Here is a 57,671-nt window from a genome sequence, read left to right as displayed (position 1 = left end):
AATGAGAATCCGGACTTTTATCAGAACCGGGATTACTTCCGCCCTCGGCGTAACAGGTGATTTAACGCCTGTTTTTTCTTACACTTGCCGCCTTATCAGAAAGAGGATGTTGTTATGTCCGGGTCCGACCCCGTTTATGACCTTGAATTCAAACGTCATTATCTGCACCCCAGATATTGGCCAACCTGGCTGGCCATCGGCGCGCTGTGGTTGCTGGCCTGGTTGCCGGCCCGCGCGCGCGATGCGGTTGCCGGCGCTTTGGCGCCCTTGCTGGTAAGGCTGGCCAAAAAGCAGTGCTACATTGCCCGCACCAATATTCGGCTGTGTTTTCCCGACTTGCCTGCCGATGAAGTAGAGCGAATGCTGCTGAATTCCATTCGTGCCGGCCTGATGACCTTTATGGGCTACGGCGAGTGGACCGCCCGCAGCCGTGACTACCTGCAGGGTCGCTTCGTGGTGCAGGGACAGGAACATCTGGATGCCTGCCTGGCGAATGATGAAAAAATCATCTTCATGATCCCCCATAGCTGGGCCATCGACGCCGGCGGCCTTTATCTGACGTCACTGGGCCTGCCCATGTGCACCATGATGCACAGCGCCAAGAACCAGGTGTTTGACTGGTTTATCAATCGCCAGCGGGCACGTTTCAACGGCATCGTCTATGAGCGCGACGCCGGCATCAAGGCGGTGATCAAGACCATCAAGAGCGGCAAGCATTTCTTCTATTTGCCGGATCAGGATCACGGCCGGGAAGCCAGCCTGTTTGTCCCCTTTTTCGCCGAACTCAAGGCCACCCTGCCGGCCCTGCCCAAGCTGGTAAAGCTCACCGGGGCCAAGGTGATTCCCGTGCTCAGCGTCTACAACATGGAGCAGCACCGCTACGAGCTGATCCTGCGCCCGGCCATGGCACCTTACCCCACCGCCGACATCACCGCCGACACCCGGGCAATGAACGCGGAAATAGAAGCCCTGCTCGGTGAGTGGCCCGAGCAGTACATGTGGTTCCTGAAATATTTTCAGACCCAGGTCAATAGCGACGAAGGCCGTTACGAGGCGGGGATCAGGGAGATAAGAAAACAATGAGCTGGCTGGAATATCTGCTGACCATCGCCACCGGTCTGCTCATCATCTGGCTGGTGGCTCGTATCGATGACTGGCTAATCGAGAAAGAACGTAAGGGGTGATATTTCGTAGGGTCGACTTATTTTTAAGAAAAGTATTCGCCCGAAGGCGTTGTTCGATTACATGATGGTCGATTGCACGCTGGTCGATTGAAATCGACCCTACGAGACAGGCAGATTTTGCAGTTGTTGTAGCCGCCGCTTTAGCTGGCGGAGCAGGCAACGCCAGGTGATTGGAACGGGTGCCGTGCCTGCAGATTTCGATTCGCCTGTGGGTTTGCGCCGCATAAATGGGCGCCTACGGAAGGCGTTTATTACTCCTCACCGGTTTCACCCCGGAAAAAACAGGAACTTGGCGCCAACCAGCAACAGGAATACCGCAAAGGCGCGTTTCAGTACCGGCGCCGACAGTTTATGCGCCAGAATGGCTCCGAAACGGGCGAAGGGCATGCTGGCCAGACTGATGCCGAGCATCGCCGGCAGGTAAACATAACCCCAGGCCTCGGCCGGCAGCCCCTGATGCGCCATGCCGTGCACCACGTAGCTCAGCGCCCCCACCAGGGCGATAGGAAAACCGCAGACCGACGACACCGCCACCGCCCGCTGCATGGGCACCGAACACCAGCTGAGAAACGGCACCGTCAACGAGCCACCGCCGATACCGAAAATACCCGAGGCCCAGCCAATCACACCGCCCACCGCCACCTGCACCGGCTTGCCGGGCAGTTTAGCGCCGCCGCTAGGCGCCAGGCCAAACAGCATCTGCGCCGCCATCAGCCAGGCAAACAGGCCGATCAGGCGCTGCAATAGCGGGCCAGAGAGCTTGTCGGCGGTATAGCCGCCCATCCAGGCCCCCACGACGATGCCGACAGACAACAGCGCCGCCAGGCGCCAGTCGATGGCTTTGCGACCATGGTGGGTATGAATGGCACTCAGCGAGGTAAACATGATGGTGGCCAGCGAGGTGCCCACCGCCATATGAGTGACCAGATCGCCGCCGATGCCCTGCAATTTAAAGCTGATAATCAGCACAGGCACAATAATCAGGCCGCCGCCCACACCAAACAGTCCGGCCAGGGTGCCGGCGAAGGCGCCCAGAGCCAGGTACATCAACCAGGTCATATCGAATCCCTAAAAAAGACAAAGGCCATAAACTACCTAAGACGGCGGTAAAAGCCAACCGGAGAGCACGGAAAGCCGTGAGAGAAGACGAAAGTTCGTGCCATCACCCTCCCCCGGTTTAATGCCTCAGAGCCTGTCGTGGCCCAGGCTGATGACCACCCGACGGTTGGTGTCGCGTCCTTCGGGGGTGCGGTTGTCGGCGATGGGCCGACGCTCGCCATGCCCTTCCAGGCTGATGGTGTCTTCCGGCAGGCCGAGGTTCATGAAATGGGTCTTGATGGCTTCGGCACGGCGTTGCGACAACTGTTTGTTGTGACCGGCGGTACCAAAGCTGTCGGTATAGGTGTTGATCACCACTTCGCCGATGTTGGGGTCGGCCTTCACATATTCGGCAATCATCGCCAGTCGCTGGCTGGAATGGGCCGTCAGCACGTCGTCGTTGTTGACGTAGTTGAGCACACTGAAGGCGATATCCTCGAAACTGTAGGGCAGCAAATTGGCCTGGCAGTCGAGAAAGGCGACATAACGGGCACGAAAGTTGACCGACGACAGCCCCACTCCGGTCGGCTGACCATTGCGGTACCAGTCATCGAAATAAAAGGTCGGCCAATGTCCTTCACTCAGTTCCTCCAGCATCACCCAGGCCGACTGCTGCTCGACCATGGCATCGAACTGCTGATAAAAGGTCACCCGGGTCAGGTTGTTGGCAGCCCGGCCCGGCTGCCATTGCGGCGGCACACTTTTCAGCATCGCCGACTGGGTACGCGGCTGGGCCCGCAGTGGTTTGAGTTCAAACACCAGATTGATGTTTTTGGACGCCCGGCTGGTAAAGGCACCGGTGCCAAAACCGGGAATGGGGTGTTCCAGGCGGCATTGCACCGCCGAGTCCGAGGTGAGCCGCCACAGAGACTGATCCATATTCGCCATATAGGTACGGGGTTGGGCCCAGGCCCCGGCGCACAGGGTCAGCCCTGCCACTACAGAAATAATGCGCACGTCAGCTCTCCTGATCATCGTTACGCATGTTATCGGCGGTCGGCCCCAACTCTTTAATGATTTAACCGGATGCCGGCCTGCTCGCCATATACCTTGAGCTCCCGTGTCAACACCGCCTTTTCTTCCGGTGACAACCAGCAGGCTTCCACCCCGTTCAGCGCCAGCTGCAACAATTCCTCGTTGCCGGCACCCAGCCCCTGCTGCAGCGCCTGGTAGTTGGCATTCATGTAACCGCCGAAATAGGCCGGATCATCGGAGTTGACCGTGACACATAGCCCCGCATGCAACAGCTGGAGCATGGGGTGTTCGGCCATGGTCTCGACAACCTTGAGCTTGAGATTGGACAGCGGACACACGGTAAGCGGTATACGCTCCTGCGCCAGTCGCGCCATCAGGGGGGTATCGGTAATGGCCGCCACCCCGTGGTCGATGCGTTCCACCTCGAGCACATCCAGCGCATCGCGAATATAGCTGGCCGGGCCCTCTTCACCGGCGTGGGCCACCAGCCGATAGCCCTGCTCCCGGGCGGCGGCATACACCTGAGTGAATTTGGTGGGCGGATTGCCCTTTTCGGCCGAGTCGAGGCCGATGCCCGACAGTTGCTGGCGGAAGGGTTCGGCATGATGCAGGGTGTCGAAGGCCGACTCCTGAGACAAATGACGCAAAAACGACATGATCAGCCGGCTGGTCAGCCCCCACTGCCGGCGGGCCTGCTCCAGTGCTCGCCCTATGCCCCCCACCACCACCGCCAGGGGCACGCCGCGCCCGGTGTGCGCCTGGGGGTCGAAGAAGATCTCCACATGGCGTACCCGCTCGGCATGTGCCCGGCGCAGATAGGCCCAGGTCAGATCGAAAAAGTCCTGCTCGGTCAGCAATACCTGCATGCCCTGGTAATAGACATCGAGAAACGATTGCAGATCTTCAAACCGATAGGCCGCCTTGAGGGCGCTTTCATCCGGGTAATCGAGGGTGATACCATTGCGCCTGGCCAGGGCGAACACCATTTCAGGCTCCAGGGTTCCCTCTATATGCAGGTGCAATTCCACCTTGGGCAATTCACTGATAAACGTGGACATGGCGTTTCTCCGCTGTTTATACACCGCTTGTTAACCGACTATTTATCAACCGAAAGCGGATAAACCGGTCATGAAAGCAGGATGCTGAAACCAATAAGGTTAAAGATAACAAAGATTCCATCGCCGCTGCCGCCACAAAATAACCGAATGGTCACAAATCGGGCTCAAACAGGCCAAAGCTCGCTCGGTGATATCAACGCCACCATGGGAATGCCCTATCGATGATTGCTTTTTTAAAACGCTGTGTACTCTGGTTGCTGGGCCTGGTGATCCTGGGCCCCCTGCTGCTGACATTCCTCTATCGCTACGTTCCGGTGCCGGTGACGCCGCTGATGGTGATCCGGCTGTTTGAAGGTGAGTCCCTGGCCAAAGACTGGCAAGCGTCCTCCCGACTTTCCCATCACCTGAAGAAGGCGGTGATCGCCTCCGAAGACAACAAGTTCTGTCGCCATCGGGGCTTTGACTGGGGCGCCTTCAATGATGTCTTCAACGAATTTAGGGACCAGGGCCGGTTACGCGGCGGCAGCACCATTACCATGCAGACCGCCAAAAACCTCTATCTGTGGCCGGGACGCAGCATTACCCGCAAGCTACTGGAGGCCATTTATACCCCCATGCTGGAGCTGATCTTGCCGAAAGACCGCATCATGACCCTGTATCTGAACATCGCCGAATTCGGCCCCGGCATCTATGGCGCCGAGGCGGCGGCGCAGACCTATTTCAATAGCTCCGCCGCCACTCTCACTCGCCATCAGGCCGCCTTGCTGGCCGCGGTGCTGCCTAATCCGCGACAGTACCATGCCGGGCGGCCCTCGGCTTACGTACAAGGCCGCGCCAGCACCATTGGCTATCGCATCAATCAACTCGGCCCTCTGTTAAGCTGCATAGAAAAGTAATAAAACGGTGACGCTGGTCATCAATTTGTCATAAGCTGCGATGACAGTAGGCATAAAGCCATAGCGGGCTCTGGCCTACTAGACAAGGGCCTGCTCAATAAGGGCCTCAAGGAGAGCATGAGTGCATAAGAAAAATCTGATTTGTGACATCGACGGCGTCATTTTGCATAACAACGACTTGATCCCCGGCGCCGACGCCTTTATACGCCGGGTGCTGGAGCAGGACATCAACCTGCTGTTTCTGACCAACTATCCGGCACAGACGCCCAAGGATCTGCAAAACCGTTTTTATTCCGCCGGCATCGAAGTACCGGAAAGCAGTTTCTATACCTCGGCCATGGCCACCGCCGACTTTCTGAAACGCCAGAACGGCGAAAAAGCCTATGTCATCGGTGAAGGGGCGCTGATCCACGAACTGTACAAGGCCGGTTTTACCATCACCGACATCGATCCGGACTTTGTGGTGGTGGGCGAAACCCGCAATTACAACTGGAGCATGATCCAGATGGCGGCCCGTTTCGTGGCCGACGGCGCCAGCTTTATTGCCACCAACCCGGATACCCACGGCCCGAACATGCACCCGGCCTGTGGCGCGCTCTGCGCCCCCATCGAGCGCATGACCGGCAAGAAACCGTTTTACGTCGGCAAACCCAGCGCCTGGATAGTACGGGCCGCACTGAATCACATGGACGCCCACTCCGAGAATACCCTGATCGTGGGTGACAACCTGAAAACCGACATTCTGGCGGGGTTTCAGGCCGGACTCGAAACCGTACTGGTGCTGACCGGTGTCAGTCAGGTCGCAGACATTGACAAGATGCCCTTCCGTCCGCAGCATGTTTACTCATCCGTCGCCGATATCGACCTGTTCTGACTCAGTAATAATAAGAAGCACCAATGGATCCCATTTTTATCGCTATTGCCTTTGGCTGCGGCCTGGCCGTTTATCTGATTAACCTGCCCCCGCTGATTGGCTTTCTGGCGGCGGGCTTCGTGCTCAACGCCATGGGCTATGAAAGCAACGCTACCCTCGACACCCTCGCCAACCTGGGGGTCACCCTGCTGTTGTTCAGCATCGGGCTCAAGCTGGACATCAAGACCCTGCTCAAGAGAGAAGTCTGGGGCACGGCCACCGGCCATATCCTGTTTTCGACTCTGCTGTTTACCGGGGTACTGTTGGCGGTAAAAACCATCGGTTTCAGCCTGGCGCTGGAGCTGGAATGGCGTCAGGCCATGCTGATGGGCTTTGCGCTCAGTTTTTCCAGCACCGTCTTTGCGGTCAAGGTGCTCGAAGAGCGCAGCGACATGAACACCTTCTATGGTCGCATCGCCATCGGTGTGCTGGTGATGCAGGATCTGTTCGCGGTGGCGTTTTTAACCATCTCCAGCGGCAAGGTGCCCAGTCCCTGGGCTCTGGGCCTGCTGGTGCTGCTGCCGCTGCTGCGGCCCTTGTTTTTCAAGATGCTGGAACGAAGCGGTCACGGCGAGCTGCAAACCCTGTTTGCGGTGTTTCTGGCCCTGGTGGTGGGTGTGGGCGGCTTCGAGCTGGTTGGACTCAAGGGCGACCTTGGCGCCCTGATCATCGGCATGATGCTGGCCTCTCACTACAGCGCCTCTTCGCTGGCCAAGTCGCTGTTCAACATGAAAGAGCTGTTTCTGGTGGCGTTTTTCCTGAGCATCGGCCTGAACGGCATGCCGACCATGGACGCCCTGTGGATTGCGGCCATACTGTTGCTGGTGCTGCCGCTGAAAAGCCTGCTCTACTACCTGTTTTACAGCCGCTGCGGCCTGCGGATCCGTACCTCGCTGCTGGCGACCTTCAGCCTGACCAACTATTCGGAGTTCGGTCTTATCGTGGCGGCACTGGCGGCCAAGCAGGGGTTGCTTAGCAACGACTGGGCCATTGTTGCCTCCATTGCGTTGGCGGTTTCATTTATGGTGTCGGCCCCGCTGAACGCCGAAAATGAAAATATCTATCGTCGCCTGATGAACCGCTTTCAGCCTCGGGAAAACCCGCAGTTACACCCGGACGACACCCCCATTCAGCTGGGCGACGCCAGGGTGCTGGTGATCGGCATGGGTCGTATCGGTCAGGGCGCCTACATGGAACTGGAACAACACTATCCGGGCCAGTTACTGGGGATCGACAGCGACAAGAAAAAAATCACGCTGCTGCAGGAACTGAATATCAACGCCATCGAAGGCGATGCCTCGGATTCGGACTTCTGGGACAAAGCCAACATCAGTACACAGCTGGAATACATCTTTCTCGCCATGCCGAATCATGCGGGTAACCTCTACGCCCTGGAGCAGATTCGCCACAACCAGTTCAAGGGCCAGGTGGCTGCCATTATCTGCTACCCGGAAGAAGGCGCTCAGCTGCGTGACATGGGGGCGGACGATATCTTCAATATCTACGAAGAGGCCGGTAGCGGCTTTGCTCGCCATGTGATCGAAAATACCAGCCCACAGTTACAATCCGCGTAACACCAATCCTGAAAAAAGGGGTCGGAGTCATTTAAAAATGACTCCGACCCCTTTAATCGCGACCCCTTTAATCGCAAAGGTAAAAACCATCTCCGATGTTCGGTTGAGCGCGAATCATAAGGCGTAAGGTGTGTTACCCCTCACCCTTTACGTCTCACGAAACCTGTAGGCGCCGCTTTAGCTGGCGCGAACCTGCAAACAACGCCATCTCTGCAGCATCGGTGTTAATGGCCTGCTGCGCAGGCCCTGCCGACTGAAGTGGCAGCTACAAGAGCCAATCCCACTCCCCACAAAGTGCCGTTATGCCAGCTCGCGGCAGACCAGATCCATCATCATGCGAATATGGGCCGGGTTGTCATTCAATGCGGGAATATAGTGATAGGCCTCACCACCGGCTTCCATGAAGATCTCTTTGTTCTGCTCGGCAATTTCCTCCAGCGTTTCGAGGCAATCGGCCGAAAAGGCGGGGCAGATCACGCTCACGCTCTTGATGCCTTCGCCCGGCAGCGCCTTCATGGTTTCGTCGGTGTAAGGCTGCAGCCAGGGCTCGCGGCCAAAACGAGACTGAAAGGTGGTACGCCATTCATGGCGCTCCAGCCCAAGCTCGGCGGCCAGCAACTCGGAGGTGCGATGGCACTGGTGGCCATAGGGGTCGCCTTCGTCTTCGAAGCGCTTGGGAATGCCGTGGTAAGACAACAGCAGTAGATCGGTGCGACCCTCGGCTTCCCAGTGCTCGCGTACCGACTCCGCCAGTGCCTGAATATAGCCGTGGCTGTCATGATAATCATGAATAAAGCGGAACGCCGGCAGTCGCCGCTCGCTTTTCATCAGCCGGGCCCAGCTGTCGAACACCGAGGCGGTGGTACTCACCGAATACTGCGGATACATGGGCAACAGTATGACCCGGTCAACCCCCTGATCTTTCAGCTCCTGCCAGGCGGTCGCCATCGACGGCTCGCCGTAGCTCATGCCTAGGGCCACCGGCATGTCGATACCCGCCTCCTGCAAGGCGGCACTCAAACCCGCCTGCTGACGACGACTGACCACCATCAGCGGCGAGCCCTCTTCCCACCAGATAGACTGATACAGCTTGGCGACCTTGGGAGAACGAAACGGCAGAATAATGCCGTGCAACAGCGGGCACCAGAGCATTCTGGGAATATCGACGACGCGATAATCATGCAGAAACTGACCGAGGAAAGTTTTTACCGCCTTGGCGGTGGGAGCGGTAGGAGTACCCAGGTTAACCAGTAAAACGCCTGTTTTCACTTTGTTATCCATATCTGAAAAAAAACGGAGGGAAAGCGGAGAAAAAGCGGAAAAAAAACCGGGCGCAAGACGCGCCCGGTTGGTAGCAATGACCTTAAGACAGGATCTCGGCCAATTGTTTGCTGACGGTGTCAACAGACTGGGTGCCATCCACTTTATAGTGGCGAGTCTGGCCGGCTTCGGCGGCTTGCTTGTAGTATTCGATGAGCGGCGCCGTCTGCTCGTGATAGACGGCCAGACGCTTGCGTACCGTGCCTTCTTCATCGTCGGCACGAATCGCCAGATCTTCGCCGGTGACATCGTCTTTACCTTCCACCTTCGGCGGATTGTAGATCAGGTGATACACGCGACCGGAGCCCGAGTGCACGCGACGACCGCTCATGCGCTTGACGATTTCTTCGTCCGGTACGGCAAATTCCAGCACGTAGTCTACCGCTACTCCGGCTTCCTTCATGGCATCGGCCTGGGGAATGGTGCGCGGAAAGCCGTCGAGCAAGAAGCCCTTGGCGCAATCGTCCTGACTGATGCGCTCCTTGACCAGGCCGATGATCAGATCGTCGGATACCAACTGGCCCTGATCCATGACTTCTTTCGCCTTCAAACCAAGCGGAGTGCCGGCCTTGATAGCGGCACGCAGCATGTCACCGGTGGAGATTTGTGGAATGCCGAACTTCTCCATGATGAACTGAGCCTGCGTTCCCTTGCCCGCGCCCGGAGCACCCAACAAAACGATGCGCATAACAGCGTCCTCTTCTTGATTAGTAATTCACGATTTGGGTCACAATTGTGTCATGACACCGGCACGGGGACAAGTAACAGCAGGGCTCTGTTAGACCTATTGATGATATTAGGCAAAGGAAAAAACGTGAAAAAGTGGGCGGCAAGGTGTGCCGTGTGAGAGAACAACAGAAAACTCGTATTTTTACCGAACTCATTTAACAACAACGTCATTTATCGTTAGCAGAAGCTGCCAAATGGGTTTGGATCAGCCAATAAAAAACCCGGCACCTGGCCGGGTTTTTTGGTTATTCCACAGGGAAGATTAACCCAGCAACAGACGGTTGATGCGCGCCACGAAGGCGGCGGGATCTTTCAGACCGCCCTGCTCGGCCAGCTGAGCCTGCTCCAGCAGCAGCTGGGACCACTCGTTGAACTGGTCGCCTTCTGCCAGGGTTTCCAGTTTTTTCACCAAGGTGTGCTCGGGGTTCAGCTCCAGAATGTACTTCTGCTCCGGCACCGGCTGACCGGCAGAGCGCATCAGCTTGATCATCTGGGTACTCATGTCGTGCTCACCGGCGACCACACAAGAAGGCGTGCTGGTCAGACGATGGGTCAGACGCACTTCCTTCACCTCTTCGCCCAGGGCAGTCTGCACCCGCTCCAACAGCGGCTTCAGGGCTTCCTTGGCTTCTTCCTGGGCCTTTTTGGTTTCTTCGTCGTCCAGCTCGCCCAGATCCAGTTCGCCCTTGGTGACGGACACGAACTGCTTGTCCTTGAAGTCGCTCAGGTGGTTCATCAGCCACTCGTCTACCCGCTCCCACATCAGCAGCACCTCGATGCCCTTCTTCTTGAAGATTTCCAGGTGCGGGCTGTGACTGGCGGCGGCATAGCTGTCGGCGGTGATGTAGTAGATCTTGTCCTGACCTTCCTTCATGCGGCCGAGATAGTCTTCCAGCGACACGGTTTGCGCGTCGGCGTCGTTGTGGGTGCTGGCAAAGCGCAGCAGACCGGCGATTTGCTCGCGGTTGCCGTAGTCTTCGGCCGGGCCTTCTTTCAGCACGTTGCCGAATTCTTTCCAGAAGCCCTGGTATTTGTCGACGTCGTTCTTCGCCATCTGCTCCAGCATGGTCAGCACCCGCTTGCTGCAGGCCTTGCGCAGCTGGGCGGTGATCTTGTTGTCCTGCAGGATTTCGCGCGATACGTTCAGCGGCAGATCGTTGGAGTCGAGCACGCCTTTCACAAACCGCAAGTATGTTGGCATAAACTGCTCGGCGTCATCCATGATAAACACCCGCTGCACATACAGCTTGAGGCCGTGACTCTGGTCCCGGTTCCACATGTCGAACGGTGCCTTGGCCGGCACATACAGCAGGCTGGTGTATTCCTGGTTGCCTTCTACCTTGTTGTGACTCCAGGTCAGGGCGTCCTGCCAGTCGTGGGAAATGTGCTTGTAGAATTCCTGGTATTCTTCGTCGCTCACCTCACCCTTGGAGCGGGTCCACAGGGCGGTGGCCTTGTTGACCTGCTCCCACTCGCCTTCGGTGGCGGCAGAGGTAACGGTGCCGTCTTCGTCGGTTTGCTCGGGCTCGCCGTCTTTCCACATTTCCACGGCGATGCTGATGTGATCGGAATATTTGCCGATGATGCTGCGCAGACGCCAGTCGTCGAGAAATTCTTCTTCGCTTTCACGCAAGTGCAGTATCACGTCGGTGCCGCGGCCCGGCTTGTCGATGTCGGCCACGGTGAAGCTGCCGTCACCGTCGGACTCCCAACGCACGCCCCGGTCGGTAGGCTGGCCGGCGGCGCGGCTGAGCACGGTAACCTTGTCGGCCACGATAAAGGCGGAGTAGAAACCCACACCGAACTGACCGATCAGCTGGGAGTCCTTGGCCTGATCACCCGACAGCTGACCGAAAAAGGCCTTGGTGCCGGACTTGGCGATGGTGCCCAGGTGCTCGATCACCTCGTCACGGCTCATGCCGATGCCGTTATCGGAGATGGTCAGGGTCTTGTTGTCTTTGTCCAGTACCAGCCGCACCCGCAGGTTGCCGTCCGCTTCATAGAGGGCGCTGTCAGAAAGCGCCTTGAAGCGCAGCTTGTCGGCGGCATCGGCGGCGTTGGACACCAGCTCGCGCAGAAACACCTCTTTGTTGGAATAGAGGCTATGGGCCATCAGGTTGAGCAGTTGTTTGACTTCGGTTTGAAAACCATGAGTTTCGGTATGCACAGCTTCTGACATCTTCATGTTCCTTGCTTGGGTTTGACTTATGTACAGAAAGATGGGGCTGGCCGGGAGGATTTCAAGGGCTGGAGGAAAACAAAGCCGTAAGCCATAAGCGGTCAGCGTTAAGTTAAAGACAACCCCCTGGTTGCAGGACTGGCGTTATATCTGTGGGGCTGACGTTATCTGACGGTTTGCACCGGCTGAAGCGGCGTCGAACTTGCCATCGGCAGCGAACTGCCCCTCCCCCTTGGCAGCGGACCAACAGGCACAACTCAAGGCTCTCGCCAGGGGGAGGTCGGGTGGGGGTGTCGCAGTTGACCAGATCGCCGAACCTGCCAATATTCTGCAGCAACCCCTCCCCAGCCCTCCCCTTGCCTTGCACTCCGCTGGCGCTCTGCCAATCCAAAGCCAAGGGGAGGGAGCAAAGCGGCGCCACAATTGGCCGCTCACCGCTTTTTCAGTAATAACTTTCACCGCTTTCCGCCAGCTTCTGCAATGGCTCACAGGGCGCAAAGCGCTGGCCGTATTTGCGGGCGTATTCTTCCATTTTATCCACCACGACTTGAATGCCCTGCTGGTGCATGTAAAAGAAGGGACCGCCGCTGAAGGGCGGGAAGCCGATGCCGAAGACAGCGCCGATATCGCCGTCCCGGGCCGAGGCAATCACACTCTCGTCCAGCGCCAGCGCCGCCTCGTTCAGCATCAACAGTACGCAGCGCTCGGCCAGATCCTGGGCCGGCAATCGGTGCCGGGGCTTGATGCCCAGCAGCGGGTACAGGCTGTCGTCCACCGGCTTGTGCTTGCCTTTCTTGTCATGACGATAAAAACCACGGCCATTCTTCTTGCCATGGCGTTTGTCTTGCAGCAGCGTGCCAAATGCATCGGGGGCGGTGAAACGTTCACCCAGCTCTCGCACCAGAATGGGCGAGATTTTGGCGGCCACATCGATGCCCACTTCGTCCAGCAAGGTAAAAGGACCTACCGGAAAACCGTAATCCAGCAGCGCCCGGTCGATCGCTTCTATCGGCTCGCCTTCCAGCAGCAGCCGCGCCGCCTCGTTGAGATAGGGCGCCAGAATGCGGTTCACGTAAAAACCGGCCGTGTCCTGCACCACGATGGGCGTCTTGCCCTGGGCACGGGCCAGCTTCAGCGCCGTGGCCACGGTAGTAGGGCTGGTACCCGCATGGGGAATGACTTCCGCCAGCGGCATCTTGTGCACCGGGCTGAAGTAATGCAGCCCCACCACCTGCCCGGGCCGGGCGGCGCCGTCGGCGATCTGATGAATGGGCAGCGACGAAGTATTGCTGGCAAAGATGGTGTGTGCCGGGCAGTTCGCCTCCACCTCGGCCACCATCTGCCGCTTGACCTCCAGATCCTCAAACACCGCCTCTACCACCAGATCGACGCGCTCGAAGCCGCTGTAATCCAGGGTGCCGGTGATCCGCGCCAGCTGCTGTTGCATTTGCGTGTCCCGCAGCTGTTTCTTCTTCACCTTCGGCGCCAGCAAACCGTGAGCATTGGCCATGGCCTGATTGATGCCCGGATGGGAAATGTCCTTGATGCGCACCGGTAGTCCGGCCTTGGTGGCGGTAACGAAGGCGATGCCACCGCCCATGAGGCCGCCGCCCAGCATGCCGATGCGGGCAAGCCGGTTTGGCGCTTCGCCCTGCCAGCGGGTTTCTTTCTTCATTTCGGTGGTGGCGAAAAACAGCTGACGCAAGGCCGCCGATTCGGGGCTCATCACCAGCTCGCCAAAGGCTTGTGCTTCGGCGGCCAAGCCCTTGCTCATGTCCTGATCGTAACCGGTACGCACCACCGCCAGCAAACGTTCCGGCGCCGGGTACTTGCCGCGGGTTTTATGGCGCAGGGTACTGAGCGCCTTGTCGAACACCAGCTTGCGGCCAAGAGGATTGGCTGCAAGCAGCAGGGTTTTCATGTCTTTTTTACGGGTGCGCTTCGGCTTGCCCTGGCGCGCCAGCTCGATGGCCGTTTGAAGCAGTATGCTGTGGGGTACCATGTCGTCCACCAGCCCGGCTTTCAGCGCCTGCCTGGCTCGCAACTGCTTGCCGGTCAGCATCATGTCCAGCGCCCGGGTCAGCCCAACCAGGCGAGGCAGCCGCTGGGTACCGCCGGAGCCGGGAATAAGCCCCAATTGCACTTCCGGCAACCCCAGGCGGGTTTTGTCGTCGTCACTGCACACCCGGCCATGACAGGCCAGCGCCAGCTCCAGCCCGCCCCCCAAACAAGCGCCGTGAATGGCGGCAATCAAGGGTATCTCAAGCGCTTCCAGCCGGTTGAATATCTGCTGCCCGGCCCGGGCCAGCGCTTCGGCCTGTTTGGCGGTTTCGCATTCATCCAGCATGCGGACATCGGCGCCGGCAATGAAGGAGTCGGGTTTGCCCGAGCACAGCACCAGCCCCTTGATATTGTTGTCGGCGCTAATATCGGTCAGCAGCGCCTGTATTTCGTCAACAAAGCTGGCACGCAGCGTATTCATGCGCTCGCCCGGTACGTCCATGGTGATGATGCCAATGCCGTCCTCAATACGCAGGGTAAAGGTGGAAGAAGTCATCTGCTCGGTTCCTGTCTCGGTCATAACGTCGCTCATTGTGCGGCCTCCAGTACCATGGCCACCCCCAGACCGCCGGCGGCGCAGGCGGTGGTCAGCGCCAGGCCGCCACCACGGCGGTTAAGCGCTCTCAGGGTTTGGGTGATCATACGGGCGCCGGTGGCGGCAAAGGGATGACCATAGGCCAGAGAGCCTCCCAATACATTGAACTTGCTCATGTCCACTTCGCCAATGGCCCGGGAGCGGTTGAGCTCACGCTCGGCAAAGGTGGTGCTGGCAAACATCTTGAGGTTGGCCAGGGTCTGGGCGGCGAAGGCCTCGTGCATGTCAATCAGATCCATGTCCGCCAGGGTGCAGCCGGCGCGCTCCAACGCCATGGGGGTGGCGTAGGCCGGGCCCAGCAGCATGTCGTGGCGTACCTCTATTGCCGAATAGGCATAACTGCGCAGGTAGCCGAGCGGCTGCAGGCCCAGCTCTTTCGCCCGACTTTCGGTCATCATCAGTACCGCGGCGGCACCGTCGGTCAGCGGCGTGCTGTTGGCGGCGGTCACGGTGCCATGGCGGCGGTCGAAGGCCGGCTTGAGTTTGCCGTAATCGGCCAGGCTGGATTCGGTGCGGATATTATTATCCTGCTCAAAGGCGGCCTTGAACGGCGGTACATAGGCCGCCATCACCTCAGCATCCAGCTCCCCCCGCTGCCAGGCGCCGGTGGCCAGTTGATGAGAGCGATGTGCCAGTTCATCCTGGGCCTGTCGGCCGATGCCGTGACTCTTGGCCATCTGCTCGGCGGTCTGACCCATCGACAGACCGGTGGAATATTCCGCCACCGCCGGCGGCACCGGGGCCAGATCCTTGAGCTTTAGACCCCGCAGTATCGCCAGTTTGGCGCCAAAAGAGCGGGCCTTACTCAAATCCAGCAAGGCCTCGGCCAGTGGCGTCGACACCCCGATAGGCAACACGGAAGCAGAGTCGGCGCCACCGGCAATGCCCACCTGCACCTGCCCCGCCAGCATCGACTCCGCCAGGCTGGACACCGCCTGAAAGCTGGTGGCGCAGGCGCGGGTGACGCTGTAGGCGTCGGTGCCGACCGGCAGTGCGGTGCCCAGCACGATTTCCCGGGCAATGTTGGGCGCCTTGGGCATTTGGATCACCTGGCCGAACACCAGTTGCTGCACCTCACTCGCAGCCATCGGCGTACGTGCCAGCAGCTCGTTCACCACCATGGTGCCCAGTTCCAGTGCCGGTATGCCACGCAAGGCGGTGGACTGACGGGCGAATGGCGTTCTTAGCCCGGAAACAATGGCGATCCGGTCGCCATGGCGGGTAATGAGTGGATTCGTCGGCGACATGTACGCTCCTTGTTCATCGGCAGTAAGTTATCAGCCGTAAGTTGTCAGCCACCAGGTATGGGCCATCAGTGACTGGCTTCAGGTGATAAACCTGACCCAAAACAGGTCTGACCTCACCGGTATACTAACAATGGCATTACCGGTTTAAAACAGCTGATTGAAAATATTGATAGGCAACAAATAATGGTATATCTGTCATGACAATGACGTTATTACGGCAACCTCAGCTTCGTTAACCCCACAGTTCGTGATCAACATTACTCGCACCAGACTTTAAGAGTGAGTAGACTGAATTTAGCCACCCTATTTGAACGGTGAACAATGATTTCTTTATTCGGGCGAAAGAAGACCAAGCCGGATGCGGTCTCTAAAAGCATGGTAATAAAACAAAAGCGCTATGAAGCGCTGGTGTATACCTTGCATGGCGACCTGTTTCGTTATGCTTTCTGGTTGTGTCATGACCGGCAGGTAGCCGAGGATCTGGTACAAGAGACGTTTTTGCGTGCCTGGAAAGCACTGGACAGTCTGAAAGACGAAAAAGCCGCCAAGGCATGGCTGATTACCATATTACGGCGAGAAAATGCCCGCCGTTTCGAGCGCAAACAGTTCGACCTGGTCGATCTTGACAGCGTGCCGGTACCCGACAAGCAAAGCCCGGGGCCGGAGCAGGATATGGAAACCGAATGGCTGCGTCGGCATATTGCCGAGCTGGCTGAAGAATATCGCGAACCACTGTTACTGCAGGTACTGGGCGGTTTCAGTGGTGAAGAAATAGCCGAGATACTGGAATTGAACAAGAACACCGTAATGACCCGTCTCTTTCGTGCCCGCAACAAGCTGAAAGAGGCCATGGACCAAGATAAATCGTCGCGAGGCCAAAGCAATGGATGACCTGGAGTTCAGACGTCGGGCTTATGCCGATCCCAACGACACGAGTTCTGACTTTATTAGTGCCTCAACCGCCAATGCCGGTAACCGACAGTTTGTGAGTGAAATCAAGGATTTCAATCACAAACTGGCCCACGCACTGCAGGAGCCGGTGCCTTCTGCCCTGCCCGACAAGCTGATGCTGTCGCACCTTTTGCGTCAACCGGAGCAATCAAAAGGCTTCGGTTGGCGCCATCTGGCACTCGCCGCTTCCGTCACCTTCGTGCTGGGTTTTTCTACCCGCTTTCTTCCCCTGACGGCAGGAGCAGATAATCTGGCGCCATCAGTCGCCAGTGTGGCCATGCATCACGTACAGTTTGAAATGCCCTTTACCCATTATGTGGATGAAGAAGTCAGCCTGACCACCATCAATGCCAAATTAGCGCCTTACGGTACCCGCATCAACGACATGAGCGGTGTAGGCAAGGTGTATTACGCCAACCACTGCATGTTTGCCGGCGGGCCGGCGGCGCACCTGGTGATCCAGGGAGAGCACGACAGGGTGCACGTATTCATTGTGCCGGCCGACCGAGCCTTGCAACTGGTCAACAGCTTCTCCGGTGCTCAATACCACGGTGAGGTCATTCCCATGACCCTCAACCGCCTGGTGGTGGTCAGCGAGCTGGAAGAAGATGTCGGCAAGATGGCCAGCAAGATAAAGGCCTCGCTTAAAAGAGCGATATAACCACAGCAGATGTGGATAAAAGGGGTCGGAGTCAATTTTTTCGGAATACTGAATTCCAAATTGACTCCGGCCCTTTTTCTTTTGCAATAAACTCACATTTAATACCAATTTGAATAAAGATCTGATCATTTTTAAACCCGAGCACCGAGCTGCCTGTAAACAACACCAACAGGCAACTCCTTGGCATCAGAGAGGATAAAGGGATCTGCTCCGCCGACCCTCCGCGCCAGGGATGGCGCGGTGGAGCCCCCATGGATGGGTTCACGGCGTGTCGGAGGAGCGGGCCATTTGTCCGACCTTTGCAGAGCACCGAATAGATCAGTTAGTTAATCAGTTTGGTATCATCAGACAGTTCTATGTGAAACCTGTCTATTTATTATGCTATTCCACCATAAGGTTACAGGAATCGGGAGTTATTCGGTTTTATGATGTAACATTTGCTGACTTCGCCCACACGGAAGGCGAACATGCTGTTCGGAACAACAGGAACCCGCTTATGACCATAGAACTCCCTATTCTGATTACCTTTGTCGGCTATCTGCTGCTGACCATGCTTATCGGCCTGGTGGCCTATAAAGCCACCAGTTCACTGAGTGATTATATTCTGGGCGGACGCCGTCTGGGCCCTGGCGTGGCGGCACTGAGCGTGGGCGCCTCCGACATGAGCGGCTGGTTATTACTCGGTTTGCCCGGTGCCGTCTATCTTTATGGCATCAATCAGGCATGGATTGGCATCGGTCTGGTGTTGGGCGCCTGGTTGAACTGGCTGTTCGTGGCCAAACGACTGCGGGTGTATACCGAACAGGCCAACGACTCTCTTACCCTGCCCGATTTTCTGGAAAATCGCCTGGCCGATCACAGCGGCCTGCTCCGCGTTGTTGCCGCCATTACCATACTGGTGTTCTTTATTTTCTATACTGCCTCCGGCCTGGTGGGTGGCGCCATTCTGTTTGAAAAAGTCTTTGGCCTGCCCTACCTCACCGCCCTGATTATCGGTGGTGGCGTCATCGTGGCTTATACCTTTATGGGCGGCTTTCTGGCGGTATCCTGGACCGACTTTTTCCAGGGCATATTGATGTTGTTGGCACTGATTGCCTTGCCCTGGGCGGTGATGAACGAGCTGGGCGGCATCGATCAGACCCTGACCACCCTGAACAGCATGGACGAGTCCAAACTGGATTTGTTCCACGACTTTTCGCTCCTCAGCGGCATCAGCCTGCTGGCCTGGGGACTGGGCTATTTTGGCCAGCCACATATTCTGGCGCGCTTTATGGCCATCGACTCGCCCAAATCCGTACCTTTGTCTCGCCGTATTGCCATGAGCTGGATGCTACTGTCACTGATTGGCTCTTTGGGTGTGGGCCTGGCCGGCGCCGTTTATTTTGCCGATGCCCCGCTGAACAATCCGGAAACCGTGTTTCTGGCACTGGCCAATGCGGTATTCAACCCCTGGGTGGCCGGTTTGCTGATTGCCGCCATCATGTCGGCCATCATGAGCACCATCGACTCCCAGCTGCTGGTATGTTCTTCCGCCATCACCGAAGACTTTTACAAGCGCTGGTTGCGTCCTGCCGCCGGAGATAACGAACTGGTATGGGTAGGCCGATTTGCGGTACTGGGCGTGGCGGTCTGCTCCATGCTGATAGCGCTTGATCCGCAATCTACCGTACTTGGTCTGGTCAGTTATGCCTGGGCCGGTTTTGGTGCCGCCTTTGGCCCCGTTATTATTCTGTCGGTGTACTGGCCACGCCTTACCCGCAACGGGGCGCTTGCCGGTATCGTGTTCGGTGCCCTGACCGTCATCGGCTGGAAGCAGCTGACTGGTGGTCTGTTCGACCTGTACGAAATCGTCCCCGGCTTCCTGGTCTGCGGCCTGGCCTGCATCCTGATCAGCCGGCTGGATACTCCGCCCGTTAAAACCGTGATGCTTGGTTTCAGACGCATGGAATCCGAGCTTTAATCTTTGATTGCCCTCACAAAAGGAGCCGACAGGCTCCTTTTTTATAAACAAGCGTTTTACTTTTCAGTTACGTCTTTTTACTCTACCAACTGGTAAGAGTTCATACCTCTTATCGACTGCGCTGGTCGTAGTGGCGCCCGAACCAAATCATCATGACGAGAGAGTCTTCCATGAGCAAAAAGACGTTAACATTGTCCATGCTCGCCGCTTCCATTGCAGTGGTAGCAGGGCAAGCTCATTCCGCCGCTTTTCAGCTGGCGGAGCAGAATACAACCGGCCTTGGCCGCGCCTACGCCGGTGAAGGCGCCATCGGCGATAACGCTGCTGTACTGGGCCGCAACCCGGCCGCCATGACGCTGTTTGACCGCCCAGCCCTGTCGACCGGCGCCATTTACATCAATCCGGATGTGGATGTTACCGATAACGAAACCGGCGAGCAGGCCAACGATATTGCCGACGATGCGGTAGTCCCGTTCTTCTACTACGTGCACCCCATCAACAAACAATGGGTGGCCGGTTTTGGCGCCTTTACCAACTATGGCTTGGCAACCTCTTACTCTCCCGAGTTTTCGGCCGGTGAAATCGGCGGAAAAACCTCGCTGGAAACCATTAACCTGAACCCCAATATCGCCTTCAAGGCCAATGAGCACGTGTCATTAGGTGCCGGTGTTAACGCCGTGTATGCCGATGCCGAGTTTATTCGCTATGCAGGTCAGAAAGGTGCATCCGCTCTGGGCGGGTTAGGTGTCAACAGATCTACAGAGGTAGCCAACCTTGCCGGTGACGACTGGGGCTATGGCTGGAATATCGGCCTGCTGCTGGAAGCCGATGACAACAATCGCTGGGCGCTGACCTACCGTTCTGAAGTTGACCTGACGCTGGAAGGCAACTATTCAGATCAACTTCCAGTAGCCGTAGGCGGACTTAATGGGCAAAGCGTGTCAGGCAAGCTGGATCTGACCTTGCCGGCCATCGCCGAAGTCTCCGGCTTTCATCAGGTACAATCCGACTGGGCCATTCACTACGGCATCATGTGGACCGAGTGGAGCAGCTTCAGGGAACTCAAAGCGACCAACCCACAGCGCGGTGAGCTGATACAAAAAGACGAAAACTTTGAAAACAGTTGGCGAATGAGCGTGGGCGCCACCCATCAGCTGAACGATCGGTGGACGCTGCGCGGCGGCCTGGCCTACGATAAATCGCCAGTTCCTGAAGAATTTCGTTCCATATCGATTCCCGACGTGGATCGCACCTGGTACAGCCTGGGCGCCACCTACGCCTATAGCCAGAATCTGAGTGTCGATGCAGCCTTTGCCTTTCTGGATGGTAGCAATGTGGCCGTAGAACAGGAAGAGAGCAAATTCGGAACAGATTACGATATGACTTCCGGCGGCGATGCCTATTTGTTCGGTTTACAGCTGAACTACCTCTTCTGATATGTCAGTAAATACATGCTGTCATCAAGCGCCCGTTCGGGCGCTTTTTTCCCGGTACGACTTTGTTAATGCAAACCACATCCTGTATATTTGGCGGCTATCTATAAATATATCGGGGCTTTACGATGCACTGTTTTGTGGCCAGGCAAGCTATCCTGAATACTCAGGGTAACCCGTTGGGATATGAGCTGTTATTCCGTCTTGGTCTTGATAATCGCTTTCCCGATATCGAAGCCGAACTGGCGACTCGTCGTTTGATGGCCGAACAATTTTTAAGCCAGAAAATAGAGGATCTGGTCGGTGATTCATTGTGTTTCGTGAACTTTCCCGACACCTTGCTGCGCGAAGGTATGGCAGATGCTTTTCATCAGCATAAGCTGGTGATTGAAATTCTTGAAGATGCGACCCCGGATCAGGCCCTGCTTGACAGCGTAAAACACCTTAAAAAACTCGGACTCAAGGTTGCCCTCGACGATCATATTCCAAACGACGAGTGGGATGACTTTCTGCCGCTGATGGATTTTATCAAACTGGATTTACGTCAGACTTCCATTGCCGACTGTGCCCGTTTCATCAAACGCTGCCATTGTTATCCACAACTCAGCTTCATTGCCGAAAAAGTGGAAACGCAACAAGAGTTCGCCGACGCCCAGGCGGCTGGATTCTCTTACTTTCAGGGCTATTATTTTCAGCAGCCTCAGGTCATCAGCCGGCGCATTCTGACCACCGATGAAATAACCGCCTTCGAATTGTTATCTACCGTCAACGGTACCGATATTGATTATGACCGACTCACCGAATTGTTCAGCCGCGATCTGTCGCTGACCTATAATCTACTGCGTTATGTCAACAGTCTTTATATCGGATATCGTCATCAGAGCATTGCTAATCTGCGCAGTGCCATTGTTTATCTTGGTCATCAGCAACTTAGACGCTTTACTGCTCTGGTAATGACCGCTTATGTCAGTAAAAACAAAAATATAGAACTTTATCGGTTATCGATGATTCGAGCAAAGTGGTGTGAACTGCTGGCTGAAAAGGTGTGCCCGGAGCTGCAGGAAGACGCATTTATGTGCGGCTTGTTTTCTCTGCTGGATGCGCTGCTGGAACGACCCATGGCCGAAATTTTGCCGCATATATCGATTACTGAGCCGGTTAGTCTGGCATTACTTGAACGCAAGGGGCAGCTTGGCTTTCTGATGAGCATGATGCACGATCATGAACAGGCGGAATGGCCAAGATTACAGCAACGTCTGGACTTCATTAGCCTGAGTGAAGCCACCAGCAGCCAGTGTTATGAAGAAGCGGTGCAATGGTGTCAGCGCCTGAACGGCATTCACTCTCCTCGATAAACAACGACCAGCAGCTGTTCATCAAACAGGCCCGGTATCATTTGATACCGGGCCTGTTTGATTATCTGTCTTTATGTATTCTTTAAACGTAATGGACAGCCTGTCAATGAGCCCTCTGCTGTTGCCAGGCCCAGCCTGCCAGCACCAGCATAAAGCAGGCTAACGCCGCCAGCAGCCCCATACCCACAGAGGCACTGTATCCGAGAGCCAGATAGCCAATAACACTGACCAGGGCGATGGAGAGCGCGTAAGGCAGCTGAGTGATCACATGATCGATATGGTGACAGGAGGCACCGGTAGAAGACAGAATCGTGGTGTCCGAAATAGGCGAACAATGGTCACCAAATACCGCCCCCGCCATGACCGCCGACATTCCCGGCAACAGCAAGGATGCATCAATCGCCATGGTCATATCGGCGGCAATGGGTAGCATCACGCCAAAGGTTCCCCAACTGGTGCCCGTAGCAAAGGCCATGACTCCCGCCAGCAGAAACAGAATGGCCGGCAGCATGAACAAGGGAATATTTTGCTGGATCAAGGACGCCAGGTATTTACCGGTTTGCAGCTCGCCAATCAGTCCGGCAATGGTCCAGGCAAACAACAGAATATATATCGCCGGCAGCATCCCCTTGAGCCCGACCTTGAGAGTGTGGCCCCAGTCTGATGCAGATGCCTTGTGCTTGAACATGGCAAAGGCACAAACCAGTAATCCCGCCATACCACCAAATACCAGAGACCGACCCACATTGGTATTTTCAAGGGCCGCCAGCAGCGCAAAGTCCATCTGCTTTTGGGCCAACGCCTGCGCGCCGGTCAGCAACAAACTCGCTACCGTCACCAGCGTCAGGGTGCCAATTGCCAGCAACAGATCGCCGACGCGGCCCACGGTAACACTGCTGTCGGCCACGCCAGGCGGCGTGCCTTTGGCCTTGTCAAACAGCTCGCCGTTCATCGCCTGTTGTTCATGCCGTGCCATGGCGCCCAGATCCCAACCCCCCCGGATCACCAGCAGCACCATCAGCAGGGTGAAAATGGCATAAAAATTCATTGCTCCCATCATCAGAAAAGTACTCAGCGCACTTTGTCCGGTAAAGCCGTGGCTGGCGAGTATGCCCCCCACCAGGGCGATGATATAAGCCCCCCAGGAAGAGATAGGCATCAGCACGCAAATGGGAGCTGCCGTCGAATCCAGTAAATAGGCGAGTTTGGCTCGTGAAATATGAAACCGATCCGTCACCGGCCGACAGATGGTACCCACCGACAGACTGTGAAAATAATCATCGATAAAGAAGATAAAGACCAGCAACCCGGTCATTACCTTGGCCTGTCGGCGGTTTTTAATACGTGACTGCGCCCATTCCGCAAACGCCAGCGTGGCACCGGTACGACTCAGCATGCTGATAATGCAACCTAATAGCAGCAAAAACAGCAATATATTAACATTCCATTCATTAACGGCATTGTCGGACCAGAACAGACCGGTAATATTGCCCCCCAGATGCGTGATGGCCGTCAGGGGATTGAATTGCTGTAACAACAGCGCGCCAAGGATGATTCCCAGTCCCAGCGACAACAGCACTCGACGGGTGAAAATAGCCAACACAATGGCCAGCAGGGGGGGTAGCAGAGACCAGAAGGTCTGAATAAAAGGATGAGATTCCACGGCAATACCTGATTCTGAATTGACAACATAACTACCAGGAGCAGGAGGCCGATATCTAGATCGTCTTCTCTTTCCCAGCTATAGCGCATCATGAATAAGTATTCATGACAGTATCGGCCCTTTCGACACCGATCCCAGCCAGGCCATTGGATAAATGACATGACTTCGGCATAACCTCCTTTCGATCAGGATAAACGGCATCACCCTGAGCTGATCTACTGATAAGTTATGCACCTCTACGCAGGTAAGGCGGGAGATTTTACTGCCAAAAAGACAAAAATCAACACATTTGACCAAAAAATAGCAGCTTCATTTTTAACCAAATTCTATTTCCGGACTTTAATCAACGATAGGATTCAGCCTGCCACCGTCCGTTCCCGTGGAACAATGTTCAGGCATGAAAGAGAGGTCAAATCACCCTCGAAATATGACCTTTCAATAAAAAAGTTTATCTTTTTTAATCGGCAAGCGGCATTCGCAAAATGCAACGATATATACATTAATTTACACATAATCCGGCTTTATAATTAATATTACTGAAATGAAATCATTAATTACCTTGCTTCATTTAAAATGAAGATGTAAATTTAATTTATTAAAAAAACAAGATAGACCAACAGGTGAACCTAATGTCTGACTTTTTGAAAACACTGCTTAATATCCGTAGTCTTCGTGCAGCTACTCGTGAACTGACCCTTGATCAGATGGAAGAAGGCCTGGCCAAGCTGGCTTCCGTTATTGAAGAGCAGCGTGAAACCAAAGCCGCCGAACAGGCTGCAGCCCAAGAGCGCGAGCGTAAAGTGAAAGAGCTGATGGAGCAAATGGCCGCAGAAGGTATTGATATCAGCGAGTTGATTGAACTGGCCGAGCCGGCCAAAAAAGCCAGTGCGCCCCGCAGCAAGCGCCCGGCCAAATACGAATATCACGATGAAAATGGCGAATACAAAACCTGGACCGGCCAGGGTCGCAAGCCTTCCGTGATCCAGCAGGCACTGGACAACGGTGAAAAGACGCTGGAAGACTTTCTTATCAGCAAGTAAGCAGCCGCTTGCTTATTATTAAAAAGGGCCATATGGCCCTTTTTTTGTTTATGCTTTTTCGCACCGGAAAATATACTGCCGTTAACGCCGCTCCAGTAATCGATACAACGACTGATCGACGCCGTTCAGCTTCAGCTCATATACCAGCGCCAGCTCGGCCCCCAAGGCGCCGGCAGGCCAGCCTTTGCGCTCCAGCCAACACAGATAGGCCATGGGCAGCCGGAGCAACGGCTGGCCCCGGTATTTACCGAATGGCATCGGCTTTTGGATAATGCTCAGCAGCTCTGACGACTGTAGTGTCATGAAAAGTCCCTATCGAGCAGGTTAATCATTATGCTCTTGAGCACACAATATGTGCGGTGCCAGAATAATCGGTGTTAACTGGATCGTCATCCTGACGAACGTCAGGATCTGGTGTTATCTGCAGTAAGATAACGGGTCCGTCATGCTGAGCTTGATTCAGTACCGGTATGACGAGCCTGTAAGCCCGGCGCAAACCCACAAACAACGGCATACCTGCAGAAATAACGCCGTCTCTACTGCCATAGTGTTTGTCTTTAACTAAAAGCTGACAACTTACGGCTGGTTATGGCTTACAGCTCGGTTTTAATAATGATTATGCCTTCAGGCTGAGATTGATCTGGGCCAGTACGGCTGCCGGATCAGCCGCCTGAGTGATAGGCCGGCCAATCACCAGATAATCACTGCCTGCACTCACCGCCTGCTCTGGCGTCATGATACGACGCTGATCACCCGCATCGCTGCCGGCCGGACGAATACCGGGCGTGATCAGCTTGAAGTCGGGTCCCAGCTCCGCCTTCAGCAGGCTGGCTTCCTGAGCCGAGCACACCACGCCGTCAAGCCCGGCGGCCTGCGTCAACCGCGCCAAAGACAGTACATGCTCTGCCGGAGATCTCTGCACACCAACCTGAACCAGCTCTTCGGCGGTCATACTGGTCAATACCGTGACCGCTATCAGCAAGGGCGCCTTGTCACCATAAGGCAACAAGGCCTCACGGGCCGCCTGCATCATGCGCGGGCCACCACTGGCATGCACATTCACCATCCAGACCCCCAACTCTGCCGCGGCGGCCACCGCCTTGGCGACGGTATTGGGAATATCGTGAAACTTGAGATCGAGAAAAACATCGAATCCGGCCTGCACCAGAGACCGTACAAAGTCTGGTCCGAACAGGGTGAACATTTCCTTACCGACTTTTAGTCGGCAGCTGGCCGGATCGAGCTTGGCAATCAGCGCCCGCGCCTGCTGTTCATCGGCAAAATCCAGAGCAATCAGGATCTTGGGATCGAGTTTTTTTGAGTCTTGCATGGGGTTACCTTTTGATTTTTATAACAGATTGTAAGGCGTGAGGAGTAAGAGATGAGGGGTAAAGAGCAAAACAAGGTTCCCATGTGGGCTCTCCTCACCCCTCACCTCACTATCATTCACTCACCGTCGAGACCACGCACCGGTTTGATACTGCCCCACTGCTTGCAGGAGGGACATTGCCAGAATAACGTTTGCGAAGAAAAGCCGCATTGGCCACAACGATGGCTGGGCTTGAGCCTGATTTGCTCGGACACCAGCGATTTCAGCATTTCCAGACTTTCCCGCGCCCTGCCCTGCTCTGCATTGGCCGCATGATACGACATCAATCGGTAAAAGCCTTTCATGGTCGGGTGCCGCTGCAGTTGCGACAACACCAGTTGCTCGGCATCAAGCGCGCCTTGTGTTTCGCTTACCTTGTCGGCCAGCATCAGTACGGCAGTAGCACCACTATCGGCGGCAACCCACTGCTCCAGCCGCTGTACAAACTCCGCCTCATTACCCAGCATTTGGTAACAATGTTGCAAGTCTGCCAATACCTCGCTGATAAAGTCCGCATCCTGCTCGGTTACCTGCAGCAGACAAACAGCCGCCTGCGACCATTGTTGCTGTGTCATATAAATAGCAGCCAGACGCATATTGGCCCTGACACAGCCCGCATCGGCCTTCAGCGCCTTCTTTAGCTGAGCGATGGCAGCCTTGGTGTCCTGCCGACGCCATTGCTGTTCGGCCAGCTCGCAGTAGAAATGCCCCATGGGAACCAGCGCCTTGACACCCTGTCGTTTCTTGAGCCGCTCGGCCACGATAATGGCCTGCTCCCAGTCTTTTAACTGCTGATAGATTTGCATCAGCTGGCTCAGGGCTTCTTCTTCATAATCCGGGTCGTTTTTCAGCTCCAGCAGAATATGTTCGGCTCTGTCCAGCAGACCCGCAGCCAAAAAATCGCGAGCCAGCTCCAGCATCGCCAGATGACGCTGTTCCAGTAACAGGTTCGGACGGGCGATCAGGTTCTGATGTATGCGAATGGCACGATCGACTTCGCCCCGGGAACGAAACAGGTTACCGAGAGCAAGGTGGGTTTCAATGGTTTCACTGTCGACCTGCAGCAATTGAATAAACAGGTCAACGGCCTTGTCAGGCTCATCGGAAAGCAGAAAATTCAGCCCGGCAACGTATTGCCGGGAGAAATGATTGGATTTGTTTTGAGCATCCTGCCGGACTCCTCTGCGCCCCATATACCAGCCATAGGCAGCTGCGACCGGAAGCAGCAGAAACAGCAATTCCAGCATAGGGCTCGTCAATCCTTAATGGGCAATGCTCTGAGCTCTTCCAATTCCCTTTGTTGACGCTCGACTTTCTTGCGCAAACCACTGTTGTTCATCTTGAGACGCAGCAATACCAGACCGAACACCAGCCAACCGATAAAAAAGCCGGCAACAAATACCACTGCCAGTAATGTGGAAAGACGATAGTCGCCTTGAGCCAGCAGATAGTTCACATGCACCAACTGGTCATTTTGCGAGCCCAGTGTCAGTCCTACCGCAAACAAAATTGCCAGGATTACCAGGCCAAAAATAATTTTCACCTTACCCTCTCAACTTCCTGATTTCGAGTGTTGGCATTATCCCGTAAAAGCCGAATGCTAGCCAGTCGAGTTGCCACAAAAAGTGATATGGAACAAGCCGGTATAGGCTCAGGCCGGATTAACCCGCTCGCGCAATTCTTTACCGGGTTTGAAATGCGGTACATATTTACCGGTCAATTCAACTTTTTCACCGGTTTTCGGATTGCGGCCCTGACGGGGGGCCCGATAATGCAATGAAAAGCTGCCAAAACCTCTGATTTCAATGCGATCCCCTGTTTGCAGCGTCGATGCCATCTGTTCAAGAATTTCCTTGATGGCATTTTCCACCTCCTTGGCGGAGAGATGGCTGTACTGTTCTGACAGTCTTTCAATGAGATCGGATTTGGTCATGATGTGTTTCTCCTGATCATCAGACAACAAAAAGGGGGCGCGAAGGCCCCCTTTTGAACTCGGACAGGCTTATTCGCCTTTAGCCGCCTTGAAAGCTTCGGCCATGGCACTCAAACCAACATCTTCAGGTTGTTGCTGGTTCAGGCTATCCATTACCACTTTCTCTTCAGCTTCGTCTTTCGCACGGATAGACAGGCTCAGAGTGCGGTTCTTGCGATCAACGCCCATGAAACGCGCTTCGATTTCTTCACCCACTTTCAGTACGGTGGATGCGTCTTCGATGCGGTCGCGGGAGATGTCGGCAACGCGGACATAACCTTCAACGCCTTCTTCCATCTCAACCACGGCGCCTTTGGCGTCAACGGCAGTGATGGTACCCTTAACGATAGCACCTTTCTTGTTGTCAGACAGATACTTGTTGAACGGGTCTTCGTCGATTTGCTTCACGCCCAGGCTGATGCGCTCGCGCTCGGGATCGACCTGCAGAACAACGGCGTCAATCTCGTCGCCTTTCTTGAATTCACGAACGGCTTCGTCACCGTTGGCGTTCCAGGAAATGTCGGACAGGTGAACCAGACCGTCGATGCCGCCGTCCAGACCGATGAAGATACCGAAGTCGGTGATAGACTTGATCTTGCCGGAAACACGGTCACCCTTGTTGTGGGTTTCCGCAAACAGCTGCCACGGGTTGGATTTGCACTGCTTCAGACCCAGAGAGATACGACGACGTTCTTCGTCGATATCCAGCACCATCACGTCTACGCTGTCGCCAACGGAAACCACTTTGGACGGGTGGATGTTCTTGTTGGTCCAGTCCATTTCGGACACGTGTACCAGGCCTTCAACGCCTTCTTCGATTTCAACGAAGCAGCCGTAGTCGGTCAGGTTGGTCACGCGGCCAGACAGACGAGTGCCTTCCGGGTAACGGTTAGCGATATCAACCCACGGATCTTCGCCCAGCTGCTTCAGACCCAGAGACACACGAGTGCGCTCACGGTCGAACTTCAGCACCTTAACGTTGATTTCGTCACCCACGTTCACGATTTCGGAAGGATGCTTAACGCGCTTCCAGGCCATGTCGGTGATGTGCAGCAGGCCGTCTACGCCGCCCAGGTCTACGAAAGCGCCGTAGTCGGTCAGGTTCTTGACGATACCCTTGACTTCCTGGCCTTCCTGCAGATTCTCGAGCAACTGCTCGCGTTCTGCACTGTTTTCGGTTTCGATAACGGCACGACGAGAAACAACAACGTTGTTGCGCTTCTGATCCAGCTTGATTACTTTGAACTCAAGCTCTTTACCTTCCAGGTGCAGCGTGTCGCGTACCGGGCGTACGTCAACCAGCGAACCAGGCAGGAAGGCACGAATGGTGTTCACTTCTACGGTGAAGCCACCCTTGACCTTGCCGTTGATCACACCGATAACGGTTTCCTGATCTTCGTAGGCTTTTTCCAGTTGCAGCCATGACTCGTGGCGCTTCGCTTTTTCACGGGAAAGCAGAGTCTCACCGAAACCGTCTTCTACCGCGTCCAGCGCTACGTCTACTACGTCGCCAACGCTGACTTCCAGCTCGCCCTGAGCATTTTTAAACTGCTCGGCAGGGACAGCGGATTCAGACTTCAGGCCTGCGTCAACCAGAACGATACCGTTCTCGATGGCTACTACAGTACCTTTAACAATGGAACCCGGACGGGTTTCCAGTTCTTTCAGAGACTCTTCAAAGAGTTGGGCAAAAGATTCAATCATGTTTAATGAATACACTTTTTAAGTTGAACATCCACAGGGCAATCCGGCACCGATGGGGTGATTAGTATAGACCCGTCCCTTCCCTGGGGCGGGCAGGGCCAAGTTGCACAAGCAACTTGGCTTAAGTCATCTTTTCAAATTTTTAACCGAAATAACGCTTAACCGAGCTTAACTCTAGTATGACCCAGCACTTTGTCCAGTACTTGCGTAATAGACAAATCCGTCGAGTCGATCACCAGCGCATCGGCTGCGGCCTTGAGCGGCGCCACGGCGCGATTGCGATCGCGCTCGTCACGGGTCTGAATTTCGCTTAAAAGACGGTCAAAACTAACATCAAAGCCCTTGTCTTGCAACTGAATAAGCCGTCGCTGCGCCCTTTCTTCGGCGCTGGCATCGAGGAATATTTTGACCGGCGCATCGGGGAAAACCACCGTGCCCATGTCCCGACCGTCGGCAATCAAACCGGGGCTGGCCCGAAAAGCGCGCTGACGACGCAGCAGGGCTTCTCGCACCCGGGGAAAGGCGGCTACCTTGCTGGCGGCGTCTCCCATTTGTTCGGTGCGAATGGCACGGGAAACGTCTTCTCCCTCGAGGATGGTCTTGATATGGCCATCTTCGACCGGGAACTGAACATCCAGATGCGCCGCCAACGGCATCAGCCCGGCTTCATCGTCCAGCGCCACATTGTGATGCCGGGCCGCCAGGGCCAGTACGCGATAGATAGCGCCGGAATCAAGCAGGTGCCATTCCAGTTTTTCGGCCAGCAACTGACAAAGGGTGCCCTTGCCGGCGCCGCCTGGGCCATCCACGGTAATGACGGGAGCTTGTTCAGTCATGGCATTCTCCAGTGAATAATGAGTCTGGGCACCGAGTGCCGCGCGGCCGGCATTATACCCGAGTTGAGAGATAAAGGCATAACTTACAATTCATTAACACGACAAAAAGAAAGTCGTTCGCGCGCCGCCGATATTGCGCCTATACCTGCACGCCCATCCGCTTTACAATGGCCGCCATTTTTTGTTACTTGATAACCATAAGAGGAACGCCATGAGCAGTGTTACCCGGATGGCAAACTCAAAACTGCCAACACCCTGGGGCACCTTTACCCTGATCGGGTTTGAAGAAAAAGGCACCGGCAAGGATCATGCCGCCCTGGTGATGGGAAATATCGACGACGGACAGCCGGTACTGGGCCGCATTCACTCCGAGTGCCTGACCGGTGACGCCTTGTTCAGTCTGCGTTGCGACTGCGGCTTTCAGCTGCAGGCGGCGCTGGAAATGATCGCCAAGGAAGGACGCGGCATACTGCTCTATGTGCGTCAGGAAGGACGAGGCATCGGCCTGCTTAACAAGATCCATGCCTATCATCTGCAGGATCAGGGCAAGGACACGGTGGAAGCCAATGTCGCACTGGGCTTTGCTGCCGACATGCGCGACTACACCATCTGTGCCGATATGCTGCACGGTCTGGGTGTCAAGCAGATGAAGCTGATGACCAACAACCCGCGCAAGGTCAAGGCGATGGAAAACTTCGGTATTGACGTGGTAGAGCGGATACCGCTGCAGGAAGGCCGCAATCCCTTCAACGAAGATTACCTGAACACCAAGGCCGGCAAGCTGGGCCATATGCTCAAAGAGTGACGCTAACGCTTCTGCGGCTACCAAAGCCCCGGGCCATTGCCCGGGGCTTTTTTGTGGGTGCTAGATCGTGAGGAGTGAGGAGTGAAAGATACCCCTCACCCTTCGCCCCTCACCCTTCGCCCCTCACCCCTCACCCCTCACGATTTATTTTCCCGCCAGCAGCTGGGCATCGCTGCGTTTCAGCACCGAATACAGCACACCGGTCATGATGGCGCCAACGGCAATGGCCAGCCCGTACCACAGCAACGGCTGAATGGCATTGGGGATAAAAAACACGAAGATGCCGCCGTGAGGCGTCAACAGTCTGGCGCCAAAGAACATGGACAGAGCCCCGGTGAGAGCCCCCCCGAGCATGCAACTGGGGATCACTCGCAGCGGATCCCTTGCGGCAAAGGGAATCGCGCCTTCGGAAATAAAGCACAGCCCCAGCACCAATGCCGCCTTGCCCGCCTCCCGCTCGCTCACATTGAACTTGCGCCGGGCCAACAGGGTGGCGATGCCCATGCCCAGTGCCGGCACCATACCGGCGGCCATGGCTGCGGCCATGGGACCATAGGTGTGTGACGCCAGCAATCCCACCGAAAACGCATAGGCCGCCTTGTTGACCGGCCCGCCCATATCAAAACACATCATGGCACCGATGATGATACCGAGCAGTACCGCGTTGGCCGAGCCCATGTTATTGAGAAACTCGGTCAGGGTGGTCATCACCCAGGCCACCGGACCACCGACCACATAAATCATCACCAGGCCGGTAAAGAGGCTGGCAAACAACGGAATAATCAATATGGGTTTAAGTGCCGACAGGCTGGTTGGCATCGGTACCTTCTGCACCAGAGCACGCGCGCTGTAACCGGCGAGAAAACCGCCGATGATGCCACCAAGAAAACCGGCACCCAGAGTGCTGGCCAGCATGCCGCCAATCATGCCGGGAGCAATGCCCGGCCGGTCGGCAATGGAATAAGCGATATAGCCGGACAGCACCGGGATCATCAGAGCAAAGGCCGAGCCACCGCCAATTTGCATCAACGCCGCCGCCAGGCTGTCTTGCTGCTGAAAGGCCTCGATACCAAACACGAATGACAGCGCGATGATCAGGCCGCCGGCCACCACCATCGGCAACATGAATGACACCCCGGTCAGCAGATGCCGATAAGGACCGGCCTGCTTAACGTCTTGTTGAATGTCGTCTTGCCGGCAGGTTCCCGCCGGGCTCTTCTCCTTGTGCCGATACAATCGGGCTTTGGCCTGGGCGCACTCCAGGGTGTATTGCGGTTTTTTCAGTGCCATGCCGGTGCTGGTGCGATACACCCGTTTACCGTCAAATCGGCTCAAATCCACCTCTATGTCCGCCGCTATTATCACCGCATCCGCGGCTTTGATGTCGGCGGCAGTCAGTGCGTGCTGGGCACCCACCGAGCCCCGGGTTTCCACCTTGAGCTCAATTTCCATGGCGGTGGCGGCCTCGGTCAATGCCTCGGCAGACATAAAGGTATGCGCCACCCCGGTCGGACAGGCGGTAATGGCCACCAGCTTAACCCCGGCCATCGATTCAACTTTTTTCTGCACCACCGCCTGCGCCCTGCCCTGCTGCAACCAGGCGCCCGGGTCGTTAAGTGCCGATTGAATATCACTGCGATACAATGGCTTGCCGAGAAAACGGGACATGTCCAGTGAGGTATCCGCCGCCACCAGCACCAGCTCGGCCTCATCAAGCTGCGTCTGGGTGAAGCCGGTCACCGGTTCAAGCCGGCTGTAACATTCCACGTTCACCTGCCAGCCCAGATCCTGTGCCGCCTGACGCAACAAGCGGGCCGCCAGATAACTGCTGGCCGTGCCACCGGGACAGGCCGTCATAATCAATGTTTTCATTGCGCTGTTCCCGGCTCGCGTTGCGCTGCGGCTACCAGGCGCCGTACCCCCGGAGCATCGACTGCCCGCAAGGCCTGTTCGGCCAGCTGCCGGCAGCGACTCAGGCGCCAGTCACGTACTTGCGCCTTGATAAACGGCACCCGCTTGAGACTGACCGACAGCTCGTCCACCCCCAATCCCAGCAACAACGGCAAAGCCTGCGGATCCGAGCCCAGCTCCCCACAGACGCCCACCCATTTACCCTTGGCATGAGCGGCATTCACCGTCATCTTGATCAAGCGCAGCACCGACGGATGAAGACCATCCGAGAGTCTGGCCAGCCCGCCGTTTCCCCTGTCCATCGCCAGGGTGTACTGGGTCAAATCGTTGGTGCCGATACTGAAAAAGTCGACCTCTTCGGCAAACACAGCGGCATTGAGGGCAACGGCAGGCACCTCCACCATGATACCGAGCTGTACATTCGTCGCCTGCACCTCGGCCTGGATGATGTCGAACCGGGCCTTGGCCCAGCACCACTCGGACCAGTCGGCCACCATCGGAAACATGATCCGCAGCGGTTTGTCGCCGGCCGCCATCAGCAAGGCGCGCAACTGGGTTTCCAGCACGTCGGGCTTTTGCATGCACAGCCGAATACCGCGTACGCCCAAAAAAGGATTGTCTTCTTTTGGCATCGGCCAGTAAGGCAGGGGTTTGTCGCCGCCCACATCCAGGGTACGCACCAGCAGCGGCTTGCCCTCCAGGGCATCAAACGCTTGCCGGTAAAGCGCCAATTGCTCTGTTAAATCCGGTGCGCTGCGCCGGGCCATAAACATAAACTCGGTACGCAACAGCCCTACCCCGGCGGCACCCGCATCCGCCACCTCTTTTGCCCGGGCGGTATCGCCCAGGTTGGCGGCCACCGCCACCCGATGCCCGTCCCGGGTGATGGCGGCGTCGTGTCGATGCGTCCAGTCCTGCTCCGCCCGTTCCTGCTCTTCTTGTTGGCGGGCGCGAGCCTGTTCCAGCACCGCCGCCTCGGGCGCAATCCAGAGCGTACCGTCATCGCCATTAAGCATGGCTTCGGTGCCCGACGGCAAGGTCATCACCGCCTCATCCACCGCCACCAATGCCGGAATACCCAGCGCACGAGCCAGAATCATGCTGTGCGAGGAGGCACCACCGCCCACGGTTACCAGCCCAAGCACCCGACTCGTATCCAGATTGACCAACTGCGAGGGGCCAATATCCTGCGCCAGCCAAAGGTAAGGATGTGTAGGTGGGGATGGCAAACGGCGATGACACAACACCGCCATCACTCGACGGCCAATATCACGAATATCGGCGGCCCGCTCCGCCAGCAAGGCATCATCGCTGGCCGCCTGCCGGGCAGCGGCGGCGTCAATTTCACTCCACCAGGCGGCGGCGGCAGACAGGCCCTGTCTGATACGGCCGGTCACGCCCTGCATCAGAGACACGTCGGCCAGCAACTCTCCATGCATGCGCATCATGTCCCGCGCCTGGGTATCACGAGTCTGGCGCAAGGTGGCATTCAACTCCGCGCCGGCCTGCTTGATGGCACCTTCAAGCTTTTGCTGTTCGGCCTCGGCATCTCCGGCCTGTTGCGGATAATCGAACGGCGCAGGGGCGTCCACGAATATCGGCCCTATGGCCACGCCGGGTGAGGCGGCCACCCCTTGCACCCGAGTATTGAGCGCTATGCCTTGCGGTTCACGCGTATCCACAGTGTCGGCCTTCGGCTCCGGCGACACCAGCTCCTCTCCAAGACCTCCGCTTACCGCTTCCGCCAAGGCATTCAGGGCAGGCTCGGCATCGGGGCCTTCGGCTCTGAACAGCAGCCGGTGCCCGTTCTTGACGCCCAGCCCTATCACCTGCATCAGGCTTCTGGCCGATACCCAGTGTTGGTCACCGTCGAGATTGCAGACCTGAATATCCGCCTCGAATGGCTTGGCGGCCTGCACCAGCATGGCGCCGGGTCGGGCATGCAGGCCGTGGCTATTACGCACCACCGCCAACCGTTGATGACGGTTGGCGGGGGCAGGCCCGCATTGCAGCGCGTTCAACAGCAGCTCGGCCGAGTTCAACCCCGCCAGCTCGGCCCCTCGGCCCGCCGCCAGCCAGTCGGCTATTTTGTTCAGCAGCGTCTTGTGGGCCATGCCCTTGACCGCCAGGGCCAGCACACCGTTCACCGGCTGTTGGCGATGAACAATGTCGGTGCTGGCGGCGGTCAGCAACGCCACTCGGGGCTGCTCACTGGTCGGAGTCTGCTGCAGCCACCAGCCCTGACCGATGTGCATGGCATCGCTCTGCTGCAACGCCGTCGCTTCACTCGGGATCAATGACATCAGCGTCGCGGCCTGTTCGACCAGCTGCTCCAGTGAGCCGGCATCGGCCTTGACGGCCAGCTGCTCGACACTGAGCATCAGCTCGGTAGCGACACTCGACCCGCTGTCGTCCTGCAACAGTTGCAATACTTGCTGCGGCTCCCGAATGGCCTTGACCCGTTCAAGCAAGCCGTCTCGCGACAGGGTGCGGGCCAGTTGTTTAAGCAGGTCCAGGTGCTCGTCGGAGCGGGCGGCAATACCCAGCACCAGATAAGCTTTTTCGCCATCATCCCAGGGTACCCCATCGGGCAGATGCATCACCTTGATGCCGGTTTTTTCGATCAGATGACGACTTTCCTGCGTACCGTGGGGAATGGCAATCCCCTGGCCCAGGTAGGTGGCGGCTTGCGCCTCACGCGCCAGCAGGCCGGCACCGTAACCGGCAGCCACATGGCCGTCCTGTTGCAGCCAGTCGGCCAGAGCCTGAATGACCGCGGCCTTGTCGGCCAGGGGCACACCGGTTTTTACATCTTGTGCCGTCAGTGAAAGCATGGCGTCACTCGCTGATGAACAAAGAAGAACGGATGCTCAACATCACAAACTACCAAATCGTTGCAAACAACGACTCGGTACCATCAGGGCTGAATTTCCTGCCCGTCCCAGGCGAAGATTCGGCCGGACTGCTCGGGGCCAAGGCCGTCGAGTACCGCCAGCAGATGACGGGCCGTCTGTTGCGGGCTCTGTAGCTGGCCCTCGGCAAGACCGGCGCGAAACGGCGCCGACAACTCGGTGGCGACGGTGCCCGGATGCAGCCCCACCACAGCCGCGGCGGGAAAGCGCCGTTGCCACTCTATGCCCAGGGTTTTGATCGCCATGTTGAGTGCCGCCTTGCTGATACGGTAGCTGTACCAGCCCCCGGCCCGGTTGTCGCTGATGCTGCCTACCCGCGCCGACAGGGCGGCAAACTGCAAAGACTGTTGACGTGTCAGGCGAGAAGAAAGTAACCGGGCCATGGCCAGGGTCGGCCAGGTGTTGATGTGAATACTGTTGGTCAGCGCCGCCTCGGTGCATTGTTCGATGCGCTTTTCCGGCTGCTGCTCTCCCTGGTGGAGCATACCCAGAGTATTGATGACCCGATCCGGTAACGGCAGCTCTCGAGTGGCTTCAGCCAGCGCCTCAGGATCGGTGTTGTCCACCGCCAGCCAGTCTGCGCCCGTCATACCGGGGTCGGTTCGACTGAACAGCGACACTGTATCGCCACGTTCAAGGCAGGCCTGCGCCAGCGCGCAACCGATGCCGCCACCGCCCATGATCCAATAGTCCATCCGGTCTCTCCCTGTGCTCACATTCGTTGTGAAGGATGACCGAGTTTAGTCGACTTTTGTTACCGCCATCAATGACGTAGCCCAGCTTTCCAACTCGGCGCCGTGGCTGATGAACTGCTCGCCTTCGCTCAGTGGCGCCCGCACCGTCAACCGCTCGCCCTGATAGGAGAAACTCAGTTGCCAGGCATGCAGGTAGCCCCGGTCGGCCGCGCTGCCTCCGTAGCGGCTGTCCCCCAGAATAGGGCAGCCCTGACTTTTCAGCGCGACACGCAGCTGATGAGTCTTGCCGGTCTGCGGCTGCAGCAGAAAGCCGCGCAGCCCCTCGGCCAGCAGACAACTGTGAAAACGGGTAATGGCCGGATTGTGCTGGGTGCGACACAGCTTCCAGCTGCCGCCGCGTGCCTTTTCCATGTCGCCCTTGATCAGGCCCTGCTTTTTGTTCGATTTTTGATCCGACAGCGCCAGATACCATTTGCGGGTGCTGCGTTCGGCAAACTGACGGCTGAGTTCGCGGTTGGCGTCCGGGTTACGCGCCAGCAGCAGAACGCCGGTGGTGATCTTGTCCAGCCGATGTACCGGATACAGGGCCTCGCCCAGGGTTTCGCCGAGCTGGCGTACCAGCCCGGACTGCTCCCCTTCCTGATGCATGCCGATGCCGGCGGCCTTGTTGATAACGAGGTAATCGCGATGTTCCAGCAGAATGTCCATGAGGGCCTCTGAGCCAGGGTCTGTAGCGCTTGAATGCAAAAAGCCCGCTGCGAATAAACGCAGCGGGCTTTTCTGTGGTCTGGCGGAGGAGCAGGGATTTGAACCCTGGATGGGCTATAAACCCATGCCGGTTTTCAAGACCGGTGCATTCAACCACTCTGCCACCCCTCCGACGCCGTGCATACTACCCAAGGCCGGACTGCCTTGTAAACTGATAAATACCAATATTGGTTCGAGTGGGTATTTTGTGATCACTTTACCGCAAATTCACGGGGCAAGCCCTTGAATTCGGGAATAGAAAGCTCGACAACCGGGTCATGTTATGTCCAAATGACCGGAATTATTTTTTAGCCGCCCTGTTCTTCTATGATTGACTCGAAGATGGTTGACTCGAAGGCAGGCCGGAAACAGGTTTTAGACACTAAAGGAGTCTGAACGATGCGATATAACGATACTCTGTCCCGTACCCAGTCGAGCGCACTGGCGACCAACAAGGTACTGCGCAACACCTATATGCTGCTGGGCCTGACGCTGGTGGTGGCCTCCTTGTCGGCCGGCGTCAGTGCCATGCTGACCCTGCCCCGCCCGGGCCTCATCATTACCCTGGTCGGTTTTTACGGCTTGATGTACCTGACCGAGCGTAACCGCAACAGCAGCCTGGGCCTGCTGTTCATCTTCGCCTTTACCGCCTTCACCGGTTACACCATAGGGCCCATCATCAACTATTACCTGAGCACCGCCTCCGGTACCGAAACCGTGATGCTGGCGCTGGGTGGTACTGCCCTGACCTTCCTGTCGCTGTCGGCCTATGTGCTGACCACCAAGAAGGACATGTCCTTCCTCGGCGGCATGATGATGGCGGGCTTTGTGGTACTGCTGGTTGGTATCGTCGCCAATATTTTCCTGGCCCTGCCGGCGCTGAGCCTGGCCCTGAGCGCGCTGTTCATTCTGTTCTCGTCCGGCGCCATCCTGATGCAGACCAGCGCCATCATCCATGGCGGCGAGCAGAACTATATCTCCGCCACCGTGACGCTCTATGTGTCCATCTTCAACATCTTCCTCAGCCTGCTGCAACTGCTGGGTCTGAGCCGGGATTAATACTTCCCCACTCATCGAGTGTAAAAAGCCCCTTCATGGGGCTTTTTTGTGGCCGCAATGTCTGTTGTTCGGGGCCGACTCGCGTATTATCGGACGTAAAGCCCGGTATTGTGAAAGTGTCCTATGTCTCCCGCAACCCTCTGGATCAGGCGCGTCTTTACTGACAGCCATTTCTTCTTTGCCCTGAAAGTGCTGCTGGCCATGACCAGCCTGCTGTTACCCGGCTGGTGGCTGGAGCAGACCCCTGCCGCCGTCACCCTGACCCTGGGCGCCATGGCCGGCGCCCTGAGCGAAGTGGATCAGGATCCCAAAGGCCGACTGCGCCATCTGCTGTTAAGCCTGATATGCTTTTTCGGCGCCATCACCCTGGTCACCCTGCTGATCGACACGCCGCTGGTGTTCGGCCCGCTGCTGGTGCTCAGTACCCTGGTGCTGATCCTGATGGGAGCCTGGGGGCCCGGTGCCGGTACCCTGGGATTCGGCACCCTGCTGGTGTCGCTCTATGCCATGCAGGGCCACGCCGACAGTCCTTCATTCTGGTATCAGCCGCTGCTGCTGACCCTGGGGGCGGCCTGGTATGGTCTGCTGTCGTGGCTGGTGCTGCTGATCTGGCCCTACAAGCAGGTGCACGAACAACTGGCCCAATGCTATTTTGCCCTGTCCCGTTATCTGCTGGAAAAATCCCGTTTCTTCGACAGCCCCGAAGAGCAGCACCAGCATCTGCGCCATCAACTGGCCCAGCTCAATATCCAGCTGGTCAGCGCCCTGGAAACCACCAAACTGATACTGAATCGCCGTATTCAGGGTAGAGAAAAACAGGAGCAGGAACTGGGCCGTCTGCTGGCGCTCTATCTGCTGGTGCAGGAAATGCACGAACGCGCCACTTCCAGTCATTATTCCTATCAGCAACTGAACCGGGATCTGAAACAGGTGGATGTGCTGGCCGGTTATCAGACCCTGCTGGTGGAGCTGGGCGAAGCCTGCTACCGGCTCGGCTATGCCATTCTCACCCATAATGACTATCAACACAGCAAACGCATCAGCTGGGAACTGAGTGCCCTGCAGGATCAGCTGGATTACAGCCACCTCAAGCAGCACTATCCCCGCTCCCTGCTCAGCCCGATGAAATTTCTGGGCCGCAACATGGCACACCTGCATCAGGCTCTGTTACGGGCCGAGGCGCTGACCCGGCGCCAGCCGCTGTCCGAAGCGGTCTCCGTTGAACTGGCCCGCCCGGAGCCGGTGCCGTTCTGGCCCAAGCTCAAGGCGCTGCTGCATCCCAATTCGCTGTTGTTTCGCCACGGTGTACGTCTGAGCCTGTGCTTTGCCCTCGGCTACAGCCTGATCGCCAGCCTGGAGCTGGAACGCGGCTACTGGATACTGCTGACCATTCTTTTTGTCTGTCAGCCCAGCTTCAGCGCCACCCGCAAGCGACTGGTGCAACGAACGCTGGGTACCCTGGGCGGCATAGTGGCCGGCATTCCGCTGCTCTACCTCTTTCCCTCGGTCGGCGCCCAACTGGTGATACTGCTGCTGTGCATTTTTATCTTCTTTACTCAGGTCAAGGTCTATTACAGCTGGGCGGTGGGCTTTGTTACCCTGTTCGTACTGCTGGCCTTCAACCTGCAGGGCGGCGTAACAGAGCCGGTATTTCTACCCCGGCTATTCGACACCCTGACCGGTTGTGCCCTGGCCTTTGTGGCGGTCTGGTTTATCTGGCCCGACTGGCAGCGCCGCCATCTGCCCCGGTTGATGGCCGATGCCATGGAAGCCAATGCCCATTATCTCTCAGCCATTGCCCGCCAGTTCGCCCAGGGCCGGGATGATGAACTCGACTACCGGCTGCCGCGCAAACAGGCTCATCTGGCGGACAATCAGCTGGCACTGGCCTGGCAAAATATTCGCGTCGAGCCGGTGCCCAGATACTGGCTGAACCTGTGTTTCGATATTGCCTATCGCAACCATGCGCTGCTGTCGTATCTGTCGACCCTGGGTGCCCATCGCAGACACAGCGCCCCCTTGCAGGACGAACAGATACAGCAGCTGGTATCCCGTCTGCTGGCCTCGGCTCGTGCCTTGCGCAGCGCAGACACCTTGCCGGTCTACCCGCCACTGCCGACTGGCGCCCTCGACGCCGATAGCGACGACGAATGGCTGATCCTCAGTCGGCAGTTGCTGGGGCATATCACCCTGCTGGTCAACGATCTCTATCAGCTGGCTCGCGGCTTTCAGCAGCAAACGCCGGAGAAAGATGCACCCGGTCCGGGACTTGGGTAAAATCGCCGACTTCAGAGGATAAAGAAGATGAGTGAATATGTTCGAGTTTGAAGGCCGCACCATAGATACCGATGCCCAGGGCTATCTTAAACAGCATCAGGACTGGCAACCGGAGATGGTGGCTATTCTGGCCGGGCAGGAAGGCATCACGCTGACCCCCGAGCACCGGGAAGTGATCCAGTTTGTGCGCGACTTTTATCTCAAGTACAACACCTCGCCGGCCATGCGCGCCCTGGTCAAGGCCATGGCCAAAGAGCTGGGCGAAGAAAAAGGCAACAGCCGTTACCTGTACCGGTTGTTCCCCAAGGGCCCGGCCAAGCAGGCCACCAAGCTCGCCGGCCTGCCCAAACCGGTGAAATGCATTTAATAAAGCTGTAAGCCGGAAGCTATAAGCGATCAGCTACAGATAGCCCCAGCCCCTTCGTAGATACATGCTGCGTTAAAAGCATTCGGCCGCTTTCAGGCTATGCCATCATTTTGGTCGAATTTACTTACCTAAAATAAGTCGACCCACAAAACACCGCATCTATAAGCTATTGATAAAATGAAGGAAACTAAAAAACGGCTGTCAGCATTATGCTGACAGCCGTTTTTCCAGATACCTTTGCTTGCCGAACAAATAAGCGGCTACAAAAGACAGTGTTTGTCTTTCACTTATAGCTGACAGCTTATCGCTTACAGCTGTCCTTCGGGCTTATTCTTGCTCGGACTTGGGATACTTGGCAGCCGTTTCCTTGATCAGCGGCTGCAGTTCGCCCTGCTGGAACATTTCCATGATGATGTCGCAACCACCGACCAACTCACCGTCTACCCACAGCTGGGGGAAGGTCGGCCAGTTGGCGTATTTCGGCAGTTCGGCACGAATTTCCGGGTTCTGCAGAATATCCACGTAGGCGAAGGGTTCGCCACAGTTCATCAATGCCTGAGAGGCCTGGGCAGAAAAACCACAGCTGGGAAATTTGGGCGATCCTTTCATGTAGAGCAGAATCGGGTTTTCACTGATTTGGGTTTTGATTTTTTCAATTGTGTCCATGGGGCACCTCGGCAGACGACGGTTAGAAAACGGGATTTGTTAAAGGCCCCATTCTACTTTATCCCTTCCTCGTCACAAGAGCGGGACACCATAAATTAGTATTGGCGATACATTAACCCGGTTCAGGCCCCTGCCCTCGATGTTCCGGTTAAAAGTCGCCGTTTTTCAGCGTCTTCACGCCCCGGTGTACCCCTACAAAAGCTGTTGTTGTTTAGCCGTCCGGCAAACTGCTACAATCCTTTCAGCAATTTAGCGGTTTGCGGCTATGAAATGTCGGCCGCCCCGCCATGGAAAGAAAGCAAGTCAGCAATGTCTAGATCAGCCTCAGGCTGGCACCATCAAAATGGAGAATATAATAATGGCATTTGAACTTCCCGCTCTGCCCTACGCCAAAAACGCGCTGGAACCGCATATCTCTCAGGAAACCCTGGAATATCACCACGGCAAGCACCACAACTCCTACGTGGTCAACCTGAACAACCTGGTTCCCGGCACCGAGTTCGAAGGCAAGTCTCTGGAAGAGATCATCACCACTTCTACCGGTGGCATCTTCAACAACGCCGCCCAGATCTGGAACCACACCTTCTACTGGAACTGTCTGGCTCCCAACGGTGGCGGCGAACCTACCGGCGCCCTGGCCGATGCCATCAATGCCGCCTTCGGCTCTTTCGATGCCTTCAAGGAAGCGTTCACCAAATCCTGTGTGACCAACTTCGGCTCCGGCTGGACCTGGCTGGTGAAGAAGGCCGACGGCTCTGTGGCCATCGCCAACACCTCCAACGCCGGTTGCCCGCTGACCGACGCCACCACACCGCTGCTGACCTGTGATGTGTGGGAACACGCCTACTACATCGACTATCGCAACGTGCGTCCCGACTATGTGAAGGCCTTCTGGTCACTGGTCAACTGGGAATTCGTGGCAGAAAATTTCGCCAAGTAAGTCCTGGGCCAAGTAAGCCCTGGTTAAGCTAAAAACACCCCGGCTCGCCGGGGTGTTTTTGTTTTTGAGTCTTATGAAAATAAAATGTCACCCCGGAAAGTGCAGCAGCCTGGTCTCATAGCGGCTGCTCCGAGCGTGGCAGCTTGACGGACACCAGTGTTGCCAGCAGCAAAAGCGCCAGCGACACCCACAAACAGGCTTGCAGGCCGGCGCTGCCCTGGCCTGCCCACTGAAAAATCCAGCCCGATAGCAGGGTGCCCATCAGGCGGCCCATGGCATTGGACATGTAATAGAAGCCCACATCCATGGATACGCCATCACGCTTGGCATAGCGGATGATCAGGTAACTGTGCAGTGACGAGTTGACCGCAAACACGGCACCGAACAGCAAGAGGCCGCCAATCAATATGGTGGCCGGATCCCCCTCCAGCATCAGCCCCAGTGCTATCAGCCCGGGCAGCAGGGTTAACGCCAATGCCCAGAGGGTCGCCACCCGACCATCGGGCACCTTGCCCGAGGCCTTGCCGGTAATGCGCGGTGCCAGGGTTTGCACCAGGCCGTAGCCGATGACCCACAAGGCCAGAAAGCCGCCGGTCTGGCTGTGGTTCCAGCCCAGGGTCTGAGACAAAAACACCGGCAGCGCCACCACAAACCACACGTCACGGGCACCAAACAGGAACATTCTGGCCGCCGAGAGAATATTGACCGCCCGGCTTTTGGAGAAAATATCGCGAAATCTGGGCTTGTTGTTCGCCTTGCCGAGATCCTGCCGGAGCAAGGCCAGACTCAGCAGCCATACCAGAGAAAGCGCCATCGCCATGGCCGCCACGGCACCGCTGAAACCCAGCCCCATGAGCAGCACGCCGCCCAAAAAGAAGCCGACGCCCTTGAGCGCGTTCTTGGAGCCGGTAAGAATGGCGACCCACTGATACAGCTTGCCCTGAGCATCGCCGGGCACCAGCAGCTTGATGGAGCTTTTGGCGCTCATCTTGTTGAGATCCTTGGCGATGCCCGACAAGGCCTGGGCCGCCATCACCCAGGGCACGGTCAACCAGACAGCCGGCACCAGCAGCATGGTCAGTGCCACCACCTGCAGTGCCAGACCTATGTTCATGGTGCGATTAAGCCCCAGATGAGCGCCTAGCCAGCCCCCCACCAGATTGGTGATCACACCGAAGATTTCGTAAAACAGAAACAGCAGTGCAATCTCCAGCGGAGAATAACCCAGACCATGAAAGTGCAGCACCACCAGCATGCGCAAGGCCCCGTCGGTGAGCGTGAAGGCCCAGTAGTTGCCGGTGACGACCAGATACTGACGAATGGCCGGAGAAAGCTGGCTCAGCATTCAGGACCGTCCTACCTTCAATGCCAGTTCGGCAGTACGGTTGGCATAGCCCCATTCGTTATCGTACCAGGCGTAGATTTTCACCATGGAGCCATTCACCACCATGGTGGACAGGGCATCTATGATACTGGAGCGCGGATCCGTCTTGTAATCGATGGACACCAGCGGCCGCTCTTCGTAGCCCAGAATACCGTTCAATTCCCCTTCGGCGGCGGCTTGCAGCAGCGCATTGATTTCTTCGGCCGTGGTGTCGCGCGCGACTTCAAACACACAGTCGGTGATTGAGGCGTTGGCCAGCGGCACCCGAATCGCATGGCCGTTCAGCTTGCCTTTCAGCTCCGGAAAAATATGGCTAATGGCGGTGGCCGAGCCGGTCGTGGTCGGGATCAGGCTCATGCCGCAGGCGCGGGCACGGCGTAAATCCTTGTGCGGCGCATCCAGAATGGTCTGGGTGTTGGTGATATCGTGAATGGTGGTCATGGAGCCGTGTTTGATGCCCAGCTGCTCCTGGAGCACCTTGACGATGGGCGCCAGGCAGTTGGTGGTACAGGAGGCGGCGGTCACTATGGCGTGCTGCGCGGGATCATAGAGGTGATCGTTGACCCCCATCACCACGTTCAGCACGCCTTCTTCCTTCACCGGTGCCGTGACTACCACCCGTTTCACACCCTGATCCAGATAGGCTTGCAGCACGGCCTTGCTCTTCATCTTGCCGGAGGCTTCAATGATCAGGTCGCAGCCCGACCAGTCCGTTTCCGCTATTGTTTTGTTGTGGCTGACCGTCATGGTGTGGTCACCAATCTGCATCATGTTGCCGTCTGCGGTGGCTTCGTGATTCCAGCGGCCGTGTACGGAATCAAAATTCATCAGGTGGGCCAGGGTGGCCGCATCGCCAGCCGGGTCGTTGATCTGCACAATCTTCACTTCGTTCTGCTCGAAAAGTGCCCGCATGGTCAGGCGGCCCATGCGCCCGAAACCGTTGATACCTATGCTAATGGTCATGTCGTTACTCCGCTGACTGGTTGGCTGAATCAAAAACATAATCCCGTTGTGCGGGGTAGCTGAACGCCCGTGGGCGTAGCGCCTGAATGGCCGAGATTGCCGCTGCGGGCGACTCGCCCGAGGCGAGCATCAGCTTGGCGGCCACCAGCCCGGTACGGCCGGAACCTCCCTTGCAATGCAGGGCCAGGGTGTCACCCGAGTGCAGGCGCTGCAGCAGCTCGGTATGACAAACGTCCCAGGCCTGGTCAAAATCTGCCCCCGGCACGCCAAAATCCGGTATTGGTAACTGGAACCAATCCAGGTGGCTTGCGTTTACGGCACAAGCAAAATCGGGCAGGCCCGATTCAGCAAGCTCTTCGCTACTCATCAAGGTGATCAGAGCCGTGACTCCCTGCGCTTTCAGTTGCGTCAGCGACTCGCTCAATGCCACATCCTGGGTACCGGGGCAAGGCGTCAGAATCAAGGTGCCATTGTGAACAGGGAGTGACCAGCACGGATGATGGGGTGCAGACATGAATAATCCTCTTATTTGGCAAACCAGTGATGGGTTTTATTGACGAAATAAACCAACGACAACATGACAGGCACTTCCACCAAGACCCCGACCACGGTGGCCAGCGCGGCCCCCGAATGCAGGCCGAACAGCGAGATTGCCACCGCCACCGCCAGCTCGAAAAAATTAGAAGTGCCAATCATGCAGGCGGGAGCTGCCACGTTGTGGGGCAGGCGCAACCAGTAGGCCGCAACATAGGCGATGATGAAGATACCGTAGGTTTGAATGAGCAACGGAATGGCGATCAGGCCAATGGTCTGGGGTTGAGCGAGAATGGTTTGTGCCTGAAAACCAAACAGCAGCACTATGGTGGCCAGCAGGCCTAAAATCGACCAGGGCTTGAGCTGATGCAGAAAGACGTCAAGACCAGCACTGTCCTGTTTTCGCTCCAGGCGGTGGCGAGTCCATACTCCGGCCAGCAAGGGCAAGACCACATACAGCACCACAGACAGCAGCAGTGTTTCCCAGGGAACCTGAATATCGCTGACGCCCAGCAGAAAAGCGGCAATCGGGGCAAAGGCGAAGATCATGATGATGTCGTTGACCGATACCTGTACCAGGGTGTAATTGGCATCGCCCCGGGTCAGCTGGCTCCAGACAAAGACCATGGCCGTGCAGGGCGCCACCCCCAGCAGGATCATGCCCGCGATATATTCACCGGCACTGTGCGGATCAACCCAGTCGGCAAAAAGCACGCGAAAGAACAGCCAGCCCAGTGCCGCCATGGAAAAGGGCTTGATCAGCCAGTTGACAACCAGCGTCAGCATCAGTCCCTTGGGCTTCTTGCCCACATCCTTGATGGCACTGAAGTCTATCTGCACCATCATGGGGTAAATCATCACCCAGATGAGCAGTGCCACCACCAGGTTAACGTGAGCCAGCTCCAGCCGTGCGATGGCGGAAAACACATCAGGAGCCAGATTGCCCAGCACTACACCGGCAACAATGCACAGTGCGACCCAGAGGGTCAGATAGCGTTCAAAAATACCCATTACAGTGGTCGCTTCCCTAAATGGCGCGCTGGTTAACGCGAGCGGAGACTTGCTCGGCATTTTCGATGCGCTCGGAGTATCGATTGGTGAGATAGTCGCTGGCCCCTCGGGTGAGCTGGGTAAACTTCATCAGCTCTTCCATGACATCCACAATGCGATTGTAATAAGGCGAGGGTTTCATGCGGTTATCGTCATCAAACTCCATGAATGCCTTGGCCACCGATGACTGATTGGGAATGGTGATCATCCGCATCCAGCGTCCTAGAATGCGCATCTGGTTAACCGCATTAAAGCTTTGCGAGCCGCCACACACCTGCATAACGGCCAGGGTCTTGCCCTGCGTCGGGCGTACGGCCCCCATGCTCAGCGGAATCCAGTCAATTTGCGCCTTCATTACCGATGTCATGGCCCCGTGGCGCTCCGGTGAGCACCACACCATGCCTTCGCACCACTGCACCAGCTCACGCAATTCCTGTACCTTTGGATGGCTTTCATCGGCATCGTCCGGCAATGGCAGGCCGCCGGGGTTGAAGATACGAGTATCCGCGCCTAGCGCCTGCAGCAGCCGGTTCGACTCTTCGGTGACCAGTCGGCTGAAAGAACGCTGGCGCAAGGAGCCATACAGCAACAAGATTCTGGGAGCGTGCTCGGGGCCCGACGCGCGTAAAGCCCCATGATCCACAGCAGGAAGTTGCTCACCATCAAGGTGGGGCAGGTCACTTATGTCATTGGTCATCAATCTTCTCCTCACCACACATATTGCCCCCCTGTGAAGGGCGTGAATTCATGTCGTTCAGGCTAGCCCGAGGGGCATCCAGCAGCTGTGGGTTATGGGCTAGCGTGTCTTTTACAATGTTGTGCATCCAGTCATTCAACAGCGGGTGTATGCGATAGAACACCCATTGCCCCTGACGCCGATCCAGCAGCAGTCCCACTTTTCGTAACTGACTTAAATGCCTTGAGATCTTGGGCTGCGGCAGATTCAGTGCGGCCATCAGTTCGCAGACACACAGCTCGCCTTGCTGTTCGATCAGCAGCAAACACAAGAGGCGGGTTTCATCCGCCAGTGACTTGTAAAAGTCCACCGGCTGTATGGACTTGACCTCGGACTTCACTTCTTTGCTGTTGACCTGCACAAACAGGCGAATTCGTTCATCGAGTTCCTGCAGCGTGAGTGCAAAGGCTTTGGGATCGTGACTGGTTTTGGGATCGGGAAAGTCCCATGCCATGACCACACCACTGCCCGGCCAATGGCGGCATTCCCGGTGCGCCTTGTCGCACAAGCTGATCACGAAGTCGAAATGCTGATCTTCGATACTGTCGATGGACTTGGACACCAAACCTTCGGTTTCCAGCCCAAAGTCATGCAGCGCCTGCATGGTGCGCGGATCCACTTCGGAGGGTTCGGTACCCGCACTGAACACCTTGAAACTATTGCCTGCGAAGTGGCGCAGCAAGGCTTCCGCCATTTGCGATCGGGCGGAGTTGGCCGTACAGACAAACAGGACTCGTTTCATTGGGGATCCTCCAGGTAACTGGACCGGATATTACATCCGAAAATAAATATATGCAAATAACCGCATATGCGATATTTCATATTAAATACTATCTGATGGTAATGAACCGGGGACGCGAAATGAAAAAATGAGAGAGGATCTCGTGCTGGTACCCTACAGACTCAATGACAGCCCAATAAAAGACTTTAACCCATTGATTTAAGGTATATTAAAAATATAGAGAAACCACCTCGGGGAGGGCTTGGACGGTTTACTGTCCTGACCTGTCTGTTTGCGCTACAATTGCCGCCCTCTCCTGTTCACTTGGTCAAAAAACAAGCAATGATAGACAGCAATGTACCCCGCATCGGGTTTGTCAGCCTGGGTTGCCCTAAAAATCTGGTCGACTCCGAGCGAATTCTGACCCAGCTGCGTATCGAAGGTTATGATGTGGTGCCTTCCTACGATGATGCCGATCTGGTGATCGTCAATACCTGTGGCTTTATCGACAGCGCCGTGCAGGAATCGCTGGAAGCGGTAGGCGAAGCACTGAGCGAAAACGGCAAGGTCATCGTCACCGGCTGTCTGGGTGCCAAGGAAGATCAAATCCGTGAAGTGCACCCCAAGGTACTGGAAATTACCGGCCCCCATTCCTACGAGCAGGTACTGGAGCACGTGCATCGTTATGTGCCGCGCCCGCAATACAATCCCTTCGTCAACCTGGTACCCGAGCAGGGCGTTAAACTGACACCCAAGCATTTCGCTTATCTCAAGATTTCCGAAGGCTGCAACCACAAGTGCACCTTCTGCATTATCCCCTCGATGCGCGGCGATCTGGACAGCCGCCCCATCGGTGATGTGCTGAGCGAAGCTCGTCGCCTGGTAAATGCCGGCGTCAAGGAGCTGCTGGTTATCTCCCAGGACACCTCCGCCTACGGGGTGGATGTGAAGCACAAGACCGGTTTCGCCGACGGCATGCCGGTCAAGACCCAGATTCAGGCCCTGTGCGAAGAGCTGGGCAAGATGGGCGTCTGGGTGCGGTTGCATTATGTCTACCCCTACCCGAGCGTGGATAATCTGATCCCGCTGATGCGTGACGGCAAGATACTGCCTTATCTGGATATTCCGCTGCAGCATGCCAGCCCGCGCATCCTCAAGCTGATGAAGCGCCCCGGCGCGGTGGATCGCACTTTGGAGCGGATCCGCAGCTGGCGTGAAGTCTGCCCGGAGATCACTATTCGCTCTACCTTCATCGTCGGCTTTCCCGGTGAAACCGAAGAAGACTTCCAGATGCTGCTCGACTTCATCGAGCAGGCCGAGCTGGATCGGGTCGGTTGCTTCACCTACAGCCCGGTGGAAGGCGCTCGCGCCAACGAGCTGGCCGATCCGGTGCCGGAAGACGTCAAGCAGGAACGGTTTGAGCGTTTCATGTCTCTGCAACAGGAAATCTCCACTCGCAAACTGGCCCAAAAAGTCGGCAAGGTAATGCAGGTGTTGATCGACGAAGTGGACGAAGAAGGCGCCATCGGTCGTTCCAGCGCCGATGCCCCCGAAATCGACGGCGTGGTCTACCTGAACGGTGAAACCGGGCTCACTCCCGGCCAGATGGTCTCCGTGACCATCACCCATTCAGACGAGTACGATCTCTGGGGTGAACTGGCCTGATAGCCAGTTACCTCATAACCAAGCCCCGGCAACAGTAACACCGTTCAGTTAACGGGATCGATTGCCTTTCAAACCGACCTTCTGCGCCAGGGATGGCGCAGCAGAGCCCCCAGTGATGGGTTTACGGCGTGTCGGTGGGAAGTCAATTGATCCCGTTTTACGCTTAACTGACAGGTGTTACCGGCAACGGGGCTTTTTTGTGTCCGCTTTTTTGTCTCTGTAAACCGGTAGTTAATTCACCTCATTTGTTACTCAGCAACATTTCTGTTGCTGTGGCTTACAACCAAAAAGGCTTTTTCTCGGCTGCAGTCATACTTTGGTCGCGTGAGACTCTTCAGCCAATCGATTGTCCTGTATAGTAGATCCTGTTTTTACGCCGTCCAGGGTCAGTCCTGGCCCGTTTCATCGAGCCCGGTAGTCCAGATGAATACATTAGAAAAAATTACAAAAAGTATCGAGAGTTTCAGCAAGTCTGAAAGAAAAGTGGCAGAAGTGATCCTCGCCTCGCCACAAACCGCCATCCATTCCAGCATTGCCACCCTGGCCAAACTGGCGGATGTGAGCGAGCCGACCGTCAATCGCTTTTGTCGCCGGCTCGACACCAAGGGCTTTCCGGACTTCAAGCTGCATCTGGCCCAGAGCCTGGCCAACGGCACTCCCTATGCAAACCGTCATGTAGAAGAAGACGACAGCCCCGAGTCTTATACCGCCAAGATTTTCGAATCCAGCATGGCCTGTCTGGACTCCGCCCGTAATACCCTGGACCCACAGGCCGTCAATCGCTGCGTCGACCTGCTGACCCAGGCCAAGAAACTGTCGTTCTTCGGGCTGGGTGCCTCGTCGGCCGTGGCCCACGATGCCATGAACAAGTTTTTTCGCTTCAATGTACCGGTGCTGTGTTTCGACGACGTGGTAATGATGCGCATGAGCTGCATCAACAGCGTGGAAGGCGATGTGGTGGTATTAATCTCCCATACCGGCCGCACCAAGGCGCTGGTCGAAATCGCCCAGCTGGCCCGCCAGAATGATGCCATCGTCATCGGTCTGACCGCCAAAGACTCGCCCCTGGCACGCGAATGCACCATGGTGTTGTCGATGGAAGTGCCGGAAGACACCGACATTTACCTGCCGATGGCCTCACGTTTGGCTCAAATGGTACTGATCGACGTACTGGCGACCGGCTTTATTTTGCGTCGTGGCAGCAAATTCCGCGAGAATTTAAGAAAGGTTAAAGAAGGGATCAAAAATTCACGCTTTGATAACCCCCATCTTTGATTTTGATCAAATGGCCGTAAAACACCGGCCATTTTTGTGACCTAACCTACACTTTTCCATTTTCTTCAGTTACTATCGATAACAATTAAATAAACCAAGAGTGCAGCGTCAAACCGTGAGCAAGCCATTCAATACCCATAGAGAAGTTGTCACCACCTCGTTTTCTCCGGCTGCCACCCTCTTTGCTGCAGACATCCTTTGTTCTGATATCGCTTGCGCCCTGCCCGTTTTCAAACGCAGCGCAACCTCCCCCTTTTTATGTGATCTACCTCTCAATTGGAGTCTCTTATGTTAAGACGTACCAAGATAGTTACTACCCTGGGTCCGGCTACCGATCGCGACAATAATCTCGAAGGCATTATCAAGGCCGGTGCCAACGTGGTACGTATGAACTTTTCCCACGGCACCGCAGAAGACCATTTGGCGCGCGCCAATCAGGTGCGGGAAATCGCCAAAAAGCTGGGCAAGCATGTGGCTATTCTGGGCGACCTTCAGGGTCCGAAGATTCGCGTATCTACCTTTAAAGACGGCAAAATTCATCTCAACGTCGGCGACAAGTTCCTGCTCGATGCCGATCTGCCCAAGGGCGAAGGCTGCCAGCAACAGGTAGGCATCGACTATAAAGACCTGCCGAGAGACGTAAAAACCGGCGACATTCTGCTGCTCGACGATGGTCGGGTACAGCTGCGGGTTGAAGGCGTAGACGGCAACAAGGTACTGACCGAAGTCACCGTGGCCGGCCCCCTGTCCAACAACAAGGGCATCAACAAGAAGGGCGGCGGTCTTTCCGCGCCGGCCCTGACCGAAAAAGATAAGGAAGACATCATCACCGCCGCTAAAATCGGCGTCGACTACCTGGCCGTGTCTTTCCCCCGTACCGGTGCCGACATGCAGGTTGCTCGTGAACTGGCCCGTGCCGCCGGCAGCAATGCCAAGCTGGTGGCCAAGGTAGAGCGTGCCGAAGCCGTGGCCACCGATGCCGCCATGGAAGACGTGATCCTGGCCTCCGACGTGGTCATGGTAGCCCGGGGCGATCTGGGTGTTGAAATCGGTGACCCCGAGCTGGTGGGCGTACAGAAGAAGCTGATCCGTACCTCTCGTCGCCTGAACCGGGTCGTGATCACCGCCACCCAGATGATGGAGTCGATGATCTCGGCCCCGCTGCCGACCCGTGCCGAAGTCATGGACGTGGCCAACGCCGTACTGGATGGTACCGATGCGGTGATGCTGTCTGCCGAAACCGCCGCCGGTGACTTCCCGATTGAAACCGTCAAGGCCATGGCCGAAGTCTGCCTGGGCGCCGAAAAGCACCCCAGCGTCAACGTGTCCAACCACCGCATGAACTTCACCTTCACCTCGGTGGAAGAAACCGTTGCCATGTCTACCATGTATGCGGCCAACCACCTGCAGGGCGTGAAGGCCATAGTGGCACTGACTCACTCCGGCACCACGCCGCTGCTGCTGTCCCGCATCAGCTCGGGTCTGCCGATCTTCTCCCTGTCCAGCGAAGAAACAACCCTGGCCTGGAGCAACCTGTACCGCGGTGTCACTCCGGTTCACTTCAAGCACGATGCCAACCAGAGCAGCACAGAAATCAGCCGTGCCGCCCTGGCAACCCTGAAGGCCGCCGGTTACGTGAACAGCGGTGACCTGGTTCTGCTCACTCATGGTGATACCATGGAAGTGGTTGGCAGCACCAACACCTGCAAGATCCTGACCGTCGAATAAGCCTGCGGGTTTACCGATGAAAAAAGCCGCCCTTTATCGGGCGGCTTTTTGTTTTTGGGCTATCACCGTTTCCGGACCAGCTCTGCTGTTATATGAATCTAAATAAAAATATGATCTATTTTAATGCTCGGAACGAGAGGCAACAGAGTCACCTCCCTCGACACGCAATAAACCCATCCATGGGAGCTCGGAAATGCCTTCCTTGGCATTTCACGGTCGTGGGAGCCGGGCTCTGCTGCCTCTCCTGAAGCACCGAGTTGTCTGTAGGCAGCTCCCGCAGGCGACGCCGCAGCATGGAGGCGAATGAAGGGTTCTACTCCAGCGACCATCACATGACAGGACGTCATGTGCTGAGCGCCATAAGGAGGTGCTTGCAGCGTGTCGGTGGAGTGGCCCCCTTCATTCGGCCTTTACCATGAAGCTAAGTAGATCAGTTAGTTTTCCAGACTGGTATTAGCCGGCACATGTCTGCAAACAGCGAGCGACCTTCGGCATCCCGGTTAACACCTCAGGCGACCGCCGATGTTTTACTGCTGCTTGCCTGTCGACTCAACACGCCGGGTTCGAAGCTGTCAACCGCAATGGCGTTGCGGCGCAGTTCATCGGCGTGTTTCAGCTTCTGCACCTCGGTATCGTCGATGATCCCCTGCGCCTTGGCCTGCAGCAACAACTCGTCGAACGCCAGCTTGCGCGGCAGGGTGCCGGCCTTTTGCGCCGCATGCAGTTTTTTCTCGACTGCCTGCACCGAAATCATGGCCAGAAAGGCGGCTTCCACCTCACTCAGCCCCGGCTTGCCTTCTGCCGGCACATAGCACAACGCCGTTAACCGGTCGCGTATGCCGCCCGGCACCATCAGCACCTTGGCAATGGCTTGGGCATGCTTGTCCAGCGGCTTTTTATAGCGGTTACCCAATGGGAAGATCAGCGCCTTCAGGGTCAACGCCACCGGCCGGTTGGGGAAATTCTGGAAGAAACCGTCCAGCGCCTCGCCAATCAGGTTCAGGTTGCGCGTCAGCGCATAATGCACAAACGGCAGCTCATCGGCGGGGCGGCTATTGTCCTCGAAATACTTGAGGGTGGCGCTGCCCAGGTAAAGATGACTCAGCACATCGCCCAGCCGTGCCGAAATCATCTCCTTGCGCTTGAGGTCGCCGCCCAGCAGCAGCATCGACATATCGGCACACAGCGCCAGCGCCTTGCTCATTCGCGCCAGCTGCTTGTAATAGCAAGCGGTTTCACCGGACACGGGCGCACCGTTGAAACGGGCACCGGTCAACCCCTGCCAAAGGGCGCCGAATACGTTGCCGGTGGCAAAGCCGATGTGTTTGAACAGCAGGCGGTCAAACGCCTCCAGCCCTTCCTGTTCATTCGGGTTGGCCGCCGCCTCCAGCTCGGCCAGCACATAAGGGTGACAACGGGTGGCGCCCTGACCGAAGATCATCAGATTACGGGTCAGAATGTTGGCTCCCTCTACCGTGATCGCCACCGGTATGCCCATGTAGTTGTGCGCCAGATAATTCTTCGGTCCCATCTGAATGGCCTTGCCCGCATGCACGTCCATGGCGTCATCCATCACGGTGCGCGCCATTTCGGTCATATGGTATTTGGAGATGGCGGTCACGATGGCCGGGCTTTCGTTCAAATCCAGTGCCCGGGCGGTCAAACGCCGGGTGGCTTCCAGCTGATAGGTCAGGCCCCCGATGCGCGCCAGCGCTTCCTGCACCCCTTCAAACTTGCCGATGGACAAACCGAACTGCTTGCGTACATAGGCGTAGGCGCTGGTGCTGCGTACCGCCAGATGGCCGCTGGCGGTACCCAGCGCCGGCAGGGAAATGCCCCGCCCCGCCGACAGGCATTCCACCAGCATGCGCCAGCCCCGGCCCGCATAATCCGGCCCGCCGATAATCCAGTCGAGGGGAATAAATACATCCTTGCCACGGGTGGTGCCGTTCAGAAACGCCAGCCCCATGGGGAAGTGGCGGTCGCCGGTTTCCACCCCGGGGTGGCTGGTCGGGATCAATGCGCAGGTAATGCCCGGCGCCGGGTCATCGCCCAGCAGCCCGTCGGGATCGAACAGCTTGAACGCCAGCCCCAGCACGGAAGCGCGCGGCGCCAGGGTAATATAACGTTTGTCCCAGTTCAGGCGAATGCCCAGCACCTGCTCGCCCCGGTATTCCCCCTCACACACCACGCCGCTGTCGGGAATCGCCCCCGCATCGGAGCCTGCTTCGGGTCCGGTCAGGGCGAAACAGGGCACTTCTTTACCCCCGGCCAGGTCGGGCAACCAGCGGTTTTTCTGTTGTTCGGTGCCGTAGTGCATCAGCAACTCGCCGGGGCCCAGCGAATTCGGCACCATGACGGTGACGGCGGCGCTGACGCTACGCGAGGCGATGCGCGCCACTATGGTGGAGTTGGCGAAGGCGGAAAAGTCCCGGCCACCGTAGGATTTGGGGATGATCAGCGAGAAGAAGCCTTCTTTTTTAATGTAATCCCATACCGGCTCGGGCAATTCGCGCTCATCGTTGACGATCTGATGATCGTCCAGCATGGCCAGCAGGGTTTCTACCTGGTTGTCGAGAAAGTATTGCTCTTCATCGGTCAGCGTCGAGGGGCCATATGCCATCAGCCGTGACCAGTCGGGCTTGCCGCCGAACAGCTCGCCGTCCCACCAGACGGAGCCGGCCTCCATCGCTTCCCGTTCGGTCACCGACAGCGGCGGCAGAATTTTCTTGAAGGTGGTAAAGGCCGGTTCACTGATCCACTTCTTGCGTAAACTCATGTTCCCTCTCCTCTTTAATACCAATCCCACTAAACAAATGATCTATTTCATTTTTGTATAAAAGTCGGACAAAGGGCCCGCTCCCCCGACTCGCCGTGAATCCCTCCCTGGAGGCTCAGCCGCGCCATCCGTGGCGCGGATGGTCGGCTGAGCAGATCCCTTTGCCCTCCTTGATGCACCGGCGTTGCCTGTTAGCGCGTCTACAGACAACTCGATGCTCGAGAAGAGGCAACAGAGATCGACTCCCATGACCGTGAAATGCCATGGACGGCATTTCCGAGCCCCCATGGATGGGTTCATGGCGTGTCGTGGGAGGCGGCTGTGTTGCCTCTGATCTGAGGCCTTAATATGGTCACTCAACAGGGTGTGGCGCCCACGCCACTGGCCAGATAAGGAATCACCTTGCGCACCAGCCCTTCCACATCGATGTCTTCATTAAAATCGACTTTAGCAATGTCCCGCAGCGCTTCACTGGACGCCATGGTGAATACCACGGTACCCAGGGTGAAGTGCAGTCGCCAGAACACATCGGCCGACGATAATTCCGGCGCCGCCTTATGGATGGCCCGGGTAAAGTGTTCCAGCACCTCGCCATAATGATTGACGATAAACCAGCGCAAAAAACCCTGGTTATCGATATAGCCCCGGCCCAGCAACTGCAAGAAGATTTCGGGTCCGCGCCGTTTAACCACCGTCAGCTCCATCAATGGCGCCACAAAGCAATCGAATACCTGGTGCAGCGTAATGGCGGGATCAACAAGCAGTTGCCGCAGCGCCGCATCGGCCCGGGGCATGAAGATGGCCAGGTAGCGATCCATCACCGCCTTGATCAGGTCTTTCTTGGAGCCGAAATGATAATTGACCGCGGCCAGATTCACGTCGGCCGCGCTGGTGATCCGCCGCAGCGAGGTATCGTTGAACCCCTGCTCGGCGAACAATACCTCGGCGGCATCGAGTATTCTCTGCTTGGTATCTTTTTTGCCCACTTTGCCTGCGGCTTTGCTCACGACCCACCTCAAAAATAAAACAACTGTTTGAATTTACGTTTCATGGCCGCTGACTGTCAAGCTAAACCGCGGCGATAAATTTTTTCCTTTTTTACCGCATATCACGGGAACCTTCGGCTCGTTCTTTGCTCCAATGTAATGCCACTGCAATTAAGCACTAAGTCTTCGCCCAGCTCTTGCTGGGCATTTTTTTGCACGCCGTTCTTTGCAATCGCTCTTTTGCGTACAATACGCGCCTAGTACCCACCCATGACAAGGGAGCAGCATGATGACCCTGGCCGATGCCCCGGCAGAAGTACAACTGGCGGTAGACTTGATTGAACTACTGGAGCTCAATGACGTGGATCCGGCTGTTGCCCTGGCCGCGCTGGCCATCGTCAGAACCGATTGTGAACGCAAACTGACACGGGCCGATCAGCCGGGCCAATAACTCAGGCTTTGCCTATTGAAAATACGCTCAGGTACATCGACGCCCTCTTTGTCGGCCCGGTACTGATGGCGCTGCTGGTGGCCATCTGGCGGGAGTGGCTGCACAGCCTGATCCCGGACACCCAGGCATAAAAATACGGGCACTGGGCCCGTATTGGTTTACTGTCATACCGTTCACATTGGCTATGTATGAGTTAACTGTGTCTACACTGTATTTATATACAGAAATATGGTGGGCCAGATTATGG

Annotated in this window: 50 protein-coding genes, 1 tRNA gene and 1 riboswitch (1 of these 52 running past the window's edge); of the genes, 21 read left to right on the top strand and 30 right to left on the bottom strand. The window is 56.7% G+C overall.

Annotated features, from left to right (window positions below; all coding sequences use genetic code 11):
• Positions 1-60, top strand: the 3' end of a protein-coding gene (locus ABD827_RS04065; protein ID WP_344962582.1) for a DUF3025 domain-containing protein. The gene continues 714 nt to the left of window position 1, outside the view; 60 of the gene's 774 nt are visible here — the last part of the coding sequence; the start codon falls outside the window, past its left edge; it ends in the stop codon at positions 58-60.
• A gap of 54 nt (positions 61-114) precedes the next feature.
• Entirely contained in the window at positions 115-1,083 is a 969-nt protein-coding gene (lpxM, locus tag ABD827_RS04060) for a lauroyl-Kdo(2)-lipid IV(A) myristoyltransferase (RefSeq protein WP_344962580.1), read from the top strand.
• Between the two features lie 368 nt (positions 1,084-1,451).
• On the opposite strand, the gene ABD827_RS04055 is transcribed toward lpxM, so the two are convergent.
• The 3 genes from ABD827_RS04055 to ABD827_RS04045 all read right to left on the bottom strand — a co-directional run bounded on the left by ABD827_RS04055 (position 1,452) and on the right by ABD827_RS04045 (position 4,315).
• Positions 1,452-2,243 carry a sulfite exporter TauE/SafE family protein gene (locus ABD827_RS04055; protein WP_344962578.1) on the bottom strand — a complete coding sequence of 264 codons (792 nt, stop codon included), beginning with the start codon at positions 2,241-2,243 and terminating at the stop codon, positions 1,452-1,454.
• Between the two features lie 126 nt (positions 2,244-2,369).
• On the bottom strand, positions 2,370-3,257 hold the full coding sequence (locus ABD827_RS04050; RefSeq protein WP_425567964.1) for a flagellar protein MotY: 888 nt from the start codon (positions 3,255-3,257) through the stop codon (positions 2,370-2,372).
• A gap of 35 nt (positions 3,258-3,292) precedes the next feature.
• Positions 3,293-4,315 (bottom strand): adenosine deaminase, encoded by a 1,023-nt coding sequence (locus ABD827_RS04045; RefSeq protein WP_344962574.1) that lies wholly within the window; start codon positions 4,313-4,315, stop codon positions 3,293-3,295.
• A 221-nt stretch (positions 4,316-4,536) separates the two neighbouring features.
• Here ABD827_RS04045 and mtgA point away from each other — a divergent pair, with 221 nt between their 5' ends.
• The 3 genes from mtgA (at position 4,537) to ABD827_RS04030 (ending at position 7,698) form a co-directional block, all read left to right on the top strand.
• A complete protein-coding gene (mtgA, locus tag ABD827_RS04040) occupies positions 4,537-5,211 on the top strand; it encodes a monofunctional biosynthetic peptidoglycan transglycosylase (protein ID WP_344962572.1) in 675 nt (224 codons plus the stop codon).
• A gap of 121 nt (positions 5,212-5,332) precedes the next feature.
• Positions 5,333-6,085 carry an HAD-IIA family hydrolase gene (locus ABD827_RS04035; protein WP_298716446.1) on the top strand — a complete coding sequence of 251 codons (753 nt, stop codon included), beginning with the start codon at positions 5,333-5,335 and terminating at the stop codon, positions 6,083-6,085.
• Between the two features lie 23 nt (positions 6,086-6,108).
• Positions 6,109-7,698: a cation:proton antiporter family protein gene (locus tag ABD827_RS04030; protein WP_298716443.1), complete on the top strand. Its 1,590-nt coding sequence runs from the start codon at positions 6,109-6,111 to the stop codon at positions 7,696-7,698.
• Positions 7,699-7,998: 300 nt separating this feature from the next.
• Here the strand turns inward: ABD827_RS04030 and hemH are convergent, their stop codons facing one another.
• The 5 genes from hemH to fadI form a co-directional block, all read right to left on the bottom strand.
• Complete coding sequence (gene hemH / locus ABD827_RS04025) at positions 7,999-8,967, bottom strand: ferrochelatase (protein ID WP_344962569.1); 969 nt, start codon at positions 8,965-8,967, stop codon at positions 7,999-8,001.
• A 94-nt stretch (positions 8,968-9,061) separates the two neighbouring features.
• On the bottom strand, positions 9,062-9,706 hold the full coding sequence (gene adk / locus ABD827_RS04020; RefSeq protein ID WP_298716438.1) for an adenylate kinase: 645 nt from the start codon (positions 9,704-9,706) through the stop codon (positions 9,062-9,064).
• A 303-nt stretch (positions 9,707-10,009) separates the two neighbouring features.
• On the bottom strand, positions 10,010-11,926 hold the full coding sequence (gene htpG / locus ABD827_RS04015; protein ID WP_344962567.1) for a molecular chaperone HtpG: 1,917 nt from the start codon (positions 11,924-11,926) through the stop codon (positions 10,010-10,012).
• Between the two features lie 442 nt (positions 11,927-12,368).
• Entirely contained in the window at positions 12,369-14,483 is a 2,115-nt protein-coding gene (gene fadJ, locus ABD827_RS04010; protein WP_344963002.1) for a fatty acid oxidation complex subunit alpha FadJ, read from the bottom strand.
• Positions 14,484-14,515: 32 nt separating this feature from the next.
• Entirely contained in the window at positions 14,516-15,829 is a 1,314-nt protein-coding gene (fadI, locus tag ABD827_RS04005; RefSeq protein WP_344962564.1) for an acetyl-CoA C-acyltransferase FadI, read from the bottom strand.
• 375 nt (positions 15,830-16,204) lie between these two features.
• Between fadI and ABD827_RS04000 the strand changes: the two genes are divergently transcribed.
• The 5 genes from ABD827_RS04000 (at position 16,205) to ABD827_RS03980 (ending at position 22,189) form a co-directional block, all read left to right on the top strand.
• The gene (locus ABD827_RS04000; protein WP_298716432.1) at positions 16,205-16,720 is read left to right on the top strand and encodes a sigma-70 family RNA polymerase sigma factor; all 516 of its coding nucleotides are present in this window, start codon (positions 16,205-16,207) and stop codon (positions 16,718-16,720) included.
• On the top strand, positions 16,713-17,441 hold the full coding sequence (locus tag ABD827_RS03995; protein ID WP_298716430.1) for a DUF3379 domain-containing protein: 729 nt from the start codon (positions 16,713-16,715) through the stop codon (positions 17,439-17,441). Before ABD827_RS04000 ends, ABD827_RS03995 begins: the two co-directional genes overlap by 8 nt.
• A 496-nt stretch (positions 17,442-17,937) precedes the next feature.
• The gene (putP, locus tag ABD827_RS03990; protein ID WP_344962560.1) at positions 17,938-19,401 is read left to right on the top strand and encodes a sodium/proline symporter PutP; all 1,464 of its coding nucleotides are present in this window, start codon (positions 17,938-17,940) and stop codon (positions 19,399-19,401) included.
• A 170-nt stretch (positions 19,402-19,571) separates the two neighbouring features.
• On the top strand, positions 19,572-20,837 hold the full coding sequence (locus tag ABD827_RS03985) for an outer membrane protein transport protein (protein WP_344962558.1): 1,266 nt from the start codon (positions 19,572-19,574) through the stop codon (positions 20,835-20,837).
• A 125-nt stretch (positions 20,838-20,962) separates the two neighbouring features.
• Positions 20,963-22,189, top strand: coding sequence for an EAL and HDOD domain-containing protein (locus ABD827_RS03980; RefSeq protein ID WP_344962556.1), 1,227 nt, complete (start codon positions 20,963-20,965; stop codon positions 22,187-22,189).
• 103 nt (positions 22,190-22,292) lie between these two features.
• Here the strand turns inward: ABD827_RS03980 and ABD827_RS03975 are convergent, their stop codons facing one another.
• Complete coding sequence (locus tag ABD827_RS03975) at positions 22,293-23,852, bottom strand: Na+/H+ antiporter NhaC family protein (protein ID WP_344962554.1); 1,560 nt, start codon at positions 23,850-23,852, stop codon at positions 22,293-22,295.
• 73 nt (positions 23,853-23,925) lie between these two features.
• Positions 23,926-24,099, bottom strand: a riboswitch (Lysine riboswitch).
• Positions 24,100-24,481: 382 nt separating this feature from the next.
• Here ABD827_RS03975 and ABD827_RS03970 point away from each other — a divergent pair.
• Positions 24,482-24,892: an H-NS family histone-like protein gene (locus ABD827_RS03970; protein ID WP_344962552.1), complete on the top strand. Its 411-nt coding sequence runs from the start codon at positions 24,482-24,484 to the stop codon at positions 24,890-24,892.
• 81 nt (positions 24,893-24,973) lie between these two features.
• Here ABD827_RS03970 and ABD827_RS03965 read toward each other — a convergent pair whose 3' ends face one another.
• The 7 genes from ABD827_RS03965 to cmk all read right to left on the bottom strand — a co-directional run bounded on the left by ABD827_RS03965 (position 24,974) and on the right by cmk (position 30,773).
• A complete protein-coding gene (locus ABD827_RS03965) occupies positions 24,974-25,195 on the bottom strand; it encodes a DUF3820 family protein (protein ID WP_344962550.1) in 222 nt (73 codons plus the stop codon).
• 313 nt (positions 25,196-25,508) lie between these two features.
• Entirely contained in the window at positions 25,509-26,222 is a 714-nt protein-coding gene (pyrF, locus tag ABD827_RS03960; protein WP_344962548.1) for an orotidine-5'-phosphate decarboxylase, read from the bottom strand.
• A gap of 116 nt (positions 26,223-26,338) precedes the next feature.
• Positions 26,339-27,508 (bottom strand): lipopolysaccharide assembly protein LapB, encoded by a 1,170-nt coding sequence (gene lapB / locus ABD827_RS03955; RefSeq protein ID WP_344962546.1) that lies wholly within the window; start codon positions 27,506-27,508, stop codon positions 26,339-26,341.
• Positions 27,509-27,516: 8 nt separating this feature from the next.
• Positions 27,517-27,804 carry a LapA family protein gene (locus ABD827_RS03950; protein ID WP_298716412.1) on the bottom strand — a complete coding sequence of 96 codons (288 nt, stop codon included), beginning with the start codon at positions 27,802-27,804 and terminating at the stop codon, positions 27,517-27,519.
• A gap of 108 nt (positions 27,805-27,912) precedes the next feature.
• Complete coding sequence (ihfB, locus tag ABD827_RS03945) at positions 27,913-28,194, bottom strand: integration host factor subunit beta (protein ID WP_104485045.1); 282 nt, start codon at positions 28,192-28,194, stop codon at positions 27,913-27,915.
• A 69-nt stretch (positions 28,195-28,263) separates the two neighbouring features.
• Positions 28,264-29,937 (bottom strand): 30S ribosomal protein S1, encoded by a 1,674-nt coding sequence (gene rpsA, locus ABD827_RS03940; RefSeq protein ID WP_298716398.1) that lies wholly within the window; start codon positions 29,935-29,937, stop codon positions 28,264-28,266.
• 158 nt (positions 29,938-30,095) lie between these two features.
• Positions 30,096-30,773: a (d)CMP kinase gene (gene cmk / locus ABD827_RS03935; protein ID WP_344962541.1), complete on the bottom strand. Its 678-nt coding sequence runs from the start codon at positions 30,771-30,773 to the stop codon at positions 30,096-30,098.
• Positions 30,774-30,984: 211 nt separating this feature from the next.
• On the opposite strand from cmk, the gene ribA reads away from it, so the two are divergent.
• On the top strand, positions 30,985-31,578 hold the full coding sequence (gene ribA / locus ABD827_RS03930; RefSeq protein WP_298716392.1) for a GTP cyclohydrolase II: 594 nt from the start codon (positions 30,985-30,987) through the stop codon (positions 31,576-31,578).
• Between the two features lie 144 nt (positions 31,579-31,722).
• Here the strand turns inward: ribA and ABD827_RS03925 are convergent, their stop codons facing one another.
• From ABD827_RS03925 to ABD827_RS03905, 5 genes are all read right to left on the bottom strand, one after another.
• The gene (locus tag ABD827_RS03925) at positions 31,723-33,450 is read right to left on the bottom strand and encodes a PTS fructose-like transporter subunit IIB (protein ID WP_344962536.1); all 1,728 of its coding nucleotides are present in this window, start codon (positions 33,448-33,450) and stop codon (positions 31,723-31,725) included.
• The gene (gene ptsP / locus ABD827_RS03920; RefSeq protein ID WP_344962534.1) at positions 33,447-36,323 is read right to left on the bottom strand and encodes a phosphoenolpyruvate--protein phosphotransferase; all 2,877 of its coding nucleotides are present in this window, start codon (positions 36,321-36,323) and stop codon (positions 33,447-33,449) included. The genes ABD827_RS03925 and ptsP overlap by 4 nt, the downstream gene beginning before the upstream one ends.
• Positions 36,324-36,406: 83 nt before the next feature.
• On the bottom strand, positions 36,407-37,096 hold the full coding sequence (locus ABD827_RS03915; RefSeq protein WP_344962531.1) for an SDR family NAD(P)-dependent oxidoreductase: 690 nt from the start codon (positions 37,094-37,096) through the stop codon (positions 36,407-36,409).
• Positions 37,097-37,141: 45 nt separating this feature from the next.
• Positions 37,142-37,804, bottom strand: a complete 663-nt coding sequence (locus tag ABD827_RS03910; RefSeq protein ID WP_344962529.1) for a TIGR01621 family pseudouridine synthase — start codon at positions 37,802-37,804, stop codon at positions 37,142-37,144.
• 80 nt (positions 37,805-37,884) lie between these two features.
• Positions 37,885-37,975 (bottom strand) — tRNA-Ser (locus ABD827_RS03905).
• Positions 37,976-38,242: 267 nt separating this feature from the next.
• On the opposite strand from ABD827_RS03905, the gene ABD827_RS03900 reads away from it, so the two are divergent.
• From ABD827_RS03900 to ABD827_RS03890, 3 genes are all read left to right on the top strand, one after another.
• On the top strand, positions 38,243-38,902 hold the full coding sequence (locus ABD827_RS03900; protein ID WP_344962527.1) for a Bax inhibitor-1/YccA family protein: 660 nt from the start codon (positions 38,243-38,245) through the stop codon (positions 38,900-38,902).
• Between the two features lie 123 nt (positions 38,903-39,025).
• Positions 39,026-41,179 (top strand): YccS family putative transporter, encoded by a 2,154-nt coding sequence (gene yccS, locus ABD827_RS03895; protein ID WP_344962525.1) that lies wholly within the window; start codon positions 39,026-39,028, stop codon positions 41,177-41,179.
• 37 nt (positions 41,180-41,216) lie between these two features.
• Positions 41,217-41,546, top strand: a complete 330-nt coding sequence (locus ABD827_RS03890) for a TusE/DsrC/DsvC family sulfur relay protein (RefSeq protein WP_344963000.1) — start codon at positions 41,217-41,219, stop codon at positions 41,544-41,546.
• A 327-nt stretch (positions 41,547-41,873) separates the two neighbouring features.
• On the opposite strand, the gene ABD827_RS03885 is transcribed toward ABD827_RS03890, so the two are convergent.
• Positions 41,874-42,212, bottom strand: a complete 339-nt coding sequence (locus ABD827_RS03885; RefSeq protein WP_071471778.1) for a Grx4 family monothiol glutaredoxin — start codon at positions 42,210-42,212, stop codon at positions 41,874-41,876.
• Positions 42,213-42,570: 358 nt separating this feature from the next.
• On the opposite strand from ABD827_RS03885, the gene sodB reads away from it, so the two are divergent.
• Positions 42,571-43,152: a superoxide dismutase [Fe] gene (sodB, locus tag ABD827_RS03880; protein ID WP_298716366.1), complete on the top strand. Its 582-nt coding sequence runs from the start codon at positions 42,571-42,573 to the stop codon at positions 43,150-43,152.
• 115 nt (positions 43,153-43,267) lie between these two features.
• On the opposite strand, the gene arsJ is transcribed toward sodB, so the two are convergent.
• The 6 genes from arsJ to ABD827_RS03850 are packed head-to-tail and all read right to left on the bottom strand — an operon-like array spanning position 43,268 to position 48,561.
• On the bottom strand, positions 43,268-44,497 hold the full coding sequence (arsJ, locus tag ABD827_RS03875; protein WP_344962517.1) for an organoarsenical effux MFS transporter ArsJ: 1,230 nt from the start codon (positions 44,495-44,497) through the stop codon (positions 43,268-43,270).
• Positions 44,498-45,499 (bottom strand): ArsJ-associated glyceraldehyde-3-phosphate dehydrogenase, encoded by a 1,002-nt coding sequence (locus tag ABD827_RS03870; RefSeq protein WP_344962515.1) that lies wholly within the window; start codon positions 45,497-45,499, stop codon positions 44,498-44,500.
• 4 nt (positions 45,500-45,503) lie between these two features.
• Positions 45,504-46,013, bottom strand: coding sequence for a phosphatase domain-containing putative toxin (locus ABD827_RS03865; protein ID WP_344962513.1), 510 nt, complete (start codon positions 46,011-46,013; stop codon positions 45,504-45,506).
• 11 nt (positions 46,014-46,024) lie between these two features.
• Entirely contained in the window at positions 46,025-47,044 is a 1,020-nt protein-coding gene (arsB, locus tag ABD827_RS03860) for an ACR3 family arsenite efflux transporter (RefSeq protein ID WP_344962511.1), read from the bottom strand.
• 16 nt (positions 47,045-47,060) lie between these two features.
• Entirely contained in the window at positions 47,061-47,780 is a 720-nt protein-coding gene (arsH, locus tag ABD827_RS03855) for an arsenical resistance protein ArsH (protein WP_344962509.1), read from the bottom strand.
• Positions 47,770-48,561 carry a metalloregulator ArsR/SmtB family transcription factor gene (locus ABD827_RS03850; protein ID WP_344962507.1) on the bottom strand — a complete coding sequence of 264 codons (792 nt, stop codon included), beginning with the start codon at positions 48,559-48,561 and terminating at the stop codon, positions 47,770-47,772. Before ABD827_RS03850 ends, arsH begins: the two co-directional genes overlap by 11 nt.
• 321 nt (positions 48,562-48,882) lie before the next feature.
• Here ABD827_RS03850 and rimO point away from each other — a divergent pair, with 321 nt between their 5' ends.
• The 3 genes from rimO to pyk all read left to right on the top strand — a co-directional run bounded on the left by rimO (position 48,883) and on the right by pyk (position 53,208).
• Positions 48,883-50,205 (top strand): 30S ribosomal protein S12 methylthiotransferase RimO, encoded by a 1,323-nt coding sequence (gene rimO / locus ABD827_RS03845; protein ID WP_344962504.1) that lies wholly within the window; start codon positions 48,883-48,885, stop codon positions 50,203-50,205.
• 423 nt (positions 50,206-50,628) lie between these two features.
• The gene (locus ABD827_RS03840) at positions 50,629-51,480 is read left to right on the top strand and encodes a MurR/RpiR family transcriptional regulator (protein ID WP_344962502.1); all 852 of its coding nucleotides are present in this window, start codon (positions 50,629-50,631) and stop codon (positions 51,478-51,480) included.
• A gap of 288 nt (positions 51,481-51,768) precedes the next feature.
• Complete coding sequence (gene pyk, locus ABD827_RS03835; protein WP_344962500.1) at positions 51,769-53,208, top strand: pyruvate kinase; 1,440 nt, start codon at positions 51,769-51,771, stop codon at positions 53,206-53,208.
• Between the two features lie 508 nt (positions 53,209-53,716).
• On the opposite strand, the gene ABD827_RS03830 is transcribed toward pyk, so the two are convergent.
• The gene (locus ABD827_RS03830) at positions 53,717-55,987 is read right to left on the bottom strand and encodes an acyl-CoA dehydrogenase (RefSeq protein ID WP_344962498.1); all 2,271 of its coding nucleotides are present in this window, start codon (positions 55,985-55,987) and stop codon (positions 53,717-53,719) included.
• A 356-nt stretch (positions 55,988-56,343) separates the two neighbouring features.
• Positions 56,344-56,973 carry a TetR family transcriptional repressor PsrA gene (gene psrA, locus ABD827_RS03825; protein ID WP_344962998.1) on the bottom strand — a complete coding sequence of 210 codons (630 nt, stop codon included), beginning with the start codon at positions 56,971-56,973 and terminating at the stop codon, positions 56,344-56,346.
• Positions 56,974-57,262: 289 nt separating this feature from the next.
• Between psrA and ABD827_RS03820 the strand changes: the two genes are divergently transcribed.
• Both ABD827_RS03820 and ABD827_RS03815 read left to right on the top strand, forming a co-directional pair.
• Positions 57,263-57,424 carry a DUF2496 domain-containing protein gene (locus tag ABD827_RS03820; RefSeq protein ID WP_344962996.1) on the top strand — a complete coding sequence of 54 codons (162 nt, stop codon included), beginning with the start codon at positions 57,263-57,265 and terminating at the stop codon, positions 57,422-57,424.
• Positions 57,425-57,432: 8 nt separating this feature from the next.
• Positions 57,433-57,555 carry a hypothetical protein gene (locus tag ABD827_RS03815; RefSeq protein ID WP_344962495.1) on the top strand — a complete coding sequence of 41 codons (123 nt, stop codon included), beginning with the start codon at positions 57,433-57,435 and terminating at the stop codon, positions 57,553-57,555.
• The last annotated feature ends 116 nt before the right edge of the window (positions 57,556-57,671 follow it).

Origin of the sequence: Oceanisphaera sediminis, from assembly GCF_039539745.1 — a bacterium.
In the GTDB taxonomy this organism is placed as follows: Bacteria; Pseudomonadota; Gammaproteobacteria; order Enterobacterales; family Aeromonadaceae; genus Oceanimonas; species Oceanimonas sediminis.
The sequence above is the reverse complement of the archived record's forward strand: the minus strand, read 5'-3'. Positions and strand labels throughout refer to the sequence as shown.

Bases quoted from the DNA above. Each gene is read 5' to 3' on its own strand.
- lpxM (WP_344962580.1), top strand. From the start codon at position 115: ATGTCCGGGTCCGACCCCGTTTATGACCTTGAATTCAAACGTCATTAT.
- ABD827_RS04055 (WP_344962578.1), bottom strand. From the start codon at position 2,243: ATGACCTGGTTGATGTACCTGGCTCTGGGCGCCTTCGCCGGCACCCTG.
- ABD827_RS04050 (WP_425567964.1), bottom strand. From the start codon at position 3,257: ATGATCAGGAGAGCTGACGTGCGCATTATTTCTGTAGTGGCAGGGCTG.
- ABD827_RS04045 (WP_344962574.1), bottom strand. From the start codon at position 4,315: ATGTCCACGTTTATCAGTGAATTGCCCAAGGTGGAATTGCACCTGCAT.
- mtgA (WP_344962572.1), top strand. From the start codon at position 4,537: ATGATTGCTTTTTTAAAACGCTGTGTACTCTGGTTGCTGGGCCTGGTG.
- ABD827_RS04030 (WP_298716443.1), top strand. From the start codon at position 6,109: ATGGATCCCATTTTTATCGCTATTGCCTTTGGCTGCGGCCTGGCCGTT.
- adk (WP_298716438.1), bottom strand. From the start codon at position 9,706: ATGCGCATCGTTTTGTTGGGTGCTCCGGGCGCGGGCAAGGGAACGCAG.
- htpG (WP_344962567.1), bottom strand. From the start codon at position 11,926: ATGTCAGAAGCTGTGCATACCGAAACTCATGGTTTTCAAACCGAAGTC.
- fadJ (WP_344963002.1), bottom strand. From the start codon at position 14,483: ATGACTTCTTCCACCTTTACCCTGCGTATTGAGGACGGCATTGGCATC.
- fadI (WP_344962564.1), bottom strand. From the start codon at position 15,829: ATGTCGCCGACGAATCCACTCATTACCCGCCATGGCGACCGGATCGCC.
- ABD827_RS04000 (WP_298716432.1), top strand. From the start codon at position 16,205: ATGGTAATAAAACAAAAGCGCTATGAAGCGCTGGTGTATACCTTGCAT.
- ABD827_RS03995 (WP_298716430.1), top strand. From the start codon at position 16,713: ATGGATGACCTGGAGTTCAGACGTCGGGCTTATGCCGATCCCAACGAC.
- putP (WP_344962560.1), top strand. From the start codon at position 17,938: ATGACCATAGAACTCCCTATTCTGATTACCTTTGTCGGCTATCTGCTG.
- ABD827_RS03985 (WP_344962558.1), top strand. From the start codon at position 19,572: ATGAGCAAAAAGACGTTAACATTGTCCATGCTCGCCGCTTCCATTGCA.
- ABD827_RS03980 (WP_344962556.1), top strand. From the start codon at position 20,963: ATGCACTGTTTTGTGGCCAGGCAAGCTATCCTGAATACTCAGGGTAAC.
- ABD827_RS03970 (WP_344962552.1), top strand. From the start codon at position 24,482: ATGTCTGACTTTTTGAAAACACTGCTTAATATCCGTAGTCTTCGTGCA.
- ABD827_RS03965 (WP_344962550.1), bottom strand. From the start codon at position 25,195: ATGACACTACAGTCGTCAGAGCTGCTGAGCATTATCCAAAAGCCGATG.
- pyrF (WP_344962548.1), bottom strand. From the start codon at position 26,222: ATGCAAGACTCAAAAAAACTCGATCCCAAGATCCTGATTGCTCTGGAT.
- lapB (WP_344962546.1), bottom strand. From the start codon at position 27,508: ATGCTGGAATTGCTGTTTCTGCTGCTTCCGGTCGCAGCTGCCTATGGC.
- ihfB (WP_104485045.1), bottom strand. From the start codon at position 28,194: ATGACCAAATCCGATCTCATTGAAAGACTGTCAGAACAGTACAGCCAT.
- rpsA (WP_298716398.1), bottom strand. From the start codon at position 29,937: ATGATTGAATCTTTTGCCCAACTCTTTGAAGAGTCTCTGAAAGAACTG.
- cmk (WP_344962541.1), bottom strand. From the start codon at position 30,773: ATGACTGAACAAGCTCCCGTCATTACCGTGGATGGCCCAGGCGGCGCC.
- ribA (WP_298716392.1), top strand. From the start codon at position 30,985: ATGAGCAGTGTTACCCGGATGGCAAACTCAAAACTGCCAACACCCTGG.
- ABD827_RS03925 (WP_344962536.1), bottom strand. From the start codon at position 33,450: ATGAAAACATTGATTATGACGGCCTGTCCCGGTGGCACGGCCAGCAGT.
- ptsP (WP_344962534.1), bottom strand. From the start codon at position 36,323: ATGCTTTCACTGACGGCACAAGATGTAAAAACCGGTGTGCCCCTGGCC.
- ABD827_RS03915 (WP_344962531.1), bottom strand. From the start codon at position 37,096: ATGGACTATTGGATCATGGGCGGTGGCGGCATCGGTTGCGCGCTGGCG.
- ABD827_RS03910 (WP_344962529.1), bottom strand. From the start codon at position 37,804: ATGGACATTCTGCTGGAACATCGCGATTACCTCGTTATCAACAAGGCC.
- ABD827_RS03900 (WP_344962527.1), top strand. From the start codon at position 38,243: ATGCGATATAACGATACTCTGTCCCGTACCCAGTCGAGCGCACTGGCG.
- yccS (WP_344962525.1), top strand. From the start codon at position 39,026: ATGTCTCCCGCAACCCTCTGGATCAGGCGCGTCTTTACTGACAGCCAT.
- ABD827_RS03890 (WP_344963000.1), top strand. From the start codon at position 41,217: ATGTTCGAGTTTGAAGGCCGCACCATAGATACCGATGCCCAGGGCTAT.
- ABD827_RS03885 (WP_071471778.1), bottom strand. From the start codon at position 42,212: ATGGACACAATTGAAAAAATCAAAACCCAAATCAGTGAAAACCCGATT.
- sodB (WP_298716366.1), top strand. From the start codon at position 42,571: ATGGCATTTGAACTTCCCGCTCTGCCCTACGCCAAAAACGCGCTGGAA.
- arsJ (WP_344962517.1), bottom strand. From the start codon at position 44,497: ATGCTGAGCCAGCTTTCTCCGGCCATTCGTCAGTATCTGGTCGTCACC.
- ABD827_RS03870 (WP_344962515.1), bottom strand. From the start codon at position 45,499: ATGACCATTAGCATAGGTATCAACGGTTTCGGGCGCATGGGCCGCCTG.
- ABD827_RS03865 (WP_344962513.1), bottom strand. From the start codon at position 46,013: ATGTCTGCACCCCATCATCCGTGCTGGTCACTCCCTGTTCACAATGGC.
- arsB (WP_344962511.1), bottom strand. From the start codon at position 47,044: ATGGGTATTTTTGAACGCTATCTGACCCTCTGGGTCGCACTGTGCATT.
- arsH (WP_344962509.1), bottom strand. From the start codon at position 47,780: ATGACCAATGACATAAGTGACCTGCCCCACCTTGATGGTGAGCAACTT.
- ABD827_RS03850 (WP_344962507.1), bottom strand. From the start codon at position 48,561: ATGAAACGAGTCCTGTTTGTCTGTACGGCCAACTCCGCCCGATCGCAA.
- rimO (WP_344962504.1), top strand. From the start codon at position 48,883: ATGATAGACAGCAATGTACCCCGCATCGGGTTTGTCAGCCTGGGTTGC.
- ABD827_RS03840 (WP_344962502.1), top strand. From the start codon at position 50,629: ATGAATACATTAGAAAAAATTACAAAAAGTATCGAGAGTTTCAGCAAG.
- pyk (WP_344962500.1), top strand. From the start codon at position 51,769: ATGTTAAGACGTACCAAGATAGTTACTACCCTGGGTCCGGCTACCGAT.
- ABD827_RS03830 (WP_344962498.1), bottom strand. From the start codon at position 55,987: ATGAGTTTACGCAAGAAGTGGATCAGTGAACCGGCCTTTACCACCTTC.
- ABD827_RS03820 (WP_344962996.1), top strand. From the start codon at position 57,263: ATGACCCTGGCCGATGCCCCGGCAGAAGTACAACTGGCGGTAGACTTG.